Raw genomic sequence first — 57,047 nt, forward strand, 5'->3', positions numbered from 1 at the left:
CACCCGGATGCGGGGTCGAGTCGGCGACGAACCGGGCGATCTGCTCGTCCGTCAGCCCCTGGCCCGCGCAGTCGTCCGGGCCGAGCGGGGGCCAGAACCCGTCGTGCTCGGCGATCGACCGCCGCACGCCCTCGCTCGGCCAGCCCGACAGGAACGACTCCCCGTACACCGGCACGTTCGCGTCGACGAACACCACGCGCCGCAGCCGGTCACCGATGCGCTCGGCGGCCAGCCCCACCGGTATGCCCGCATAGCTGTGTCCCACGAGGGCGACCTCGCGCGGGCCGAGGCGCTCCACCTCGTCGACGATGTCCCGCACATGCGTCTCCAGCCCGGCCGCCACCCCCTGCTTCTCGGCGAGGCCCGACAGCGTCAGCGCGTGCACGTCGTGCCCGGCGCCGCGCAGCCCGGCCGCCACCTCGTCCCACGCCCACGCCCCGAGCCAGGCACCTGTCACCAGTACGAAGTCGGTCATGCCCGCACGGTAGCCGCCGGCACTGACAACGCCCCCGGACCGGTGACCGGCGGCACGGGCACGTCACTGCTAGCCGTCACCGGCACGTCACTTCACTCCTCGTCGTCCGTGTGCGGCGGGTGGTCCGGGCCGGCGTCCGGGCCCTGCGCCCGTACCCGCTGCACGTGTTCCAGGGAGTCGCGCAACTCCGTGAGCCAGTCGTCCGTGTGCCGCTGGACCAGGCGCACGCACCACGCCAGCGCGTCGCTGCGGCTGCGGGCGACGCCTCCGGCGATCAGGGTGTCGAGGACCTGGCGCTCCGGCTGGCGCAGCCGTGTCATGACGGGCGCGGCCACGTGCGTGAAGAGGGCGCGCCGCCCGCCGCACTCAACCCCCCAGGACACCTTCCGGCGGAACCGGTGCTCGGCCTCCCGGGCCACGGCCATCCGGTCCTCGCGCGTGCGCTCCCGGAACTCCTGCACCCGGCTCTCCAGGGCCGCCTCCCGTTCGGCGGCCGGGGCGTCCTCGGCCAGCCGGGGTGCGGGGATGCGGCCGATCACGGTGATCTCCTCGCGGTCGACCGTGATCTCGGTCAGTTCCTCGAAGAGGTCGTCGGGGAGGCGGCCGGCGAACCAGCCGCGCAGTTGCTCTCGCTGCTCGCTCGTAATCATGTAATGACGATTACTCGACGGGAACATGAACGCAAGCGGTTGCGAAGCAGTCGGCCCAGAGCGGAATCGGAATGTTTCAGGCCGATTAACGAACACTCGGTAATCGGCCAGTCGGCCGCTTCGTGCCCCCGGCGCCCGCGCGGTTACGGGCTTCACGGGCGCCCGTTCCGTAACTTCGCGCCACTGATTCAATACGTAACGTTACTGAAACCAGTGGGGTCGATGTGTGTTTCGGCGGCGGACTCGGCAGACTCGCGCTCGCCGTTCCGGGCACCGACCGAGCACGGGCCGGCACCCCCTGTAATCGAGCGGAAGGATGCACACAATGCGGAACACCGCGCGCTGGGCCATGACCCTCGGCCTGACGGCCACCGCCGTCTGCGGACCCCTGACCGGGGCCGCGCTCGCCACCCCTGGTCCGGCCCCCGCCGCGCTCTACGCCCCGTCGGCTCTCGTCCTCACGGTGGGCCACGGAGAGAGCGCGATCACAGCGACTCCGGAACGCGCGGTCACCCTGACCTGTGCCCCCAGGCCCGCGGGCACCCACCCGGCCGCCGCCGAGGCCTGCGCGGAACTGCGGGGCGTCGGCGGCGACTTCGACGCCCTGACCGCCACGGAGGGCGTGATGTGCACCAAGCAGTACGACCCGGTGGTCGTGACCGTCGACGGCGTCTGGCAGGGGCAGCGGGTCAGCTACGAGCGCGTCTTCTCCAACGACTGCATGAAGAACGCCTACGGCACGGGCGTCTTCTCCTTCTAGGGGCGACCCTCCCGAGGACCGGGATCGCGCTGTTCCCGTGAAGCACGGCGGTTCGTTGCTGGGGAGCCGGGCCGCTGTCACGGGGAGGCCGCGATCTCGTACAAGGGGGCCGGCGGGCGGAGTGGGGCCGCCCGCCGGCTCCCGGGTTTTCAGGCCCCGGCGCTCACGGGACTGTCAGGCCGTGGCTTCTCACGCCCGGTCGCGGTGGCTCGTGTCGCACCACGGGTAGCGGCGGCTGCGGCGGCAGGTGCACAAGGCCACGCGGAAACGGTCGGAGGTGACGACGGAGCCGTCCTCCAGTTCCACCTCCACCGGGCCTTCCAGCAGCAGCGGTCCCTTCCGCTGGACGGTGACGCGGCGCGGGGCCTCGGACGACCGGTCAGACGGGGAGTTCGGCACGGACGACCACCAGCTCTTCCTTGTCCTCGGTGTCGGACAGCAGCCCCCGCTCCCGCAGCCAGCGTTCCCGGCCCCGCAGCACGGGACCGAACGCGATCCGGTGCCGCTGGGTCACCGCGGCCTTCAGGCCGGCGGCCCGCAGGTGCCCGACGGTCAGGTCCGGGCCGCTCAGCGCCGACTGCACCAGCAGCAGCACCCCGCCCGGCCGCAGCAGGCCGGGCGCCTCCCGGCAGATCCGGTCCACGACCAGCCGCCCGTCGTCGCCCGCGTCCCAGGCCCGGGCGGCGCCCCGCGGCGCGCGCCGGCCGTCCGGCGCGGGCACGTACGGCGGATTGGCCAGGACGAGGTCGTACGACTCCCCGCGGACGGGCTCGAACAGGTTCCCGTGCCTGATGCGGATCGGGAGCCCGGCCAGCCGGGCGTTCAGCCGCGCCGCCCACACGGCGCTCCAGGACACGTCCACGGCCGTCACACGGAAGCCGCGGCGCGCCGCCTCCAGGGCCAGGGCGCCGGTCCCCGTGCCCACGTCGAGCACCTCGGCGCCCGGGGGCAGCGGTTCGTCGGACAGGGCACCGGCCAGCAGCTCGGTGTCTTCCTGCGGGGCGTACACACCCGGGAGTACCAGTGGATTCACGGGCGTCGAGTACCCCGCCACTCAGGAGATATAGGTGGTTTCACGGGCAAGCGGTGCATGCAGTGACGAACGGGATACCCGCCAGTCCGCGAGCAGGCGCGCGCCGAAGCGCTCCTCGACGAACTCCGTGGCGTCGATGCCGAAGGCGACGTCCGGGGCGAGGTGGGGCTCCTGCTCCAGCAGACCGCCGATGACGTCGTGGCGCACGACCTGCTCGTGGACCGCGTCGGCCTCCACGTGCTCGTCGTAGAAGTGCTCGGCCGCCGGTCCGGCGCCCGTGCGGCGCATCGCCTCGGCGAGCCGCCGCGACCCCGGGGACGAGGTGATCTCGACCGCCGCGAAGTGGCCGACCAGGGCGCCCCTGAGGGCGCGGTGCAGACCGAAGAGGGACATCATGTTCACCGTGACCAGGGCCTCGGCGGACGCGGCGTCGAGGTAGCGGCCGTACGTGGTGTCCAGGCCGAGGTCCGTCATCAGGTCGGCGAACAGCCGGGCGTGCACGCGGTCGGCGCGGCCGCCGCCCCACTCGTCGAACTCCACCGCCGCCATACCGGCCTTCGCCCTGCCCCACAGCCGGGGCAGCACCCAGGCGTGCGGGTCCGCCTCCTTCAGGTGGTACAGGGAGCGCTGTGCCGCGTACTCGCGCAGGTGCCACAGCTCGCCCTCGTCGCGCAGGAAGTGGCTGACGCCGGTGCCGTCGACCGGCTCGACCAGGAGGTCCGCCAGCGCCTCGTCGACACTGTCGTGGACCGGGGCGTCGGAGCGCAGGGCGGACAGGAAGCGCTGCTCCAGGGCCGCCCGGACGCGCAGCAGGTCGGGGTCCCACTCGCGGTCGGTGGACACGCCAGCGAAGCCGCGGTAGTGCAGCTCGTAGCAGAGGTACAGGGCGAGCTGGAGATCCTCGCCGTACACCTCGGCACGGGCGACCTCCTCCAGGCGGGGCAGCCGGCCCGCGCCCCGCAGGTACGCCTCGACGCCCCTGCTCAGCGGGCCGCGCGGGGTCGGCAGGCGTGGTTCTTCACGGTCGTGCTCCATGGGCCCCGGGTACCCGCGGGGCGCCTGGTCACCCGCCCGCGTGGTACCGGGCCCGCAGGGGTCCTCGCACACGCCGCGGGCCCGGGCGGCCGGCCGGCGCGCCCGGGCCCGCGCCCGGCTCGGTCCCCCCGAGGCTCCCCGGGGCTCTCAGTCCCCCTCGGACTCCTCCTGGGCACGTGTGTTGGGGGTGATGGCCTCACCGGCCTCGCCCCGGTGGCGGCGCTGCTCGGCGGAGTCCTCGGTGCGCTTCTCGGCGTCCTCGATCTCGCGCAGAACCTCCTCGAGCGCCGTCTCGGGCTGCTTGCCGGAGCTGTCGTGGTCCTTGTCGTGGGACACGGGGTCTCCTTCCTGCGTTCGGTACGCGTCACTCAGTGGGAGGCGGTGGCGATGCGCAGCGGGACGGGGTCCGCAGGGGCCGCCTCCTCGTTGCGGCGGATCACCTCCGCCCACCAGGACGGGCCGTCCTCGATGTGGCGCAGCAGCACTCCCTCGCGGATCGCCCAGGGGCAGACGGTGACGGACGTGATGCCGGTCAGCTTCATCGCCGTGTGCCCGACCACCGCGCCGGCCAGGCTCTGCGCGGCCCGCGGCGCGGAGATGCCGGGCAGCCGCGCGCGTTCGGCGGCGGGCAGGGCGGCCAGCCGCACGATCGCCTCGCCCAGGTCCGTGCGGTGCAGCTGCCGTTCAACGAACGGGCCATGGCGTCCGGGGGCGGCCCCGCACAGTCGGCCCAGCTGCTGGAACGTGCGGGAGGTGGCGACCGCGGTGCGCGGGCCCTCCCAGCGGATCCGGGCGGCGACGTCCCGCAGCTGATGGCGCACCCTGCGGCGCAGCGCCCGCACCCGCTCGGGCGACGGCGGGTCCTCGCCCTCGAAGAACTCGTGGGTGAGCCGTCCCGCGCCCAGCGGCAGCGACGCCACGAAGTCGGGCAGCCGGCCGCGCCCGAAGGCCACCTCCAGCGAGCCGCCGCCGATGTCCAGCAGGGCCAGCGGCCCGGAGCGCCATCCCATCCAGCGGCGGGCCCCGAGAAATGTCAGCTCGGCCTCGACCTCGCCCGGCAGGGTGCACAGGTCGACGCCCGTACGGGCCCGGACGGTGTGCAGCACCTCGTGCCGGTTCGGCGCGTTCCGTACCACGGCGGTCGCGAAGGCGAGCGGGCCCGCGGCGCCCCACCGGGTGGCGGTCCTGCTCGCCTCGGTGACGGCGTCGACGAGTTGCCCGACGGCCTGCTCCGGGATGGGTCCCCCCGGTGTGACCTGCTCGGACAGCCTGAGCCGCCACTTGGAGGTGTGCACCGGGAGCGGCACCCCGCCCTCCGCGTCCGCGACCACAAGTCTGACCGTGTTCGATCCCACGTCCACCACGCTGATTCGCATGCGCGGTGGGTACCCATTTCCGCGGCAGACCAACGGGTCGGTCCGCCGGGGAGGGCGAAGACGCGCCACCCGTCACGCCATCTGGCGGCGCACCAACTCGTGCAGCCGGCCGTTCGTGTCGGCGAGGAGCTGCGCGGGCGGGCCCTGCTGGATGACCTTGCCGTCCTCCATCACCACGACCCGGTCCGCGTCCATCACCGTCGACAGCCGGTGGGCGATGACGACCCGGGTCGCGTTGAGGGCCTTGGTGCTCTCGATGACCGTGCGCTGCGTCTCGTTGTCGAGGGCGCTGGTCGCCTCGTCGAAGAAGAGGATCCGCGGCCGGCGGATCAGCGCCTGGGCGATCATCAGCCGCTGCCGCTGGCCGCCGGAGACGGCCCCGCTGCCGGAGACGATGGTGTGCAGGCCCATCGGCATCCGCTTGATGTCCTCGGCGAGCCCGGCCATCTCGGCCGCCGCCATCGCCTCCTCCGGCGTGTACGGCTCGGTGCCGCAGATGACGTCCAGGATCGAACCGGTGAACGGCTGCGCGTGCTGGAGCACCACACCGCACTGGCGGCGCACCGCCGACTGGTCGAGGGCGGCCAGGTCCTGACCGTCGTACAGCACACTCCCCGACACCGGCCGGTCGAAGCCGATCAGCAGGCGCAGCAGCGTCGACTTGCCGCAGCCGCTCGGGCCGACGATCGCGACGAACTCGCCCGGCCGCACCTCGAAGGACACGTCGTCCAGGACCAGCGGCCCGTCGTCCGCGTACCGGAAGGACACCCGCCGCGCCTCGATCGCGCCGGTCAGCGGACCCGGCCGGGTGCTCGCCGTGCGCACCTCCGGCGTGGCGTCCAGCACCGGCTTGATCTCCTCGAACAGCGGCAGCGCGGCCACCGCCGAGACGAACGCGCCGGTCAGCTGGGTGACGGAGGTCAGCACCATCGTCACCGAGGTGTTGAACGTGAGGAACGCCGCCGCGGACATCGAGCCCCGGGCCGGTCCCGCCAGCAGCATGAACATCAGCAGGGTGCACAGCGGCAGGTACACCGCGCCCAGCACCGTCGTGAGGTTCTTGATGCGGCCGGCCTTCTGCTGGAGCTCCCGGCTGCGCGCGAACTCCGACGCCCACGCCGCGTACGCGTAGTTCTCGGCGGCCGCCACCCGCAGCTTCGGCAGGCCCCGCAGCGTCTGGAACGCCTGGTTGTTCAGCTTGTTGGAGAGCACCACGAGACGCCGCTGCCAGCGCACCTGCCACAGCCCGAGCCCCAGGAACACGGCCGCGATGACGACGAGCATCCCGATCGCGGCCATCGCCATCGGCACGCTGAACCAGAACAACAGGCCCAGGTTCATCGCCCCGACCGTCACCGACTGGGCGACCGTCGGCCCGACGCCCGCCAGCAGCCGGCGGATCGAGCTGATGCCCATGGCCGCGCTGGCCAGTTCGCCCGTGGAGCGCTCGGTGAAGAACTTCGTCGGCAGCCTCAGCAGCCGGTCCCACACCGCCGGCTGGAGCGTGGCCTCGATCCGGCCCTCGATCCGCAGGATGGTGAGGTTCTGCAACAGCATGAAGGCCGCCGCCACCACGCTGCTCAGCATCACCGCGAGGCACACCTGGACGATCAGGTCCGTCTGCGCCTTCGGCACGAACTCGCCCAGCACCTTGCCCGTCGCGACGGGCACCAGCGCGCCGATCGCCACCGTGACCAGACCGCTGAGCAGCAGCGCCGTGAGGTCGCCGCGCATGCCCCGCATGCAGAACCGCAGCAGCCGCAGCGGACTGAGTCCCCGTTCGGGCAGCGGGCGGTAGAACATCACCGCGCGCGGCTCGAACTCGTCGGCGTTGGCCTTCTCGATCGGCGTCTCGCGCCCGGTCGACGGATGCACGGCGACGTAGCCGCCGCGCCGCCACAGCAGTGCCACCGGCGCGCCGGACAGGGCTCGCTGGCCGACCAGCGGCCCGACGTTGTCCCGCCACCAGCGGCCGTCCAGCCGTACCGCCCGGGTGCGGACCCGGGAGGCCAGCGCGATCTGCTCGACCGGGTCGAGGCGGTCGCCGCCGGTGCCCTTCTGCGTCGGCTCGGTGAGACTGATCCCGGCCGCCTGCCCGACCAGCTTGCAGGCCGCGTAGGTGGCGTCGGCGTCGGCCGCGGTGGTCCGCTTGGACGACCGCTTGCCGATGGAGGCGAGCAGTGTCTGGTCGGCCTGGGCGCGCACCGCCTCACCGGCCTTGATGCCCTCGGCCGTACGCGTCTCGTGGGTGCGCTCCAGCTGCTCGATCCAGCGGTCCAGCGTGGTCAGCAGCCGGTACTGCTGGTCGACCATGGACTGCCACAGCGCCGGGTCCATCAGCAGGTCGGCCGCGGCTTCGGCGCCGTAGAGCGAGCCGTACTGGACGCTGCCCGGCGGCACCTGCATCCAGAACACGTCGTCGTCGGTGGGCGCGGCGGCACGCTCGGTGGCCATCGGCGCCTGGAAGAGGATGGACAGGCTGCGGCCGACCCCGAGTGCGAGCGCGTACTCCAGCGGGCTCGTCGTCGGCGGCACGTACTGCGGGTTGCCGTACTCGTCGTAGGACCAGGTCGCGGTGTTGGCGGGCTGGTACAGCTCGCGGAGGCCGATGCGGTGCACCACGCAGTCCCGCAGCGGTCGGGCCACCAGGGTGTGCTGCGGTCCCGGCACCGGGCCGAGCACCAGCGAGCCCGCCTCGAGACGGCCCAGGTGGTGCCAGTGGCCCTGCTGGCCGGCGTCGACCGCGAACAGGTCGACGGCGCCGGACGCCACGAGCCACAGCACCTGCGGGCCTTCGAGGTCCAGGCGGTTGAACCCGGCGCAGTCGATGCGCGAGCCCAGCTGCCCGAAGGCGCCCAGCACCAGGTCCCCGTCGTGTCCTTCGTGGACGGTCGTCATGTCACCGTTCCCTGACCAGTGCCGCGTAGGCGCCGCCGCGCGCCACCAGGTCCTCGTGCCGCCCGCGCTCCACGACCGTGCCGTGCTGCAGGACGACGATCTCGTCGCTGTCGCGCACCGTGCTGAGCCGGTGGGCGATCACCACGCAGGCGCAGCCGCGCCGGCGCAGGTTGTCCATCACGACCAGCTCGGTCTCCGCGTCCAGCGCGCTCGTCACCTCGTCGAGCACCAGGATGCTGGGGCGGCGCACCAGCGCCCGCGCGATCTCCAGGCGCTGGCGCTGCCCGCCGGAGAAGTTGCGGCCGTCCTGCTCGACCTTGCTGTGGATGCCGCCCGGGCGGCGCATGATCACGTCGTACAGCGCCGCGTCCCGCAGCGCGTCCTCCACCGCCTCGTCCGGGATCGACGGGTCCCACAGCGCCACGTTGTCGCGGACCGTGCCCTCGAAGAGGAACACGTCCTGGTCGACGAAGGAGACCGAGGCGGCGAGCGCCCCGCGCGGGATGTCCTCGATGCGCTGCCCGTCGATGCGGATCACGCCCTCCCACGGCGCGTACAGGCCGGAGATCATCCGGGACACCGTGGACTTGCCGGAGCCCGAGCCGCCGACCAGCGCCACCTGCTGCCCGGGGCCGACGGTCAGGTCGAAGCCGGTGAGCAGCGGCTTGTCGAGCGGGCTGTAGCCGAAGGTGATGTTCTCCAGCTCGACATGGCCCTGGAGGCGGCGCGTCGACTCGCCGGCGCCGGGGCGGCCGTAGAGCGGGTCGGCCTTGAAGTTCTCCACGTCCTTCAGCCGGGCCACATCGGCGGCGAAGTCCTGGATGCGGCCCGCGACGCCGTTCAGCCGGGTCAGCGGGGCGGTGAACCGGGTGACCAGGGCCTGGAAGGCGACCAGCAGGCCGACCGAGATGTGCCCCTCGACCGCCCGCATGCCGCCGATCCAGAGGATCAGCGCGCTGTTGAGGGTGGCGAGCGTCGGCGCGACCACGCCGAGCCAGGCGCTCGGCACCCCGAGCCGCTGCTGCTCCTCCAGGGTGGTGGCGTGCTGCCCGGCCCACTTGCGGAAGTAGCCGTCCTCGCCGCCGGTCGCCTTCATCGTCTCGATGAGCTGCAGGCCCGTGTAGGCGGTGTTGGTGAGCCGGGCCGTGTCGGCGCGCAGCTTCGCCGTGCGGGTGGCGCGCAGCCGTACGACGACCCGCATGGCGACGATGTTCAGCAGGGCCACGCCGATGCCGACGAACGTCAGCTGCGGGTCGTAGGTGTAGAGCAGCACCGCGTACAGCACGACCACGATCGCGTCCACGCCCGCCGCCGCGAGATCGCGGGAGAGGGTCTCGGCGACCGCGTCGTTGGACTGGAGCCGCTGGACGAGGTCGGCCGGGCTGCGCTGGGAGAAGAACGTCACCGGCAGCCGCAGCAGATGCCGCAGGAAGCGGGCGCTGGACAGGGTGGAGGAGATGATGCGGCCGCGCAGCAGGTTCGCCTGCTGGAGCCAGGTCAGCACGACGGTGAGCAGCACGCACGCCGCCATCGACGCGAACAGCACCCCGAGCAGCGAGGTCTTGTTCCCGATCAGGAACTCGTCGATGTAGGTGCGGCTGAGCGCGGGCACCGCCGCGCCGACCGCCACCAGCAGCAGGCTCGCCAGCACGGCGGCGGGCATGGTGCCCGCGGTACCGCGCAGCCGGGCGGGCATCGCGCCCAGGACGCCGGGCTTGCGCCCGCCCCGGGTGAAGTCCTCGCCGGGCTCCATGACGAGCACGACACCGGTGAAGCTGCCGTCGAAGTCCTCCATGGGGACGAACCGGCGGCCCTTGCCGGGGTCGTTGATGTAGACGCCCCGGCGGCCGAAGCGGCGGCCCATGCCGTCGTAGACGACGTAGTGGTTGAACTCCCAGAACAGGATGGCCGGCGACTTCACCTCGGCGAGGGCGGCCAGGTCCATCTGCATGCCCTTGGCGGTCAGGCCGTAACTGCGGGCCGCCTTCAGCAGGTTGCTGGCGCGCGAGCCGTCCCGGGAGACGCCGCAGGCGATGCGCAGCTCCTCCAGCGGGACGTGCTTGCCGTAGTGGCCGAGCACCATCGCGAGCGACGCGGCACCGCACTCCACGGCCTCCATCTGGAGCACGGTGGGGGTACGGACCGTCTTGGCCTTGGCCTTGGGCACCTTGCGCTTGGGCGGGGCGGCGCGGCGCCTGCCCCGGTTCTCCTGAGCGGTCGCGCTCATGGCAGCAGCCAGTCGACGGGATGCTGGTCGGCCAGCCGGATCGACCCCGTGGCCAGCGTCATGGAGGTCAGCTTGTACGGCGGCCCGTCCGCGGACGACCACGCGTAACCGCTCTTCGTGGCGGACGACCTGTCCAGCCGGACCGTGACGGCCACCGGCCTGCCCTTCTTCGTGAACTGCTCGCCCAGCTGGCTGTCCCCGAGGAACGCGGAGATCTGCTGCGGGGACTGCGCCGAGCGGTCCACCGACTTCACATGGCCGCGCAGCACGCCGTACTCCTGGGTCGGCACCGACTGCACGGTCAGGTCCACGGTGGCGTCGTCGGGGATCGAGGCGGCGTTCTCGGCGGGGACGTACACGGTCGCGTACAGCGGGTCCTGGGCGCGGGCGACCTTCTCGACGGCGGCGACGTCCGCGCCGGTCTGGATGATCTGCCCCACGGACGCGGCGAGTGCGGAGACGCGGCCCGCGTCGAGCGTGCGGACGACCGTCTCGCCCTTGGCCGTACGGACCTTGAGCACGGGGGAGCCGGCGGGCACCCGCTGGCCCTGCTTCGCGAGCACCGCGGTGACCTGGCCCGCGACGGGGCTCTGGAGGACGTAACTGCCCTGCCCGTGCGTGAGGATGGCGGGCGCGCTGACGGTGGAGGTCACCGAGCCGGTCACCGCCCACACCGAGGCGGCGGCCATCGCGACCACCGTCACCGAGAGCACGAGCCAGCCCTGCGGGCGGGCGAAACGCACCGGGAGGTCGAGTTCCTCCGGTGACTGCAGCTTGGCGAGGGCCTGTTGGCGGAACTGCAAGGAACTTCCCTCACCCGTAGAAGAGGTTTTCACGGCCGCGACAGACGTTGTCACGGCACCCGAAGATCCCGGAACCGCCGGCTGCGGCTCCGGGAGTCAACGGCACTGGGGCTCGATCAGAGACCGGAGACCAGGTTGGTGACCGGGGCCGTGTTCAGGCCGGTGACGCCCTCGACGGTGCCGACAGCGGTGTTCACCAGGCCGGAGACCGGGGCGATGCTGTCGACCGTGTCGGTGACGGTGTTCACGGCGTTCACGGACAGGCCGCCGGAAACGGCGTCGAGCTCGGCGTCGGCGATCTCGACGGTCTCAACCTGGGGGGTGGAGTTCATGGTGGAACTTCCCTTCGTATGGATATCTCACAAGGGGGGAGCGGCCCCCTCTGGGGACAGATGACGGCCGCGACCGCGAGCGCCGGACATCCGTTTCCGAGTGCCCTTCGCGGCCCCCGCGGTGCGATGGATCAAAGCACGCTGCGGGCGCGGGCTTCCAATCAACCACCGGTCTCACCAGGGAACTTGCGTCGCAGGAGCCCCTTTCCGTGCAGGTCCGTGCACGCCTTGGTGGCGAGTTCTTCACATGCGGCACGGCATCGGCTCATCCGATCCCTTGCCTCTCGGAGCGGCGAATCCGGCACTCCCGCCCCAAAGGCGTGACTGCGCCGGCCGCCCTGTGGACAACCCTCGACTTGGTGACCGGGTTGAGCATTCGATGTGCAGATTCGCTGAAGTCGGGATTCAACTCGACGATCGCAACAGATCGTTCCCGGACGGATACGGATCGTGTCTGTTCGGCGGATCGGACTGGCGCCCGCTGCTGAAACGCCGTCATCCGGCCATTGGGGCGCCGCGCGCGATCCGCTCCCCTCCTCCGGAGCGGCCCGCCGTGACCAGGGCGGTCGCGGAGCGGGCGGTCGGCGCGCGGGCGACGGGAGTTGGCTGGTTCCGCGATGCGAAGGGATCACTTGCAAACGGAATTGAACGCCCCACTCGGCCCGTGCGTACCAACAGCCATCCAGGCGCCCCCCGAAGCTGCCGGACGGCGGCACACACTCCGTCCCTCAGGAGGAGAGAAGTTTGAGTCACAAGCGAATTCCGAAGCGTAAGGCCGCGATAGCGGCGGGCAGCGTGGTGGCGCTCGGCGCGGCCGCGATCCTGCTCCCCAACGCCAACGCGTCGCAGGACGGTTCGTCCGACGACGCCGTGGCCGCGCCGAAGACCCTGAAGGCGGGCGACGCCTCGGATCTCGCCTCGCAGCTCTCCGGGCTCCTCGGTGAGGCGTTCGGCGGCTCCTACTACGACGGCGACAGCCAGCAGCTCGTCGTGAACGTCGTACCCGGCGACAACAACAACGTGATCGTGCAGGCCAAGGCGGCCGGCGCGAAGGTGCGCGAGGTCGAGAACAGCTGGTCGGAGCTCCAGGAGGGGGCGTCGACCCTGAAGTCCGAGGCGACCATCGCGGGCACGTCGTGGTCGATCGACCCGCGCACCAACAAGCTCCTGGTGACCGCCGACAGCACCGTGACCGGTGCCAAGTGGGACAGACTGGAGAGCACCGTGCGGAGCCTCGGCTCCGACATGGCCACCATCAAGAAGTCGTCGGGCACCTTCAAACCGTTCGTCTCGGGCGGTGACGCCATCTTCGCGGGCGGCTCGCGCTGCTCCCTCGGCTTCAACGTCACCGCGGGCGACGGATCCCCGGCGTTCCTGACGGCCGGTCACTGCACGCTCGGCGGCAACGAGTGGTCCGACACGCAGGGCGGCCAGCCGATCGCCACCGTCGACCAGTCGACCTTCCCCGGCGACGGCGACTTCGCGCTCGTGAAGTACGACGACCCGGCGACCGAGGCGCCCAGCGAGGTCAACACCGGCGACCAGACCGTCCAGATCACCGAGGCCGCGGAGGCGACCGTCGGCCAGGAGGTCTTCCGGATGGGCAGCACCACCGGGCTCGCCGACGGCCAGGTACTCGGCCTCGACGCCACGGTGAACTACCCCGAGGGCACGGTCACCGGTCTCATCCAGACCAACGTGTGCGCCGAGCCCGGCGACAGCGGCGGTTCGCTGTTCACCCAGGACGGTCTCGCCATCGGCCTGACCTCCGGCGGCAGCGGTGACTGCACGGTCGGCGGCGAGACGTTCTTCCAGCCGGTCACCACCGCCCTTGCGGCGGTCGGCGCGACCCTCGGCGGCGGTGCCGCGGGCGGCGGCGCCGGTGCGGGCGAGGAAGCGGGCGCGGGCGAGGAAGCGGGCGCCGGTGCTGGTGAAGAGGCGGGTGCCGGTCAGGAGGCCGGGGCCGGTGCGGGCGAGGAAGCCGGGGCCGGTGCTGGTGAAGAGGCGGGTGCCGGTCAGGAAGCCGGTGCCGGTGCCGGTGAGCAGGCCGGAGGCGAGGAAGCGGGCGCCGGAGCCGGTGCGGGTGCCGGCCACGACGCGGGCCAGGGCGTCGGGGACGAGTCGGGCCTGACCGAGTCCCGCTGACCTGAGACGGCCGGCCTGAGACGGTCGGCTGGCCTGAGACGGTCGGGCCGGCCTGAACCGTCGGCTGACCCGAGACCGTCGGTCGGCCTGAACCGTCGGTCGGCCTGAACCGTCGGTCGGCCTGAACCGTCGGCCGACCCGAGACCGTCGGCCGACCCGAGACCGTCGGCAGCCGGTCCGACGCCGCCGGCCCGGCCCCGCCCCTTCCTGGCGGGACCGGGCCGGCCCACCGGCGTTCCAGCCACCGTCCGGCTTCGGACGCGGTTCCGGCCGGCGGTGGACCGGGCCGGCCCTCCGGCGGGAGGGCCGGCCCGTCCGTGTGTTACCGGGTGTCGGCAGGCCGATCAGGCCCGGCGCGGCGTACGTCGTGGTCCGGGCCGGCCCTACCCGAGGGCCCTGAGCAGCAGCAGGGCGATGTCGTCGAGGCGTTCCTCGCCGTCCGTGTGGAGCCGCCGGTGCCGTACGAGGCTGTCGGCCAGCTCGTCCAGCGGCCGGTCCCCGGCATCCGTCAGGCGCCGGCCCAGATCCGCCAGGGCCTCCTCGAAGTCCGTGCCGGGGGACTCCACCAGCCCGTCGGTGTACAGGACGAGCAGGGAGCCGGGCGGCAGGGCGACCTCCGTCGTCGGGTACACCGCCGAGGCGTCGATGCCCAGCAGCGGGCCCCCGGCCAGGTCGAGGACGCGCACCCGCCCGTCCGGCCGTCTCAGCAGCGGCGGCGGATGACCGGCCCGGGACATCACGGCCCGGCCGTGCGCCGGGTCGAGCCGCAGGTACAGGCAGCTGGCGAACAGCTCGGACCCCAGGTCGAGCAGCAGCCGGTTGGTGCTGCGCATGACCTCCTCGGGCGCCTGGCCCACGGCCGTGTACGCCCGGACCGCGGTGCGGACCTGCCCCATCAGCCCGGCCGCCGTGACGTTGTGGCCCTGCACGTCCCCGATCACCGCGGCCGCCATGCCCTGGGTGCGCACCAGGTCGTAGAAGTCGCCGCCGATGTCCATCCCCTGCGTGGCCGGCACATAGCGGGCGGCCGCCTCGATGCCGGGCAGCGACGGCAGGGAGTGCGGCAGCAGGGCCTCCTGGAGGCCGTGCGCCAGCCGGTGCTTGGCGTCGTAGAGCAGTGCCCGCTCCAGCGCCTGGGCGATGAGCCCGGCCAGGCTGGTCATCACCGCCCGCTCCTCCGTCGGGAACGGGTGCGGCTCGGCGTAGGACAGCACGCACGTCCCCACCGGCCGCCCCTGGGCGATCAGCGGCAGATACGCCCAGGCCGCGAACCCGTCGGGCGTCATGAGCCGCGCCGGGTACAGGCGTTCCAGCTGCTCCTGCGTCTCGAAGAACGCGGGCACGCCCGTCTTCAGCACCTGCGTGCCGGGCGTCGGCTCGGTCAGCGGCATCCCGTCGAACCGCTCCACCACGTGGGCGTCCGGGTACCCGCGATGCCCGAGCACGCGCAGCCGGTTCGCCCGGGAGCCCAGCACGACCAGGGCCTGGCTGCCCACGGCCGGGGCGATCTCGTCCGCGACCAGCTGCACCACGTCCTGCACGCCCACCGCCTCGGTCAGCGCGCTGGCCAGGTCCAGCACCTGCGACATGGTGACCAGCCGGGACGGCTTCCCGTCGGGCGGCGGTGCGGCCCGGTTCATCTCCGACACGGCCCGCGACCTGGTGATGCGCACGCTCAGGCCCGTCGTGCTCGGATACAGCCGGAACGACAGCCACTCGCCGGGCGGGCGCAGCGCCACGAACGAGGTGGTGTGCTGGCTCATCAGCGCCGCCCGGTAACGGTCCTCGTAGACGGGGTCGTTGAGCCACGGCACCGACGCCCACAGCTGCGTGCCGAGCAGCCGGCTGACCGGGACGTTCAGCAGCTCGGCCGCCGCGGCGTTGACGAAGCCGACCCGCCCGTGCAGGTCGAGAGAGACCAGCCCGTAGGGCAGCCGGCTCACCATCCGGGCCGCCTCGACCGTGCCGAGCGTGCCGGCCATGCCGCCCACCAGGGGAGAGGCGACCAGATCGGTCTCGGGGTGCGGCGGGATGCTGTGCTCGGCCGCCCGCTGCAACCGGACCGCGAGCCGGCCGCAGGCCGCGGTCAGATGCTTGCGCTCGTGGTCGGACAGCTCCGGCGGATGGGAGCCCGGCCAGGTGACGAAGACCGCGCCGTACACGGTGGACTCGGTGGCCACCGGCACCGCGGCGAGGGCGAACGGATAGGGCAGCACCACGGCGATCCGCGGATAGCGGCGGGCCATCTCCTCCTCGCCGCCGACCCAGACCAGCCGCCGTTCGCGCGCCGCGTCGGCGACCGGGATCGGCGCGCTCAGCCCGACCCGCTCCCAGGGCGCCGCGAACGCCCGCGGCAGCCCCGCCATCACCGCCATCTCCAGCACCGGCTGGTCCGGCGACAGCAGATAGACCGCGCCGGAGTGGGCGTGCACCTCGTCCATCATCGAGGCCAGCGCCAGGGAGAGCAGCGGACGGCCGACCGGCGACCTGGCGGCTGCCGGCGCCTGCGCGGACGACTGCCCGTCGGACACGCCGACCACCTCCTCGCACGGCCGCGCGACCGGGCCCAGGAACAAATCTCCCCCTTGGCGGCCCGTCGCGCACGACGAGCGGTCCGGGGACCGACCGTGGTTACCGTCGGTCACAGGCCGACGGCCCCGGGAGAAGCCGCGCGTGTACCCCGACCGCCGCGACCCATGCCCATGAAGTCGAAGCGCGGCTGGGAGTACAGGCGCCGCGCGTGCGCCCCCACGCACCCTGATGGCCGGTTCTCCGCGCCCACGCAGGGTCACGATCGCGAACAATGGGGCACGCGCTCCACCACAGGACGAGAGGGCGCGGGCGAGCCGAGGGGGTGGCAGTTGATCCGGGTGCTTCTGGTGCACGACGAGTGTCTGGTGCGATCGGTGCTGGCTGAGTGGCTGCGGGGGGAGTCCGATCTGGCGGTGCACGACACGTCGTGGCGCGGTGCGCCGGGCATGATGCGGTCCGTGCGGCCGGATGTGTGTGCGGCGGACCTGGAGTGCGCGGACTCCTACGGCATTCCGCCGCTGGCGGAGCTGTGCCGGCCCGGCCCGGACCGCACGCGCCCGCGGCTGCTCGTGCTCGCCACCGCGAACCGGCCGGGGCTGCTGAAGCGGGCGGTCGAGGCGGGGGCGCTCGGCTACGTCGACAAGGAGGGCTCGCCGCAGAACCTGCTGCGCGGGATCCGCCGGGTCGCCGAGGGGGAACGTTTCGTCAACGACTCGCTGGGCTTCGGTTTCCTCAAGGCGGCCGAGATGCCGCTGACCCGAAGAGAACTGAGCGTGTTATCCCTCGCGGCCGAGGGAGCCTCCATCGCGGAGATCGCCGGGAGCCTGCACCTGTCCCACGGGACGGTGCGCAACTACATGGCGGCCATCACCCGCAAGACCGGGGCCCGCAACCGCATCGACGCGATCCGCATCTCCCAGGGCCAGGGCTGGCTCTGACCGCCGCCGGGGCGGCACGGGCGTCCAGCTGCCGACGAGGTCCCGGTACAGCGCCGAGGACCTCAGCAGCTCCTCGTGGCCGCCGTACGCCGTGCTCCGGCCGTCCATGACCAGGACGCGGCCGGCGCGGCGGGCCGAGCTGATGCGGTGGGCGACGACCACCAGCGTCCCGCCCGGCCGCGCGGCGAAGGCCCGCTCCGCCCGCTCCTCCGTCTCGGGGTCCAGATGGCAGGTCGCTTCGTCGAGCAGGGCGAGGGGGGCACGCGACACAAAAGCCCGGGTCAGGGCGATGAGCTGCCGTTCGCCGGCCGACAGGGCCGCGGGGTCGACCCGGGCGCCGAGGCCGCCGAGGCGGTCGGCGAGCGGGGCGAGGCCGACCGCCTCGGCGGCGGCGACCAGGTCCTCCTCGGGCACGGGGTCCGGGCGCAGGTACGCGAGGTTCTCGGCCAGGGTGCCGTCGAAGACGTACGCCTCCTGCGGGATGAGCACGCGCGCGGCGGCGGCCTCCGGCCCGGGCACGGCGTGACCGCCCACCGTGATCGTGCCCCGGTCCGGCGTGAGGAGCCCGGCGACGAGGGCGGTGAGCGTGGACTTCCCGGCGCCGCTGGGGCCGACGACGGCCAGGTGCGCCCCGGGCGCGAGGGCGAGGTCGAGGCCGTCGACGACCGGGCTGCTCGCCGGGCCGTAGGCGAAGGTGACGGAGGTGAGGGAGAGGGCCGGGGGCGGGTCCGCGGTGGGTTCCGCCCGTGCGGACTCGGCGTTCCCGCCGGGCGTGCCGACGTCTGCCGTGGCTCGGTCCTGCCCGTCGGCGGTGCGGCCGGCGGCATCCGTCGAGCCCCGGCCGTCGGGCCGGCCGCGCGGCGAGGTGCCTGTGGTGGCACGTCCGCCTCCGCGCGTGCCCTGGGGCGATGGGCCGTTGGCCCGGCGGGTCTCGTCTGCGGCTGCCGCGCCGTCGCCCTCCGCGGTGCCCGGCGTCTCGTGTGTGGCTGTCGCTGTGTCGCCCTGTGCGGTGCCTGGTGTCTCGCGTCCGGCCGTCGTCGTGTCGCCCTGTGCGGTAGCCGGTGTCTCTCCTGCCTCCGTGGCCGTGTGGCCCTGCGCGAGGGCCGGTGCTGTGCGCTGGGCGCCCCGGGCCGGATCGCCGGTCAGTCTGCGGAGCACCACCGTCAGGCGGGAGCCGCTGGTGCCCAGGCCGTGGACCAGGTTGCGCAGGGCCGGCAGCAGCGACTGGGTGACGTAGGCGAGGGCACCGACCAGCGCGCCCGTGGTGACGCCGTGGGACAGGAGCCACGGGGCGGTCGCCAGCAGCAGCACGATCGGCAGCTGGCCGCCGATCGCCAGTGAGGCCACGCGCAGCACGCCCCAGCGGGCCAGGGCACGTGCGGCCCGCAGTTCGGCCTCGACCCGTTCACCCGTGGCGGCGGCGAGCTGCGCCTGCGCGCCCGTCGCCGTGATGTCCCGCAGGCCCGGGCAGACCGTGCCCAGGTGACCGGCCAGGGCCTCGTCGGCGACGAGGAACGCCTCCTGCCGCCGGGCGAGCGGCCGCAGGGTCGCCGCGAACAGCACCACCCCGGCGGCCAGGGGCGGCCCCACGACCAGCAGCAGCGGCGGGGCGAGCGCGAACAGGCCGGCCAGGGCGCCGGCGGCGGTGAACACGAAGGAGCGGGAGACCATGACCAGCCCGGCGAAGGTGTCCCGGGCGATCTCCACCTGCTGGGTGAGCCCCGACAGGGCCCCCGCGTCACCGGTCCGCACCCCGCGCGAGACGACCCGCTCCACCAGCCGGTCCCGCAGCGGTTCGACCAGCGCGGCGACGGCGGCGTAGACCCGGGCGGTGCCGTACGCGCCGAGCAGGACGCCGAGCCCGGTCACCGCGAGCCAGGCGAGACCGACGTCCGGCCGCCCCCGCAGGAACCCCGCGTCCAGGGCGCGGGCGGGCCCGTACCCGATGAGGAAGGTCTGCCCGGTCTCCAGCACCGACCAGGCGGCGAGCCGCAGCAGCACCCGCCGGCGGGCCAGCAGGAAGCGCAGCCCCCGTGTGGGCAGGGTCGTACTCCTCGCGCCGGTCATGGGCAGCGTCGTACTCCTCGCGCCGGTCATGCCTCCGCTCCCGCCCCGGCCCCCGCCCACGCGGTGCCGTCCGTCTCCCCGAACACCGCCCGGTACGCCGCGTTCCGCCACAGCTCCTCGTGCCGTCCCACCGCCCGCACCCGCCCCCCGTCCAGCCAGGCCACCGCGTCCGCGCACGCGGCCGTCGCACTGCGGTGGGCGACCAGCAGCCGGGTGGTGCCCGGCCCGTCGCCCAGGAGGGCGTCGGTGATGCGGCGCTCGGTCACCGTGTCGAGGCTGGAGAGCGCGTCGTCCAGGATCAGCAGCCGGCCACCGTGCGCGAACGCCCGGGCCAGTCCGAGGCGTTGGGACTCGCCGCCCGAGCGCGGGGCGTCGGCGACCGGTGTGTCGTAGCCGTCGGGGAGGCGGCGGACGAAGTCGTCCGCGAGGGCCGTACGGGCCGCCTGCCGGATGCGGCCGGGGGAGGGGGACGGCAGGCCGAGGCCGATCGCCTGCCCGACCGTGCCGCCCAGGAGGGCCGGGCGGGCGAAGGCGTAGCCGACGGCGCGGCGCAGGTCGTCGTGGGGCAGCTCGCGCAGCGGCACCCCGTCGAGCAGGACCTCGCCCGCGTCCGGGTCGGCCAGCCGCCCGGCGAGCGCGGCCAGCAGCGACTTGCCCGCGCCGGACCGGCCGACCACGGCCAGGGTGGTGCCGCCCGGCACGACGAGGTCCACCCCGTCGAGCACGGCGCGCCCGCCCCGCAGGGCCGTCACTCCCCGCAGTTCCAGCCGCCCGGGGCCGTCCGGCAGCCGGCGCGCGCCGAACGCGGGGGCGGGCTCGGCCGCGACCTCGCCGAGGCGCCGGGCCGCCGCCCGGGCCCGGGCCAGGCCCGCGAGCCTGCCGACCAGGACGCCGACGCCCGTCGCGAGCACCGCGTACCGCGAGGCGGCGAGCACGTCCCCCACCGACAGCCGGTCCCGGGTGAGCAGCACACCGGCCACCGCGACGACCCCGAGGTGCAGCAGCGGTGCCACCGCGACCGCCTGCGCGGCGGTCCGCCCCTGCACCCGCCACATGCGGTGCCCGGCCCGGGACAGCTCGGCCAGCGGCCGCAGGACGCGGGCGGTCTCCCGGTCCTCGGTACCCGCCGCGCGGACGGTGCGGACCCCTTCGACGGCCTCGGCCAGCGCGGCCGCGATCCGGCCCTGCGCCCGCTGGTAGCGCGTCGCGCTCTCCGTGGTGCCACGGGCGACGGCACGCAGGAGGAGGGTCAGGACGGGGGCTCCGGCGAGGAAGACGGCCGCGAGCCACCAGTCGATCAGGCCCAGCGCCACCACACCGCCGACCGGACCGGCGAGGGCGGCGAGCAACGCCGCCCGGGCCGCCGGGGTGGTTCCGGCCTCGGCGGCGTTGCCCACCAGGCGCGCGACGAGGTCACCGGAGCCGAAGCGGTCGGCGGCGCGCGGGCCGACGCCCAGGACGTGCCCGGTCAGGCGGCGGCGCAGCCACGCGGTGCTGCGGGCGTCGACGGTGCCGGTGAGCACGGTCTGGGCCGCGTCCAGCAGGGCGAGCAGCAGGACGAGTCCGGCGCAGTACAGCACCCAGCGGGTCGCCGGGGCCTGCGCCAGCAGCAGGTCCAGGGCCCGGCCCAGCGCGGCCGGCAGCAGCAGCCCGGCCCCGGTCGCGGCCATGCTCACCAGGCACAGGGCCGCGCAGCGGAGCCCGCTGTACCGGGTGGCCGTGCGCAGCAGCGTGCGGGCGTGCGCGGCCGCCGGGTCGTCGTCGGCACGCGTGGTCATACGGGCCTTTCGTGGGACGGACGGACCCCGGGCGGTCCCTCCCCGCAGGGAGAGGACCGCCCGGGGCCACGCAGACCTCAGGTCAGAGACAGAGCAGGACGCTCGCGGCGCTGATGCAGGAGAGCAGGCTCACCGTGCTGGCGCCACCGCCGTCCGTCCGCTCCTCGGACTCGATGGTCTGCAGGTCGAGAAGTGCCATGGTGTGTCCTTCCGTTGGGTGTCCGTCCGTGGTCATCCGTGGGGACGGGGTGGTGTCACGACTCCGCCGGATCGCGGAACCGCGTCATGTGGGCCGCCGCTGTGGCGGCGGGAGGAACGGCAGGTGGGCGCCGGTGGCCGGGTCGAGGGCCGCGCCGAGCGCCAGCAGGCACCCTGCCGTTCCGGTGGCGAGGTCCATGGACAGCCGCATCATCTGGTGGCCGGGGAAGGCCAGTTGGCCCTGGTACGCCATCGCGAACCAGCCGAGCCCGGCGATCTGCCCGGCCAGCCGGTCGGCGGTCGCGCCCGGCGTGGTCGTGCGGCTGAGGTGCAGGATCATTCCGGCGCGGCCCTGGAAGAGCCCGGGCTGCGCGTAGAAGCGCGAGGTGGCCGCGGTGAGGACGCCGGAGCGGGCGGTCTCGAACTCCCCGGCGAGCGCGGGGGAGTGGGCCACGAGGTCGTCGAGGACCATGCCGAGGCCCGCACTGCCGTCACCGAGGTAGGGCAGGGTGCGCCAGCCCTCGTCGACCTCCAGCGCCCCGTTCTCGCGGGTCACGCAGGACCCCAGGTCCTGGCGCAGTGCCACGGCCGCCGCCTCCAGCCACGCGTCCTGGCCGGTCCACTCGTACTGCCGCAGCAGGAACAGGGCCGGTCCCGTCGCACCCCGCAGCAGTCCGGCGCGCCGCCGGGACGCGGCCGGGGGCGGCTCGGCGAGCCGGTGGACGAGGATCCGCGCGGCGTCGTCGGCCCGCTCGCGCAGTTCCGTCTCGCCGGTGGTGCGGGCCAGGTGCCCCAGGACCAGGCCCAGCCCGGCCAGCCCGCCCTGCAGGTCGGAGGAGAGGTTCTGCCACCGCTCCGCGAGGATCCCCTCGACCAGGTCCAGCGCCCGCTGCCGGTGCCCGAGCCGGTCCAGGACCAGCGCGACGCCCGCGAGCCCGTCGTACAGGCCGAGCGGCGTGCCGACCGGGGCCGGTGCCGTGCGGTCCAGCAGCCAGCGCTCGCCCTCCTCGTACCGCTCGGCGCCGGCCGCGTCCAGCGCGTACAGCACGCCCGCCGCGCCGTGGGCGATCCCCAGCCCGCCGCCGTCCGAGAACTGGGCGACGTCGCCCGGGAAGAGCCGGTCGTCGCGCTCCGGCGTGGCCGAGGCGAGGATCGCCTTGACCATCGAGTCGCGGCTGTACGGCCAGTCGCCCGGGTCCACCGGCGAGGAGGGAGCGGCCGGCGTACGGCCGGACACCTCCCGGGTGATCTCCGCGACCGCCTCGTCGAGGAACTCCCGCGGGACGTCCGGGAACTGCTCCGCGATCACCTCGGCCAGATGGGCCGCCTTGCCGCGGTCGACCACGAACAGGGTGGTCACGGGCAGGAACAGGGCCAGCCGCAGACAGGCCAGGGCGTAGCGGTCCACGTCTGTGCCCCGGCGGTCCGGCGGCGCGAAGAAGCCGGGGTGGGCGACGACCTGGCGGCCGTTCTCCCCGGCCGGGGCCGCGGCCTCGAAGTCGAGGAGGAAGACCGACTCCCCGTCCGGGGCGACCATGATGTTGAAGACGTGCAGGTCGTTGAAGACGATGCCCCGTTCGTGCACCGCCGCCACCGCCTCCTCCACCCGCCGGTGGATGCGCAGCGCCCACGCCGTGTACGCGGCGACGGCCTCCGGGTCGGGGTCCTGCGCGAGCAGCGGGTGCCGCTCGGCGAAGAACGAGTTGAGCGGACGGCCCTGGAGGAAGTCCATCACCAGGAAGCGGTGGCCGCCCAGCTCGAACCAGTCGCGCACCTCCGGGACCACGCCCGTGCCCGCGACCTGCTCCAGCGCCCGCTTCTCCCGCTCCAGCCGGGCGATCGCGTCGGCGCCGTCCGAGGCGAGGCCCGCGTGCGGCCGGCCCTCCTTCAGGACGACCTTGCGCCCGTCACGGGTGTCGGTGCCGGCGTACACCCCGCCGCCGTTGGAGAAGTGCAGCGCCTTCTCGATGCGGTAGGGCAGGTCCCCGACCGTGGTGGTGTTGCGCGCGTCGAGATGCGCCTGGAGGAACGCCGGCAGCGTCACCCACTCGGGCACCTGGAAGGAGGGCGAGCGCCGGTCCGGCACCAGCCGCCCGGCGCCGTCCCGCACCGCGGGCACCAGCGAGCCCCGGTCGTCCACGACGAAGGACCGCGCGAAGGCGCCGTAGCGGACGTACAGCGGTCCCTCGCCCCAGCGCAGGTCGGTGAGGATGTACGGCCCCTCGAAGCCCTCCAGCAGCGCGCCCAGCTCGCGCAGCACCCGGTGCAGCTGCTCCTCGTCGGCCGGGTAGACGGTGACGAACTTGCCGCTGCCGTCGCGGGGCGCGTACTTGGTGTTGCGCAGGTGCAGCAGGTGCGGGCCCGGCACGAACTTGAAGGGGATCCGCCGCTCGACGCAGTAGTCCCACACGATTCCGGCGATCTCCTCCGCGTTCGCGCGGGTCGCCGAGGCGTGGATCTTCCAGCCCTGCGCCGGGCCGGGCACCGGCTTCCCGTCCGGGCCGAGCGGCGTCATCGTCAGCCAGTCGCCGATCCGCGCCGCCTCCCAGCCCTCCGGCACCGGCCGGCGGGCCGTCTCGTAGAGGTGCGGGGCCGTCCCCTGCCCGTCCCGCGCGAGCCGGTCCGGCGTCTCGTAGAAATGCCGGTCGGCGAGCGCGTACACCTCGTACCGCTTGTCCATGCGTCCCCCTCCGTGACGGGCACCGAGCTTTCCAGCCACGCGCCGGGGCCCGACAGTCACGGCTGTCACGAGGTCACCGTGCGGAACGCATGCGTTAAGAGATGTTCGACGGCTTTCGAGCGCCCTTGTGCGCGCCGGTCCACGGAACGCTCACAGGGGCTGCGCAGGTGCCCCATAAGCGCTGTAATGGCCAACGTGGTCAGTCAGGGCGCCCAGGAGCGCGGAACGCGAACGCTGCGTGCCGAAAGTGCCCTCAAGGCGATCGCGGTCGATCAGGAGTCGCCCGAACGAGTGCGCCGCGTCCTCGAACAGGCGCTCGTCTTCGCCGGGGCGTCCTTCGTCGCCGTGTACACGCCCAGCGAGGACGGCGAGCTGCTGTGCCTGATGGAGTCGGCCGGGGTCCCGAGGACGCTGTACGGGCTGCGCGACAGCTATCCCCGCGCCGGGCGCTCCCCGGCCGCCGAGGCCCACCGCGACGGACGGCCGGTCTCCCTGGGCCCGGCGGAACTCGCCGAGCACGCCCAGGCGCGGCGCGTCCCGTCCCGGGACTTCTTCCTGACGGCCCTGCCCGTGCACGGGGACGGCGGCGGCTGCCTGCTCGCCGTGAGCGAGCGCCCCGCGGGGTTCGACACCGACGACCGCACGTGCCTGGAGCTGATCTCCGAGGCGGTCGCCTTCCCCGCCCCGGCCGCCCTCGTCGAGGGCGGTGACCTGCCGCCGGGCGCCTTCAGCCTCGCCATGGACACCGGCCGCGTCCGCGTCGGGGACGACCTGCTCGACCTGTTCGGGCTCGACCCCGTGGAGTTCGACGGCCGCGTCGAGACCCTGCTGAGCCTGACCGTGCCGGAGGACCTGCCCTCGCTGATGTCCGTGGTGGAGGCCGACCACATGTCCATCGGCGACCGCGAGCTGGAGTTCCGGGTGCTCCAGCCCACCGGGCCGCCCAAGTGGCTCCGGCTGCGCGGGCGCCTCTTGCCCGGCGGCGAAGGCCACCCGGCACGGCTCGTGGGCACCGTCGCCGACGCCTCCACCCTGCGCTCCGACGTCACCGACGTGGCCCGCGTGCAGCGCCTGGCCGCCGCGCTGGCCACCGCCGTCACCGTCCGCGACGTCGGCAAGGCCGTGGTCGCCGCCCTGCGCCGGCCGCTCAGGGCCGACCGGATCGCGCTCGCCGAGCTGGAGAGCGAACGGCTCGTCGTCACCGTCCTCGACCCGCCCGAACCCGAGGCCTGGCCCCAGCTGTGGCGCACGGAGTGGCGGGGTGAGTGGCCCGACGCGCCCGTGCGCGCCATGCCCACCCTCGCCGCCGCGCTGCGCGAGGGCCGCGCCCGGATCTGGCCCGCCGGCAGCCCCCTGGAACGCGCCCTGGCCGAGGTCGGCCCCGGCGGCCTCGCCGTGCTGCCGCTGCCCGCCGGGAACCGCATGGCCGGCGCGTGCCTGATCGGCTGGGACACCCCGCACGACTTCGGCGCCGACGAACGCGCCCTGCTCACCGCCTGCGCCGGCCTCGCCGGACAGGCCCTGGTGCGGGCCCGCGCCTTCGACGCCGAGCACGAGCTCGTCGGCATGCTCCAGCGCCAGCTGCTGCCCCGCCGCCTGCCCCGGCTGCCGGGCGCGGTGGCCGTCGCCCGCTACCTGCCCAGCACGGCGGGGCTGGAGCTCGGCGGCGACTGGTACGACGTCATCCCGCTGCCCGACCACCACGTCGCCCTCGTCATCGGCGACGTCCAGGGCCACAGCGCCGGGGCCGCCACCCTCATGGGGCAGATGCGCACCGCCCTGCGCGCCTACGCCGTCGAGGGGCATCCGCCGGACGTGGTGGTCGCGCACGCCAACCGGCTGCTCACCGACATGGAGAGCGACCTCTTCGCCACCTGCTGCTACGTCGACGTCGACCTGGAGGAGGGCGCCGCCTGGTGCGTGCGCGCCGGGCACCCGCCGCCGGTGCTGCGCTACCCCGACGGCGGGACCGAGATCGCGGAGGCCGAGGGCGGCCCGCCCCTCGGGGTGATCACGCAGGCCGACTTCCCCATGAGCCCGCTGCGGCTGCCGCCCGGCACCCTGATCGCCCTGGTCACGGACGGGCTCGTCGAGTCACCCGACGCCGACATCGACGAGGGCATGGACCGCCTCGCCGCCCGGCTGGGCGCCGCCGCCCCCGGCGACCTGGGGCGGGTCGCCGACGCCCTCCTCGGCAACGCCCGGCGCAGCGACGACGTCGCCCTGCTCCTGATGCGCTACGACGGCCTGACCCTGCGACCGCTGCGGGAGAGCTGGACGGTGTGGCGGGTGCCGCAGGCGGTCGGGCACGCCCGCCGCTTCGCCCGGCGCACCCTGCGCGCCTGGGGCGTCACCGAGCACTTCGACGCGGCCCTCCTCGTCGTCTCCGAACTCGTCACCAACGCCCTCGTCCACACCGACGGCCGGGTCCGCATGGACCTCACCCTCGTCAACGACCGTCTGCGCATCGCGGTCGCCGACGCCTCGCCGCGCTCCCCGGTCCGGCCGGCCAGCATCGGCTGGGAGGCCACGGGCGGCCGGGGCATCCTCCTCGTCGAGGCCCTCTCGGCGACCTGGGGCACCCTGCCGGTCAGCGGCGGCAAGCAGGTGTGGGCGGAGCTGGTGCTGGGCCGCTGAGCGGCTCATCCGGGGGTGACCACGCGGCCTCCTCGGGTACTCGGCGCCGCGTAGGACGGAGAAACCGCCAGCGAGCCGAAGGAAGAGGAACGTCATGGCTCAGCATGTCCGCGACATCATGACCGGAGACCCGGTCACCGTCGAGCCGCAGACCTCCGTCGCCGAGGTGGCGCGCATCATGCGCGACGAGGACCTCGGAGTCGTCCTGGTGACGGACGGCGACGATCTGCGCGGTGTGGTCACCGACCGTGACCTCGTGGTCCGGTCGATCAGCAAGGGCGGCGACCCGGAGCGGACCACCGTGGCCGGCGCGTGCAGCGACGAGCTGGTCACCGTCGGCCCCGACGAGGACCTGATCCACGCGGTGCAGCTGATGCGCGAGCACTCCGTGCGCCGGATCCCGGTCGTCGACCACGGACGCCCCGTGGGCATCGTCTCCCTGGGCGACCTGGCCATGGAACGCGACCCGGAGTCGGCGCTGGGCGACATCAGCGCCGCACGCCCCAACGCCTGACGAACGGCAGCCACCGGACGGTCCCGCGCACCCTTCCCGTGCGCGGGACCGTCGTACGTCGCCCGAACGGCGGTGCCGGGCGGGGGAGTTCGGCGTCGCGGCCCAGACGTCCCGGCCCGGGTTTGTTCGGTTTGCCTCTGGGGACCCGAACGGCAGCGGATGCAGAAGGAAGATGATGAGTCGTGACGTCCATGGAGACCACTGAGAAGCCCGTCGCCCGTCGGCCCGAGACCGGCTGGTCGAAGGCACGCCGCCTGCGCGGAAAGGCCGCGCTGCGCACCTGCCTCCCCGCCGTGGAGGACCGGGCCGCCCCCACAGCCGCGCGCTCCGGACCGGAGTGGAACATCGTCCGGGGCGAAGACTGACCGCTCTCCAGAAGGCCGCGCGGTGACATCCCGCGGAACGACGCGCGTCGACAAGCAGAAGAAGTGATGTTCACATCCGCCGGATGGCGACTAAGGTGAGCTGAATGAAGGCTCTCGTGCTGTCCGGCGGTGCAGGAACACGGCTGAGGCCGATCACCCACACGTCGGCCAAGCAACTGGTGCCAGTGGCCAACAAGGCCGTGCTCTTCTACGGGTTGGAGTCGATCGCCGAGGCCGGCATCACCGACGTGGGGATGATCGTCGGGGACACGGCCGCGGAGATCGAGGAAGCGGTGGGTGACGGGTCGAAGTTCGGCCTCAAGGTCACCTACATCCCCCAGGAGCGGCCCTTGGGGCTGGCCCACGCGGTACTGATCGCCCGTGACTACCTCGCCGACGACGACTTCGTGATGTACCTCGGCGACAACTTCATCGTCGGCGGCATCACCGGCCTCGTCGACGAGTTCCGCAGACACCGGCCCGACGCCCAGATCCTGCTCACGCGCGTGGCCGACCCGCGCGCCTTCGGAGTCGCCGAACTCGACCCGACCGGCCAGGTGATCGGCCTGGAGGAGAAACCCGACCAGCCGAAGAGCGACCTCGCGCTGGTCGGCGTCTACATGTTCACGCCCCTGATCCACGAGGCGGTCCGCGCCATCGAGCCGTCCTGGCGCGGCGAACTCGAGATCACCCACGCCATCCAGCACCTGATCGACTCCCGCGCCGACGTGCGCTCCACGGTCATCAAGGGCTACTGGAAGGACACCGGCAACGTCGGCGACATGCTCGAGGTGAACCGCACGGTCCTCGAAGGCATGGAGCGCCGCATCGACGGCGACGTGGACGACGCCTCGCAGACCATCGGGCGGGTGGTCGTGGAAGAGGGCGCGCGGATCGTCAACTCCCGTATCGTCGGGCCCGCCGTCATAGGCTCGGGCACCCTCGTCAGCAACTCCTACGTCGGTCCCTTCACCTCCGTCGCGGAGAACTGCCGGATCACGGACAGCGAACTCGAGTTCTCCATCGTGCTGCGGGACTCCTCGATCCAGGGCGTCGGCCGGATCGAGTCCTCGCTGATCGGCCGGCACGTCGAGGTGACGCCGGCCCCCAGCGTCCCCAGCGCCCACCGCCTCGTCCTCGGAGATCACAGCAAGGTGCAGATCACTTCATGAACCTCCTCGTCACCGGCGCCGCCGGGTTCATCGGCTCCCGCTACGTCCGCGCACTCCTCGCCCAGGACGCACCCGACGCGCCACGCATCACCGTGCTGGACAAGCTCACCTACGCCGGCACCCTCGACAACCTCGAACTGACCCACCCCCGGCTGGAGTTCGTGCAGGGCGACATCTGCGACGCCGAGCTGGTCGACAAGCTCATGGCCGACGCGGACCAGGTCGTGCACTTCGCCGCCGAGTCCCACGTGGACCGCTCGATCACCGGCGCCGCCGACTTCGTCCGCACCAACGTGCTGGGCACCCAGACCCTGCTGGACGCGGCCCTGCGCCACGGCGTGGGCCCCTTCGTGCACGTCTCCACCGACGAGGTCTACGGCTCCATCGAGTCCGGCTCGTGGCCGGAGGACCACCCCCTCCAGCCGAACTCCCCGTACTCCGCCTCCAAGGCCTCCTCCGACCTGCTCGCCCTCGCCTACCACCGCACCCACGGCCTGGACGTGCGCGTCACGCGCTGCTCCAACAACTACGGCCCGCACCAGTTCCCCGAGAAGGTCATCCCGCTCTTCGTCACCAACCTCCTCGACGGGCACAAGGTGCCGCTGTACGGCGAGGGCCGCAACGTCCGCGACTGGCTGCACGTCGACGACCACTGCCAGGGCGTCGACCTCGTCCGCACCAAGGGCCGGCCCGGCGAGGTCTACAACATCGGCGGCGGGACCGAGCTGACCAACAAGGAACTCACCGGCCTGCTCCTTCAGGCCTGCGGAGCCGACTGGGACCGGGTCGAGTACGTCGAGGACCGCAAGGGCCACGACCTGCGCTACTCCGTCGACTGGTCCAAGGCCCGCGACGAACTCGGCTACCGCCCCCGCCACGACTTCACCACCGGCCTGGCCGAGACCGTCGCCTGGTACCGCGACAACCGCGCCTGGTGGGAGCCCCTGAAGCGGCGCGTCGCCCAGGAGCGCGTATGAGGTGGCTGATCACCGGAGCGGGCGGGATGCTGGGCCGGGACGTCGTCGACGAACTCACCCGGCGCGGCGAGACCGTCGCGGGCCTCGACCGCGCCGCCCTCGACATCACCCGTCCCGAGGCCGTCGACGCGGCCGTGCGGGAGCACCGCCCCGACCTCGTCGTCAACTGCGCCGCCTACACGGCCGTCGACGACGCGGAGATCGACGAGGCCCGCGCACTGGAGATCAACGGCGACGGCCCGCGCCTGCTCGCCCGGGCCTGCGCCGCACACGGCGCCCGCCTGGTCCACGTCTCCACGGACTACGTCTTCGACGGCGAGGCCCGCACCTCCCCCTACCCGGAGGACCATCCGACGGGCCCGCGCACCGCCTACGGCCGCACCAAGCTGGCCGGGGAGCGGGCCGTGCTCGAAGAGCTGCCCGGGGCGAGCGCGGTCGTGCGCACGGCTTGGCTCTACGGGGTCCACGGCGCTAACTTCGTGCGGACCATGATCGGTCTCGAAGCCCGCCGCGACACCGTCGACGTCGTCGACGACCAACGCGGGCAGCCCACCTGGAGCGCGGACGTCGCCGAGCGGATCGCCGACCTCGGCCCCCGGCTCGGTCCCGACGCGCACGGCGTCTTCCACGCCACCAGCTCCGGTGAGGCCACCTGGTACGAGCTGGCCCGAGAGGTGTTCTCCCTGCTCGGCGCCGACCCGGACCGGGTGCGCCCCACCAGCAGCGCGGCCTTCCCCCGGCCCGCGCCCCGCCCGGCGTACAGCGCCCTCGCACACCGCCGGTGGCAGGAGATCGGCCTGCCGCTGCCGCGCGACTGGCGCTCCGCCCTGCACGAAGCACTGCCCCGCATCCGCAAGGAAGGTCCTCTTCGTGAAACGCCATGAGTTCCTCCGGGAACTGCACAAGGTCAGCGCCAATCGCAACTACCTGGAGATCGGCGTCAACGACGGCCGCAGCCTGCGTCTGTCCCGCGTCCCCAGCATCGCGATCGACCCCGCCTTCAAGGTGGTCTCGGAGCTGAAGTGCGACGTCCACCTGGTGAAGGCCACCAGTGACGACTTCTTCGCCCGCGACAACCCCCTGCAGCACCTGAAGGGCGGCCGTCACCCGCTGCGCAACCTGCGCCGCGGCCGCAGCCCCTTCGGCTACTGGCGCCGCACCACGCTCGACCTCTCCTTCATCGACGGTATGCACCTGTTCGAGTTCGCCCTGCGCGACTTCATGAACGTCGAGAAGCACTCCGACTGGTCGAGCGTGATCGTCTTCGACGACATGCTGCCGCGCAGCGTCGACGAGGCGGCCCGGGACCGGCACACCAACGCGTGGACGGGCGACGTCTACAAGATCATCGAGGTTCTGGCGCGCTACCGCCCGGACCTCGTCACGGTGCAGGTGGACACCGCCCCCACCGGCCAGCTGGTCGTCTTCGGCGCCGACCCGAACAACCGGGTCCTGCACGACAAGTACGACGAGATCATGGCCGAGTACAAGGTGCCCGACCCGCAGAAGGTCCCCGAGGCGATCCTGGAACGGGCCGGCGCCGTGCGCCCCGAGGCGCTGCTGGAGGCGGGCTTCTGGCGTCCCCTCGTCCAGGCCCGCAACCGGGGCTTGCCCCGCTCCGTGGGCTGGGAGCCCCTGCGCAAGGCCCTGCAGCAGGTCGGCGTCAGCCGCTGACCCGAGCCCGGCACGCCGAAGGCCCGGACGCCGTGCGCGTCCGGGCCTTCGGCGTCCTCGGTGACCTGCCTCTTCGGCTGCCGGCGGGGCTTCAGGCGCCCGTGCCGCGCCGCAGCTCCTCGTCGTACGCCAGGCACGCCTCGTACGACGGCAGCAGGCCCTGCCGTTCCGCCTCCGCCAGGGTCGGGGCCTGCTCGTCCTTGGGGGAGAGGATCGGGGTGATCCCCTCGGGCCACTCGATGCCCAGGGCCGGGTCGAGCGGGTGGATGCCGTGCTCGCGGTCCGGGGCGTAGCCCTCCGAGCAGAGGTACACCACCGTCGCGTCGTCGGTCAGGGCCATGAAGGCGTGGCCCAGGCCCTCCGAGAGGAACACCGCGTGCCGGGTGTCGTCGTCGAGCCGGGCCGCCTCCCAGGTGCCGTACGTGGGGGAGCCCACGCGGATGTCGATCACCACGTCCAGGACGGCACCGCGCACACAGGTGACGTACTTGGCCTGGCTGGGCGGCACGTCGGCGAAGTGCACACCGCGCAGCACACCCCGCCGGGAGACCGAGCAGTTGGCCTGCGCCAGGGACAGGTCACGGCCCGTGGCCTCGCGGAACTCCCGGCCCCGGAACCACTCGTGGAAGCTGCCCCGGTCGTCCGGGAAGACCTTGGGTTCCAGAACCCAGGCGCCCTTTATCCCCAGTGGTCGCATGCTGTCACTGCCCTCCGGTCCTGATACGGGAAACCACCTTCCGGCGCGCGGCCCCGAGCACCCGCCGTGCACGCCGCGCCAGGCGCAGCGCGGCACCCGGCCCGGGCACCGGCGTCACGAGGACGCTCCCGTCCCCGGCGCGCAGGGCGAACGGCAGTCCGGTGAAGCGGGCCCCGGCGGCGCCCGGCGTCGGGCACAGGGCCACCCGCCAGCCGCCGCTCGACAGGTCCTCGGCGGGCAGCGCGGCCGTCAGGACCGAGCCCGCCCCCTCGGCACCCGGGGAGAGCGTGCCCGGCGTCTCGACGATGCGGTTCGAGGAGACGAACCTCAGCCGGACGTCGGTGTCACCGGGAACGTGCAGGGGCAGCCGCACCCGGAACACGCCCTCGGAGACCGTGACGTCCCCCAACTGCACGCCGCCCAGCCCGAGCCGCTTGCTCCGCGTACCCAGTTGCAGGGAGAGGTTGCCGTGCGGGTCCGTCCAGTACGGCAGGACCGCGCGCTCGCCGACGACACCCGCCCCGGGGGCGGGCCGGTCCGGCTGGGCCGCCGGGCCCAGGCGGCACTCCTTGGTCCACCCGCCGAGCTTGACCCGCACGACCGCGTCCCAGACGCCGTCGCCCGGCAGGTCGGCCGGGTCGACGGTGGCGGTCGCCCGCAGCACCAGCCGGACCTCCTCGCCGCCGTCGACGGGCACGGTCTCCCGGCTGAACTCCACCGGCTGGAAGTACTGCGCGGCGCTGGAGCGTTCCCGCAGCAGCAGATCGGCCGTGGCCTGCCCGAAGCGGGCGGCGGTCTCGGAGGACACCCACGCCACCGCCTCCGGCACGTCCTTCGGCACGTCGGTCAGCGGCGTCGCCCCGGCGTCGGCGGGGAAGGTCATCGGCTCGCCGCCGGAGAGGTACTCGGCCGTGAAGGCGACCCGCAGGGAGCCCTCCCGCCATTCCACCTCCCCGGGGGTCGCCCGGGGCGCGACACCCGCCTCCCACTGGGCGAAGGACACCACGTCGTCGTACCGGTCGGCCGCCGTCAGCGCGGCGACGACCTGCTGCGTCGGCTGCAGACCGGCCGCCACACCGGGGCCGAAGCGCTCGACGACGACCTCGTGGATCTCCGCGAACAGCTCCCGGCGGTAGTCGTCCGGCAGGTTCAGGAAACGCCGTGCCCGCAGCCGCTCGACCATCTCCACCCGCAGCCAGCGCCGGAAGAGCTTGTCGCGCACCGGTCCGGGCTCGGTGTAGCGCTCGACGACGTCGAGGGCCTCGCGGAGGTTCTTGAAGTAGCCGACGGGATCGAAGCGCTCGAAGCCGGCGTTGGAGCCGTCGTCCCGCCGCAGGTGGTAGTAGCAGACGTAGTCGCTGAGCACGGAGACGTTCTCCGCGCGCAGATACGCCTCGGCGATGAAGACGTGGTCCTCCAGCCGCCGCCTGCCCTCGGGGAAGCGCAGGCCGATGCGGTCCAGGAAGGCCCGCCGGATCATCTTGTGCGGGGTGAGGCTGTCGATGAGCGGGGCGTTCGCGACGGTGGCCCGCGGGTGGTTGCGGCGGAACAGCTCCACCGGCACCCCGCGGCCCTTCCCGGCCATCTTCCCCACGATCACGTCGGCGCCGTTGGCCACGCCGTAGTCGTACATCCGCTCCAGGGCCTCGTCGCCCAGGTAGTCGTCGTTGTCGACGAACATGACGAACTCGCCGCGGGAGGCCTCGATGCCGACGTTGCGGGGCTTGCCCGACCAGCCGGAGTTCTCCTGGTGGATGACCTTCATCCGGGGATCCTCGGCGGCGAGCCGGTCGAGCCGGGCCGGGGTCTCGTCGGTCGAGCCGTCGTCGACGAAGATCACCTCGAACTCGTCGGGAGGCAGCGACTGCCGCTGCAGCGAGGAGATGCAGTCCTCGATGTAGATCCCCGGGTTGTAGACGGGGATGATGACGCTGACCTTGACCGGCATCGGGTTTCCGGGCCCCTTCGGGTCGCTCGCCGTAGACGTCCTGTTGTACTGCGCGTTGCCCGATGCTAACCCGGTCGGCGATGTCTCCTCACCTTTCGAGACCGGGCCGTGATCATCCCGCGCGGGGCAACTGAGCTGCGCTGTCTGTCTGTTCGCGGTCAAGCAGGGTGCGGTGCGGAGCGGCGATCGGCCTCTAGGCTGAGGTCGTGCGCCTGCTCCTCATGTCCGACACCCACCTGCCCAAGCGGGCCAGGGAACTGCCCGCCCCTGTGCTGGCCGAACTGCCGCGCGCCGACGTCGTCTTCCACGCCGGGGACTGGGTCGACACGGCCACCCTCGACCTGCTGGAGGCCCGCTCCCGCAGGCTCGTCGCCGTGTACGGCAACAACGACGGGCCGGACCTGCGCGCCCGGCTGCCCGAGGTGGCGTACGCGGAACTGGGCGGGCTGCGCTTCGGCGTGATCCACGAGACGGGCCCCGCCCAGGGCCGCGAGCGGCGCTGCGCCGCCCGCTTCCCCGACCTCGACGTGCTGGTCTTCGGCCACAGCCACATCCCCTGGGACACCACCGCGCCCACCGGCCTGCGGCTGCTCAACCCGGGTTCGCCGACCGACCGCCGCCGGCAGCCGCACTGCACGTACCTGACCGCCACCGTCGCCGACGGCCGGCTCAGCGACGTGGAACTGCACCGGCTGCCGCCCCGCCCACCGCGCTGATCGCCGGGGAGACGGCCGTGACATGATCGGCCCATGGGTCGGGACGAGCAGTACCTCCTGGACAACCGGCAGGCCGAGGCCGGAACCCGTTTCGACGCGCTGGCCGCCCTCTTCGACGCCTCCACGTTCCGGCGCGTCGAGGCGGTCGGCATCGCCGAGGGATGGCGGTGCTGGGAGGTCGGCGCCGGCGGGCCGAGCGTGGCCGCCTGGCTCCGCGAGCGCGTCGGGCCGTCCGGGCGGGTGCTCGCCACCGACATCGACGTGTCCTGGACCGGCACGGCCGCCACCGAGGGGGTCGAGGTACTCCGCCACGACGTCGGCCGCGACGCCCCTCCGGCCGGCCCCTTCGACCTGGTGCACGCCCGTCTCGTCCTGGTCCACGTCGCCGAACGCGACGCCGCGCTGCGCGCCATGGTCCAGGCGCTGCGCCCCGGCGGATGGCTGCTGCTGGAGGACGCCGACCCCGCGCTGCAACCGCTGATCTGCCCCGACGAGCACGGCCCCGAGCAGGAACTGGCCAACCGGCTCCGCGCAGGCTTCCGCGAACTGCTGCGGCGGCGCGGCGCCGACCTCGCCTACGGACGCCGACTGCCGCGGCTGCTGCGCGAGGCCGGCCTCGTCGGCGTCGAGGCCGACGCCCACTTCCCGATCACCTCGCCCGCCTGCGACGTCCTGGAGGCCGCCACGGTCCGGCAGGTGCGGGACAAGCTCGTCGCCGCGGGCCTGGCCACCGACGAGGAGATCGAGCGGCACCTCGCCGCCGTCGAGGCGGGACGCCTGGACCTCGCCACCTCGCCGATGATCTCCGCGTGGGGCCGCAAGCCCTTCGACGACGCCTGATTCAGCGGGGCCGGGGCGGATGCACCGCTCCCTGCGTCGCGGTCAGCGGGGCGCCGGTGCCGCCCCAGCGCAGCGCCACGATCTCGGCCGCGACCGACACCGCCACCTCCTCGGGCGTCCGGGCCCCGAGGTCGAGCCCGACCGGTGAACGCAGCCGGGACAGCTCGTGCCGCCCGAGACCCGCCTCGGCCAGCCGCCTCGCCCGGTCGTCGTGGGTACGGCGGCTGCCCATCGCCCCGATGTAGGCGGCCGGGCGGCGCAGCGCCTCGGTCAGCAGCGGCACGTCGAACTTGGGGTCGTGCGTGAGCACGCAGATCACCGTGCGCTCGTCGGTGTCCGTGTCGCGCAGATAGCGGTGCGGCCACTCGGCGACCACCTCGACGCCCTCGGGGAAGCGGCGGGGCGTCGCGAAGACCGGGCGGGCGTCGCACACGGTGACCCGGTAGCCGAGGAAGTCCCCGATGCGGGCCACGGCCGCCGCGTAGTCGATCGCGCCGAACACCAGCATCCGCGGCGGCGGCGCGAACGACTGCAGGAAGACGCCGACGGAGTCCTCACGGCGCTGCCCCTCGGGCCCGTAGTGCCGCAGGCCGGTGGCGCCCAGGGCGAGCTCGCCGCGCGCGTCGGCGGTGACGGCGGCGTCCAGGCCGCTCGCGCCGAGCGTGCCCGAGACCCGGTCCGGCCAGACGGCCAGCGTCGCCCCGCGCCGCGCCGGACCGCCGGTCACCGTGGCCACCGTCACCGGCTCGCCCGCCGCGACCGAGTCGGCGACCGCGCCGAACGCCGGATCCAGCCCGGGCGTCACGGGACGCACGAGCACCGTGATCTCGCCACCGCAGGTCAGGCCGACGGCGAAGGCGTCCTCGTCGCTGTAGCCGAAGGTCTCCAGCCGGGCCTCGCCGCTCGCCACGACGTCCTGCGCCAGCTCGAACACCGCGCCCTCGACACAGCCCCCGGACACACTGCCCACGACCTCGTCGTCCGGGCCCACCGCCATCGCCGCGCCGGGGTCGCGCGGCGCGCTGCGGCTGACCTCCACGACCGTGGCGAGGCCGAACGGGAGCCCGGCCGCGTACCAGCGCCCGAGCACCGGGAGAACGTCACGCACGAGCCGCTCCTCTCCTTGCACGCACCCGCCCGGGTACCCCGGCGGCGGTTAATTCCGTTGTGACCCCCCGAACCCGTCTGCTGCACTGCACGGGACAGCGACGTCCCCGAGTCCCGAGGAGTTCCGGATGCGCACTGCGTTCATGTCCCCCCAGGCAGGAACAGCCCCCTCTCCGAAGGACATGACGCTTCGTGCACCTGCTCAACCTTGGAATCCTCGCCCATGTCGACGCCGGTAAGACCAGCCTGACCGAGCGGCTGCTCCATTCGGCCGGGGTGATCGACGAGATCGGCAGCGTCGACGACGGCAGCACCCGCACCGACACCCTCGCACTGGAGCGGCAGCGCGGCATCACCATCAAGTCCGCCGTCGTCTCGTTCCCGCTCGACGGTGTGACGGTCAACCTCATCGACACCCCCGGTCACCCGGACTTCATCGCCGAGGTGGAGCGCGTGCTCGGCGTGCTGGACGGCGTCGTCCTCGTCGTCTCCGCCGTCGAAGGGGTGCAGGCCCAGACGCGGGTGCTGATGCGGACGCTGCGCCGGCTGGGCATCCCGACCCTGCTCTTCGTCAACAAGATCGACCGGCGCGGAGCGGGCCACGAGGAGGTACTGCGGGGCATCTCGGCCCGGCTGACCCCCGCGATCGTGCCCATGGGGTCCGTCACCGGCCTCGGCACGCGCGCGGCCCGCTTCGTCCCCGGGCCCGGACCGGCCGCCGCGCTGGACCTCCTCGCCGACCACGACGACACCCTGCTGTCCGCCTACGTCGAGGACACCGTCACGGACACCCTCCTGCACCGGGCTCTCGCCGCGCAGACCCGTCAGGCCCTGGTCCACCCGGTCTACTTCGGCTCCGCCGCGACGGGCGCCGGCGTCGACGCGCTCCTGGCCGGCGTCGAGGCACTGCTGCCGCCGGCCGAGGGGGACGCGGACGGGCCGGTCTCGGCCACCGTGTTCAAGGTCGAGCGGGGCCCGGCGGGGGAGAGGGTCGCCTACGCCCGGATGTTCTCCGGCACCCTGCGCACCCGCGACCGGATCCCCTGCGCAGATGACGGCACCGAGCGCCGCATCACCGGGATCAGCGTCTTCGCCCACGGCACGGCCGCCCCCGCGGACGCGGTCGTCGCCGGCCAGATCGCCCGCCTCACCGGCCTCGGCGACATCAGGATCGGCGACGCGCTCGGCGCACCCCGCAAGAGGTACGAGCACGTCTTCGCCCCGCCCACCCTGGAGACGGTCGTCGTCCCCGGCCCGGACGCACACCGGGGAGCGCTCCACCTCGCGCTCACCCAGCTCGCCGAACAGGACCCGCTGATCGGCCTGCGCCACGACGAACGCCGGCAGGAGACCTCCGTCTCCCTCTACGGCGAGGTGCAGAAGGAGGTCGTCCAGGCCACCCTCGCCGACGAGTACGGCCTCCACGTCACCTTCCGCGAGACCACGCCCCTGTGCGTCGAACGGCTCGTCGGCACCGGACAGGCCGTGGAGTTCAACCAGAAGGACGGCAACCCGTTCCTCGCGACGGTCGGTCTGCGCGTCGAGCCCGCACCGGCCGGGTCGGGCATCGACTTCCGGCTGGAGGTGGAGCTCGGCTCGATGCCGTACGCCTTCTTCAAGGCCGTCGAGGACACCGTGCGCGAGACCCTCGACCAGGGCCTGCACGGCTGGCGGATCCCCGACTGCGTGGTCACCATGACGCACAGCGGCTACTCGCCCCGCCAGAGCCACGCCCACCAGGGCTTCGACAAGAGCATGTCGAGCACCGGCGCGGACTTCCGCGGCCTGACGCCGCTGGTGCTCGTCGAGGCGCTGCGGCGGGCCGGGACCCGGGTCCACGAGCCGATGCACCGCTTCCGCGTCGAGGCCCCGGCCGACACCCTCGGCTCCCTGCTGCCGGTCCTGGCCGGGCTCGCGGCCGTACCCGAGACGACGCGGAACCAGGGGGACGTCTGCGTCCTCGAAGGCACCGTTCCGGCGGCCCGGGTGCACGCCCTCGAACAGCGGCTGCCCGGGCTCACCCGGGGCGAGGGCGAGCTGGAGAGCGCCTTCGCACACTATGCGCCAGTTACGCACGGCACGGTCCCCGAGCGCCCGCGCACCGACCACAACCCCCTGAACAGGAAGGAGTACTTGTTGAACGTGACACGAAGAGTGGGCGGCTGAGGTGTGCGCGCTGGCCGAGAGGGAACTTACTCCAGAGTCAGGGGTGTTGACGGTGTCCTGATATCGCCGGACTGTAGTGGACATGCCGACTATCCGACTGCGTCTGCTGGTTGTCCTGGCTGTCCTCTTCGGCTCCGTCTCGGTGGCGGGCGTCCCGCCCGCCACCGCCGCGCCCCCTCCCGGCTCCCTCTGGTTCGACGACCCGACCGTCACCGTGCGGAACGGCCGCTTCACCGACGCCCACGGCCGGGAGGTCGTACTGCGCGGCTACAACGTCTCCGGCGAGACCAAGCTCGCCGAGAACAAGGGCCTGCCCTTCGCCTCCGTCGCCGACGCCCGCAAGTCCGCGACCGCGCTGCGCGCCCTCGGCGGCGGCAACACCGTCCGCTTCCTGCTCTCCTGGGCGTACGCCGAGCCCGAGCGCGGCCAGGTGGACACGGCGTATCTCGCCGCCGCCACCGACCAGATGAAGGCCTTCCTCGACGCCGGCATCCGCGTCTACCCCGACTTCCACCAGGACCTCTACTCCCGGTACCTGTTCGACGCCGACAGCTGGTACACGGGCGACGGCGCGCCCAAGTGGGCGGTGGACGCCGGGAACTACCCCGACGAGTCCTGCGGGATCTGCATCTTCTGGGGGCAGAACATCACCCAGAACGAGGCCGTGAAGCGTGCCACGTACGACTTCTGGCACAACGCGCACGGTGTGCAGGACGCCTTCCTTGCCACCGCCGAGAAGACCATGGCATACGTCGAACAGCACCTGAACGCCGACCAGTTCAAGGGCGTCGTCGGCTTCGACCCCTACAACGAGCCGCACGCGGGCGTCTACGACTCCGGGCAGACCAGCCGCGCCTGGGAGAAGGACGTGCTCTGGCCGTTCTACGAGAAGTTCCGCGCCCGCATGGACGCGGCCGGCTGGCGTGACAAGCCCGCCTTCGTGGAGCCGAACCTCTTCTGGAACGCCAACCTCGACTTCCAGAAGCAGGAGGGCGGCCTGCTGGACGCCGGCAAGCTCGGACCCCGCTACGTCTTCAACACCCACTTCTACGACCAGAAGGCCATCTCCGGCGTCTTCATGTGGGGCAAGGCGGCCGACGGCCAGTACGCGGGCGACTTCCGCACGGTCCGCGACCGGGCCGCCGCCGCGCAGACCGCCGCCGTCGTCAGCGAGTTCGGGCACCCGCTGGCCGGCAACGTCTCCGACAAGGCACCCACCGTCCTCAAGGCGATGTACCAGGCCCTCGACTCCCGCGTGAAGGGCGCCGACTGGTGGTCCGACCCGGCGGCCTCGGGACCGGTGCTCTCCGGGTCGCAGTGGCAGTGGGACATCTACAACGGCCGCCATCGCGAGCTGATGAACGGCAACCCCGACAAGGTCCTCACCGAGGGCGACGCCTGGAACGACGAGGACCTGTCCGCCGTACGCCTCGACGACGCGGGCAAGCCCGTGCTGCGCCAGGACGCCCGGCTGCTGGACCGCCTCTACCCGAGCGCCACGGCCGGCACGACCGTCGGCTTCACCTACGAGGACCGCTCCCGGGACGGCTCCACGACACTGACCTGGAACCCCGTGCCGAACTCGCTGCCGAACGTGCAGCGGCTGGTGGGGTCCGGGCAGTACGGGCTGCTGCTGTGGCGCTCGGACGGCGGCCCGGCGCCCACCGAGCTGCATCTGCCGACGAGCTTCCCGACCGCCTCCACCACGGTCGTCTCCGACCTGGGCACGGTCCACGGTCCACCGGCCTACACCTCGACGACCCCGGTCGGGGTGGCCCCGGAGCCCGGTGGCACGGGAAGCCGCCGCCTGCTGCTCACCGCGCCGGACTCGGGGGTCCTGCACTACGCGCTGGTGACCAACGGGGCGACGGCTCCCTCGGCGGACCTGCTCGCCGCGGCCCGCTCCGAACTGGCGGCGTGGGCGGCGAAGGAGGTCAACCGGCGGAAGGGCTAGCCCAGCCGGCCCGCACCTTGCCGAGCCGGACGCGCTGCGGGTGGTCACCGACCGGGACGGACACGACCTTCTTGCCGGTGGCGAAGTCGATGGCCGTGACCTGGTCGGTGCCGCTCTCGGAGACCACGCAGGACTTGCCGTCACCGCTGACCGTGGCCCAGTAGGGCTTGGCGGCGGTGACGAGCGGGCCCTCCTGGAGGGTGGCGCGGTCGACGACCGTGGCGTAGTCGTCCATGGTCCCCGCGACGCACAGCTTCTTGCCGTCCGGGCTCATCGAGATGCCGTGGTGGCGCGAGTCGTTGACGAACGTGGTCCGGTCGTCGCTGGTCGCCGGGTTCTTCGGCAGGGTCTTGGTGCGGGTGATCCTGTCGGCGGCGAGGTCGTACTCGAAGAAGCCGTTGAAGAACGACACCTGGAAGTACAGCTTCGACTCGTCCGGCGAGAACACGGCCGGGCGCACCGCGTCGGAGTAGTCCTTGAGGCCGAGCGCGTCCAGTTGCGGACGCATGTCGATGACCTTGACCTGCTTGTACGTGCTCGCGTCGACGACCGTGATGCGCCGGTCGCCCTTCGTCCAGTCCAGCCACGGGGCGTCGGTCTGCGTGTTCACGTCGCCGATCGCCATGTTGTAGATGTACTTGCCGTCCTGGGTGAAGATGTTCTCGTGCGGCTTGTCGCCGGTGGCGAACCTGCCCAGCTCCTTGCCGGTGACGATGTCCAGCACGTGCACCGTGTTGGAGGTGGACGCCGACACCGCGACCCGCTTGCCGTCGGGGGAGACGGCCATGTGGTCGGAGCGGTAACCGGACACGGGGAAGCGCCAGTTGATGTCGCCGGTGGCCAGATCGATGGACACGACATCGGCGAAGCTCGGCCGGGAGACGACCATGGAGCCGCCGTCCGGCGTGGAGTACATGTCGTCGACGAACTGGTCGTGGCCCTCGCCGACGCTGTTGCGGATCGCCATGAAGTAGATCCACTTGATCGGATCGGCGTTGATCTCCGCCATCCGCTGGTCCTTGTCGGGGATGACGTCGATCCGGCCGATCTTCCCGAAGTCACCGGTCGATCTGATGACATCGGCCGTGCCGTCCCAGTTGTTGCCCACGAACATCACCTCGCGCAACGCGGCGGAGGTGCCCGGGGCCGCCTGGGCGGCGGTCGCGGGGACGGTGGCGGTCAGGGCGAGGGCGGCGCCCAGGGAGCACAGGTGCCGTCGTCGGAAGACGGGCATGGCTGATCCCTCCTCTGCGGTGGGGTGAGGAATCTGAACACACGTGCTTTCAGAGTCAACTTACTGCAAAGTAAGGAAGGGGTGGCCTTCTCCACAAGACCGCGTGCACGACAAAATTGGTGTTCGAACGAGGAAGGGAGAGCCGGTGCCGGGCAGACTCAGAGCGCCGACCGGCCGCTACGGCGGCAAGACCGCCGAGGAGCGGCAGGCGGAGCGGCGCCGGAGGTTCCTGGACGCCGCGCTCCACCTGTTCGGCGACACCCCCGGCTTCCGCGCCACCACGGTCGCGGCGCTCAGCGAGGCGGCCGGGCTGTCCACCCGTCAGTTCTACGAGGAGTTCCGCACCCTGGAGGACGTGCTCGCCGCGCTGCACCTCCAGGTCAACGGCTGGGCCGAGGCGGCGGTGCTGGAGGCCGCCGCCGGCGCGGCGGACCTGCCGCTGGTCGAGCGCGCGACGGCGATCTTCCGCGCCTACGCCGGGAACATCGCCGCCGATCCGCGCCGGATCCGCATCACCTTCGTCGAGGTCATCGGCGTCAGCCCGCGCCTGGAGGAGCAGCGGCTCGCCCGCCGCGCCGGCTGGGTCGACCTCATCTGCGCCGAGGCCGACGCGGCCGCCGCGCGCGGGGAGGCGGCCGCCCGCGACTACCGCCTCGCGGCGACGGGCTTCATCGGCAGCGTCAACGGCCTGCTGCACGACTGGAGCGCGGGCTGGGTGGACGCGACGCTGGACGAGGTCGTCGACGAACTGGTGCGGCAGCTGCTGGGCATCCTGTGGCCGCCGGGCTGGAGCCCGCGGGACTGAGTCAGACCGGGCGCGGCCCGGGCCCGCTCGTCCCGGCCCCGGGAAAGGCCCGCCGGTAGTCCCCGGGCGACACGCCGAGGTGCTTGAGGAAGTGGTGCCGGAGGTTGTTGGCCGTGCCGAGTCCACTGAGCTCGCCGACCTTCTCGATCGGCAGGTCCGTGGACTCCAGCAGGGACCGGGCGCGCCCGAGCCGCTGGTCCAGGAGCCACTGCAGCGGCGTCGTGCCGGTGGCCGCCTGGAGGCGCCGGTAGAACGTGCGCGGGCTCATCGCGGCCCGGCGGGCCAGGTCCGCGACGGTCAGCGGCCGGTCCAGGTGGGCCCGCGCCCAGGCGAGGACGGGGGCCAGTCCCTCGTCGTCCCGGGCCGGCACCGACAGCTCGATGAACTGCGCCTGCCCGCCCGGCCGGTGCGCGGGCACCACCATGCGGCGCGCCAGCTGGTTGGCGACGTGCGCGCCGAGGTCGCGCCGCACCAGGTGCAGGCACAGGTCGAGGCCGGCGGTGAGCCCGGCGCTGGTGAGGACGTCGCCCTCGTCCACGTACAGCACCGACGCGTCGACCTCCACCTTCGGGTAGCGCTCGGCGAGTTGGGCGGTGTGCATCCAGTGGGCGGTGGCGCGCCGCCCGTCCAGCAGTCCGGCCTCGGCGAGCGCGAAGGCGCCGGTGCACAGGGACACCATGCGGGCACCCGCCTCATGGGCCCGGCGCAGGGCGCCGATCAGCTCCTGCGGCAGCGGCCTGCCCTCCTCGACGCACGGGTCGGGCACCGACGGCACGACGACCGTGTCGGCGCCGACCAGGTCGTCCAGCCCGTAGGGCGTGCGCAGACTCAGCCCGTGGCCGTTCGCCTCCTCGGCCCCGACCCCGCACAGCTTCAGCTCGTACCAGGGGTCGGCGAGATCGGGCTGCGGCTTGCCGAACACGGTGCAGGGGATGCTCAGTTCGTACAGGTCCCACGAGGGGACCCCGATCTCCTCGGTGACCACCACGGCCACGGAACCGGCACTCATGCCCCGAAGCGTATGGCAGGAATTTGGTGGAGGCCGTCACCGCTGTCACTGTTCCGGATCCCCGCACCCTGCGAGCGTGTTCGTACGTGATCACACGGCACGTACGAACACCCCTGTATGCGCGAGGAGTTGCAGCATGACCGCACGACAGCAGGCCGTCACCGTCCTGGGCCTGGGCCAGATGGGCTCGGCCCTGGCCGCCGCGCTGCTGGACCGGGGCCACCCGACCACGGTCTGGAACCGGTCCCCGGACAAGGCCGGGCCCCTGGTCGAGCGCGGCGCCCGCGCGGCCGCGACAGCCCAGGAGGCGATCGCCGCGTCCCCGCTGGTCATCGCCTGCGTCCTGGACTACGCGGCGCTGCACACGGTCGTCGACCCCGTCGCGGAGGCGCTCAAGGGCAGAACCCTGGTCAACCTCACCTCGGGCTCTCCCGAGCAGGCCCAGGAGGCCGTCGCGTGGGCGGGCTCCCTCGGGGCCGACTACCTCGACGGCGCCATCATGACCACCCCGCCCGGCGTGGGCGACCCGGCCATGATGTTCCTCTACAGCGGCTCCGAGGAGGTCTTCGACACCCACCGCCCCACCCTGGCGGCCCTCGGCGACCCCCTGTACCTGGGCACCGACCCCGGCCTCGCCTCCCTCTACGACACCGCCCTGCTCGGCCTGATGTGGTCCACCATGACCGGCTGGCTGCACGGAACGGCCCTGGTCGGTGCCGAGGGGACGCCGGCCGCCGCCTTCACCCCGGTCGCGATCCGCTGGCTGACCACGGTGGGGGGCTTCCTCACCCGGTACGCGCCCCAGGTGGACGACGGTCGCTACCCGGGCGACGACGCCACCGTCGACGTGCAGATCGCGGCCATCGACCATCTGATCCACGCGGCGGCGGCCCGGGGCGTCGACAACGCCCTGCCCGAGCTGCTGAAGACCGCGATGGAGAAGGCGAGCGCCGCGGGCCACGGGCAGGACAGCTACGCCAGTCTGATCGAGGTGCTGCGCCCCGCGCCGAGGGGCTGAGCGGGCCGGCCGGCGGCGCGCACAGCCGGGTCCCCGGGAGCGTCGTCCACGCCGGGAGGCTGTCGCGTCAAAGGCGGGCGGCGGCCTCCCGGTGGGCTTGCCGACGACCGACCGCCCTGGGGCGCACCCTCACGGCAAGCTCGCCGGCCGGGCGTCTGCTACTCGTCCCAGGCCTGCACCAGCGTCTGCTCGGCGATCTTGCCGTCCCGCAGCGAGAGCATGGACTCGGACAGCACGCGCACCCCGTCCGCGTACTCGCAGCTCTCGCTGTACGCGGCCTCGTCGCCCTGGATGACGCACCGCTCCAGCTTGTGCGTCATGTCGCGGCTGTAGACGTCCTCCAGCATCCGGCCGATCTCGTCCCGGCCGTGCAGGACCTTGGGGTGACTGGGCTGGGTCGTACGGTCCACGATGCGGAACTCCGCGTCGTCGGCGTAGAGCGAGAGCAGGATGTCCGGGTTCTCCCCCTCCAGGCCACGGCGGAGTGTCTCTCTGTCGAAGGCGGGGTCTGCGGCGTTGGTCATGATGACCTCCTTCGAAGGGCCTCTCTCCCGAGCCTCCACCCGCCCGGCGGGCTCGGCAAGCGCAGCGGACACTGGGCCTGACGGGTGAGCGAGGCCGCCCGCCCGTGTCCGCCGGGGCCCCGCCGGCGTTGCGACAGGCATGATCTCAACACGACGTATCGTCGCCGCCGTTGGTCTCGCCGCGGGTGTCACCGGCCTCGCCGCGCCGATGGCCCAGGCGGCCGACGCCGAGGCGAAGAGCCCGCTCAGCCCGATGGCCACGCTCGACTCGCTGACCGTGAGCGACATCCCCGCCGAGCACAAGGACGAGATCCCGCGGCCCTCCTCGCAGCTGGCCGGGCTCAACCGCCTCAACGACCTCAACCAGCTGAACCAGGTCGTCGGCCTGGTCTCCCCGGTCTTCGGATTCGTCCCGAACGTCCGCTGACGGCCGCGCCCGCGCGAGGACCGTGACCGCTTGGGGCCGCGCCCGCGCGAGGACCGTGACCGCTTGGGGCCGTGTCCGCGTGAGCGCCGCGCCCGCCAGGGCCGCCCGGATCCGGGCGGCCCTCACCCATGCCCGGGCTCGGCCCGCGGCGGCGGCCCGCGCTCAGTCCGCCGCGGCCAGGAACTGCGTCGCCGCCAGCTCCGCGTAGAGCGGGTCGGCCGTCACCAGCTCGCGGTGCGTGCCCACGGCCCGGACCCGGCCCGCGTCCATCACCACGATCCGGTCGGCCATCGTCACCGTCGACAGCCGGTGCGCCACCACCAGGACCGTGGTCGTCCGGGCCACGTCGGCGACGGTGTCGCGCAGCGCCGCCTCGTTCACCGCGTCGAGCTGCGAGGTGGCCTCGTCGAGCAGCAGCAGCCGGGGCCTGCGCAGCAGCGCGCGGGCGATCGCGACCCGCTGCCGCTCACCGCCCGACAGCTTCGTGCCCCGGTGCCCGACGAGCGTGTCGAGACCGGCGGGGAGCCGGGCGACCAGGCCGTCCAGACGGGTCGTCTTCAGCACCCGCGCGAGCGCGTCGTCGTCCGCCTCCGGATTCCCCAGCAGCAGGTTGTCCCGCAGCGAGCCCGACAGGACCGGCGCGTCCTGCTCCACATAGCCGATCGCGGCGCGCAGCCGCGGCAGCTCCCAGTCGGACAGGTCCCGGCCGTCCAGCCGGATCACGCCGGAGTCGGGGTCGTAGAACCGCTCGATCAGCGAGAACACGGTGGTCTTGCCCGCGCCGGACGGGCCCACGAACGCCGTCATGCCCTGCGCGGGCACGGTGAACGTCACGCCGTGGTGGACGTACGGCAGGTCCTCGGCGTAGCGGAAGCGCACGTCCTCGAAGGCCAGCTCCGCCGGGGGCGTGCCCGCGGAGGGCAGCGGCGCGGCCGCGGCGGCTGGCTCGGCGGGCAGCCGCAGCGCCTCCTGGATGCGGGTGAGGGCCGCCGCGCCCGTCTGGTACTGCGTGACGGCGCCGACGACCTGCTGTATCGGAGACATCAGATAGAAGACGAACAGCAGGAACGCGACCAGCGTGCCCACGTCGATCGCGCCGGTCGCCACACGCGCGCCGCCCACCGCGAGCACCGTGATGAAGGCGATCTGCATGGCCAGCCCCGCCGTGTTGCCCGCGGCCGCCGACCACTTGGCGGCCCGCACGCTCTGCCGCCACGACTCCTGCGCCGCCTCGTGCAGCGTGCGCTCCTCCCGGTGCTCGGCACCGGACGCCTTCACCGTGCGCAGGGCGCCGAGGATCCGCTCCAGCGAGGCGCCCATGACACCCACCGCGTCCTGCGCCTGCCGGCTCGCCTTGTTGATCCGCGGCACGATCACGCCGAGGATCACGCCCGCGCCCACGATCACGGCCAGTGTGACGCCCAGCAGCACGGGCTCCACGAGGCCCATCATCACCACCGTCGCGACGAGCGTGAGACCGCCCGTGCCCAGCCCGACCAGCGAGTCGGTGGTGACCGCCCGCAGCAGGGTGGTGTCCGAGGTGATGCGGGCCATCAGATCGCCGGGTTCGCTGCGGTCCACGGCCGTGATCCGCAGCCGCAGCAGATACGACGACAGGGCGCGCCGCGCGCCGAGCACCACCGACTCGGCGGTGCGCTGCAACACGTACGAACCCAGCGCGCCCACCGCCGCGTTCGTCACGACCAGGGCCGACATCGCCAGCAGCGCGCCGGTGATGGCCCGGTCGTGCGCCAGGTCGTCGATGAGGTCCCGCGCCACCAGCGGCAGCAGCAGCCCGGTCGCCCCCGTGACCAGCGCGAGCACGGCACCGGCGATCAGGGACCAGCGGTGCGGCCGTACGTATCCGAGGAGCTGCCGCCAGGGGGGTGTGGCGGTCTCGGTCTCTGCGAGGGTCACGTCGCTCCTTCGGCGTCGGGCGGAGCGTTCAGGCTACGTCGGCGCCGACCGGTCCGGCCTGCCGTTTCACGGACAGCCGGGTGGCCGATCCCCGACCCTTACCGATCAGTCGCACGTAGGGTCGGAAGGTACGGATCCCGGCCGACGAAGGAGTCAGCACCATGGCGCAGGAAGTACGCGGCGTGATCGCACCCGGCAAGGACGAGCCGGTGCGCATCGAGACGGTCCTCGTGCCCGACCCGGGCCCGGGCGAGGCGGTCGTGCGCGTCCAGGCCTGCGGCGTGTGCCACACCGACCTGCACTACAAGCAGGGCGGCATCAACGACGACTTCCCCTTCCTGCTCGGCCACGAGGCCGCGGGCGTGGTGGAGGCGGTCGGCGACGGCGTTACCGACGTCGCACCGGGCGACTTCGTCGTCCTCAACTGGCGTGCCGTGTGCGGGACCTGCCGGGCGTGCCTGCGCGGACGGCCCTGGTACTGCTTCGACACGCACAACGCGCGGCAGAAGATGACCCTCACCGACGGGACCGAGCTGTCCCCGGCTCTCGGCATCGGCGCCTTCGCCGAGAAGACCCTGGTCGCCGCAGGGCAGTGCACCAAGGTCGACCCGGCCGTCGCCCCGCAGGTGGCCGGACTGCTCGGCTGCGGCGTCATGGCCGGCATCGGCGCCGCGATCAACACCGGGAACGTCGGCCGGGGCGACACGGTCGCCGTCATCGGCTGCGGCGGCGTCGGGGACGCGGCCATCGCCGGGTCGCGGCTGGCCGGGGCGGCGCGGATCATCGCCGTCGACATCGACGACCGCAAGCTGGAGACCGCCCGCTCCATGGGCGCCACGCACACCGTCAACTCGCGCGAGACGGACCCCGTCGAGGCGATCCGGGAACTGACCGGCGGCTTCGGCGCCGACGTCGTCATCGAGGCCGTCGGCCGCCCGGAGACGTACCGGCAGGCGTTCTACGCTCGCGACCTGGCCGGCACGGTCGTCCTGGTCGGCGTCCCCACGCCCGAGATGAAACTGGAACTGCCCCTGCTGGACGTCTTCGGCCGTGGCGGGGCCCTGAAGTCGTCCTGGTACGGCGACTGCCTGCCCTCCCGGGACTTCCCCATGCTGATCGACCTGCATCTGCAAGGACGCCTGGACCTCGGGGCGTTCGTCACCGAGACCGTCCGGCTGGACGAGGTGGAGAAGGCGTTCGAGCGGATGCACCACGGCGACGTGCTGCGCTCGGTGGTGGTGCTGTGATGACGACCCGCATCGAACACCTCGTCACCTCCGGGCAGTTCACCCTCGACGGCGGCACCTGGGACGTCGACAACAACGTGTGGATCGTCGGCGACGACCACGAGGCGATCGTCATCGACGCCGCCCACGACGCCGACGCCATCGCCGAGGCAGTCGGCGACCGCCGGCTGACGGCGATCGTGTGCACGCACGCCCACAACGACCACATCGACGCCGCGCCCGCCCTCGCCGAGCGCACCGGCGCCACCATCTGGCTGCACCGCGACGACCTGCCGCTGTGGAAGCAGACCCACCCCGACCGCGAGCCCGACGCCTGGCTGGTCGACGGCCAGGTCATCGAGGCCGGCGGCGCCGACCTCCGGGTGATCCACACCCCGGGGCACGCGCCCGGCGCGGTGTGCCTGTACGACCCCGGACTGGGCACCGTCTTCACCGGCGACACCCTCTTCCAGGGCGGCCCCGGCGCCACCGGCCGGTCCTTCTCGCACTTCCCGACGATCATCGACTCGATCCGCGACCGGCTGCTCACGCTGCCGCCGCAGACCACCGTCCGCACCGGCCACGGCGACTCCACCACCATCGGCGCGGAGGCGCCGCACCTCCAGGAATGGATCGCTCGCGGCCACTGATCGCGTGTCGCCCGTAAAAGGCGACAGAAGATGTCCGGCTTACCCGTCACTCTGAAACCCGGCACACAGTCGAGGGCACGGGAGGCCGGACATGTCAGCTCCGCTCAAGGGCAAGGTCGCACTGGTCGCGGGGGCGACCCGGGGCGCGGGACGGGGGATCGCCGTGGAACTCGGCGCGGCCGGGGCCACGGTGTACGTCACCGGCCGCACCACCCGCGAGCGCCGCTCGGAGTACGACCGGCCGGAGACCATCGAGGACACCGCCGACCTGGTCACCGAGGCCGGCGGCCGGGGCATCGCGGTCCCCACCGACCATCTCGACCCGGCGCAGGTCCGCGCCCTCGTCGACCGCATCGCGGACGAGGAGGGCCGCCTCGACGTCCTCGTCAACGACATCTGGGGCGGCGAGAAGCTCTTCGAGTGGGACGCCGCGATGTGGGAGCACGACCTGGACAAGGGCCTGCACCTCCTGCGCCTCGCCGTCGAGACGCACGCGATCACCAGCCACCACGCCCTGCCGCTGCTGCTGCGCAACCCCGGCGGCCTGGTCGTCGAGATGACCGACGGCACCGCCGACTACAACCGCGACCACTACCGCGTGAACTTCTTCTACGACCTGGCCAAGAGCGCCGTCCTGCGCATGGCCTTCGCCCTCGGCCACGAACTCGGCCCGCGCGGCGCCACCGCCGTCGCGCTCACCCCCGGCTGGCTGCGCTCGGAGCTGATGCTCGACACCTACGGGGTGCGGGAGGACAACTGGCGCGACGCCCTGGAGCGCGTCCCCCACTTCGCCATCTCGGAGACCCCGCGCTACGTGGGCCGGGCGGTGACCGCGCTGGCCGCCGACCCGGACGTGGCCCGCTTCAACGGCACGTCCCTCTCCAGCGGCGGCCTGGCCCAGGTGTACGGCTTCACCGACCTCGACGGCAGCCGTCCGGACGCCTGGCGCTACCTGGTGGAGATCCAGGACAGGGGGAAGCCGGCGGATACGACCGGTTACCGGTGACACGCACCGCGGTGGACGAGCCCGAGTGCCGGGTGTCTGATTCGTCCGGTTTGGCTGTCATGGCTCGGTGGGGAATGTCACTGTTCCGTCCCGGCGCGGTCCGGTGCACAACCGGAGCGGTCGCACGTCCGTCTAGCTGGCAGACATCGCAGACCACTTCCGCGAAAGGGCTGACCAGCCATGGGGGACGTACGCAGACGGGGTGCCGTCGCACTCGGGCTCACCGCACTGGTGACACCGCTCACGCTCGCGCTCGGCGCCACGCCGGCCGCGGCCGCGAGCTGCACCACGCAGACCGGCCCGTACCAGAAGCAGGTGGAGAAGTTCCTCGGCCGTCCGGTCGACGGCAAGCAGTCCGCCGCCGACTGCAAGGCCATCCAGGCCTTCCAGACCAAGCACGGCATCTCGCCGAACGTCGGCTACGCCGGTTCCGTCACCTGGGGGGTGATGGACCTGATGCAGAAGCAGAAGGCGGTCGGGAGCAATCCCAACAAGGACGGCAAGTGCCCGGTGAACAAGGGCCGGATCGCCTGTGTGAACCTGACGCTCCAGCTGAGCTGGATCCAGGACGGCAAGAAGCTCGTCTACGGCCCCGTCCCGGTCCGCACCGGCCGGGACGGCAACGAGACGCGCACCGGCCTGAAGAAGATCTACTGGCGCAACATCGACCACGTCTCGTCCATCTACGACGTGCCGATGCCCTACGCCCAGTTCTTCGACGGCGGCCAGGCCTTCCACCAGGCGAACGTCAGCATGTGGAACCCGCCGGGCTCCCGCGGCTGCGTCAACATGACCAAGACCGACGCCAAGAAGTACTGGTCGATGCTGAAGAAGGGCGACGACGTCTTCGTCTACGGCCGCAAGCCGGGCACCTGATACAGGCACCCGGCTCGCGTCCGGCCCCTACTGCGGCGCGTCCCCGAAGTCCGGGATCTCCAGCCGCACACCGCCCTGCCGCGCCGACTCGTGCGCGATGATGCCCGGCAGGGTGTAACGGGCCGCCACCCACGCGTTCACCGAGGGCAGGGTCCGCTCGTTGACGGCGGTCACGAAGTCGTCCACCAGGAAGTGGTGGCTGCCCTCGTGGCCGTTGTGGAGGTGGTCGAACTCCCTCGGCAGGCGCGCGCGGTCGTGCACGGGCGCCGAACCGGAGGTGAAGGCGGCCCGCAGCTCCGGCGCGATGTGCTGCAGCGACGGGTCGTCGGGGGACATGGTGGGCTTGGGCTCCAGCAGTTCGCTGATGTCCTTCACCCCCTGCTTGTCCTGCCACAGGGCGACCGTGGCGAGTTGCTCCATGCTCGCCTCGGTGCCGAAGAAGCGGAAACGCGACTCCCGTATGTGCGAGGGGTAGCCGACCCGCCGGAACTCGTTCGTACGGAACGAGCCGCCGCCCGCCACCTCGAACAGCGCGGTGGCGTTGGAGAAGTCGTTGCCGAACTGGCTGATCTCCTTGTCGAAGACGCCGTCGCCCCGGTCGTCGACGACCCCGATCGCCGACACGCTGACCGCGTGCGTCTTCCAGGCGCCCAGCACCCCGCCGACCGCGTGCGTCGGGTACAGCAGCGGGGGATAGCTGGCGGTCGCCTTCCAGTTCTCGCCGCCGCTGTACTGGTACGCCTCGTAGAACCCGAGGTCCATGTCGTGGACGTAGTCGCCCTCGGCGTAGAAGAGCCGCCCGAAGGCGCCCTGGGCGATCTGGTTGCGGGCGTGGACCGTGGCCGGGTTGTACTCGCTGGTCTCGCCCATCATGTACGTCAGCCCGGTGGCCTTGACCGCGTCGATGATCGCCGCGATCTCCTCCGTGCTGATCGCCATGGGGACCGCCGAGTACACGTGCTTGCCGGCGTTGAGCCCCTGCAGCACCAGCGGCCCGTGCGTCCACCGCTGGGTGAAGATCGCGACGGCGTCGACGTCCTCCGACTCCAGCATGGCCTGGTACGACGGGAAGGTCCCGGCGAGGCCCTGCGCGGCGGCGAGCTGCTCGGCCCGCTCGGGCAGCAGGTCGGTGACGTAGACGGCGCTGACGCCGGGATGGGCCTGGAACAGGGTGGCGAACTGGCCCGAGAACTGTCCGGCGCCGACGATGCCGAGGGAGAACGTCATGGAACGCGTGCCCTTCACTGGGAGAGGATGAGGTTGATCTGGTCGTTGGTCTGATCGAGGCTGCTCACGGGCTTGCCGTTGCCGTAGATGTCCTCCATGGCAGGGGACATCAGCGCCGTCATGTCCGCCGAGTAGCTCGCGATCGGGTAGGAGAAGGTCCGGAAGTTCTTCTTGTCGGCCACCGGCTCGGTGAACGACGAGACGTCGATGCCCTTCTTCCGGTAGGCGGCGACGGCCGCCTCGGTCCCGTCCTTGGTCGCGGGGAAGACGACGCCGTACCCGCCGACGACCTTCTGGCACTTGTCCGAGGCCAGGTACGCCACCCACTTCTTGGCGCCCGCCTTGTTCTTGGAGGCTTTGGTGACGGAGTCGGCGAGGCCGTTCATCATGGTGGCCCGCTTGCCGGTCGGCCCGATCGGCGTCAGGGCGGTCTTGATGTCCCTGCCCTTGAAGCCGGCGTAGGTGGAAATCATCCAGGCCCCGTCGAACGCGGCGGCCGCCTTGCCCGCCGCGACCTGGGTGTTGGCCTGGTTGGACTGGACGTTGTAGTCGGACAGCGGCGGCATGTAGCCCTTCTTCGCCAGGCCGAAGTACCACTTGATGACCGACTGGAAGGTCTTGCTGTCGTACTGGTACTTCGTGCCCCAGCGCGGCTTGTCCAGGTAGCTCCAGCCGGCGGAGGCGGCGAAGTTGCTCCACTGGGTCTGGCCGTCGCCGAAGCCGCCGCCGTTGGTGGCCAGGCCGTACACCTTGACGTTGTTCTTGTCGAAGCCCGGCTCGTCGCCCCGCTTGCCGTTCTTGTCGATCGTCAGGTGCGCGATGGCCTTCTCGAAGGTGCCGCCGTCCTTCGGGTTCCAGGACAGGTTGTTCAGCTGCTCGGCGGTAAGGCCGGCGTCCTTCGTCATCTTCGAGTTGTAGAACAGCGCGACGGTGTCCCAGTCCTTGGGAGCGCCGTAGCGGTGGCCGTCCTTGCCGATCCAGTTGGCGGCGAGGCCCGGCTGGTAGTCGGAGTCCTTGATCCCGAGGTCGTCGAGCGGTTCGAGGACCTGCAGATCGGCGTACTGGCCGAAGTTCTGGATGTGGTCGGTGAACACGTCCGGCTGGGTGCCCGCGATGAAGCCGGCGGTGAGCTTGGTCCAGTAGTCGGACCAGCCCAACTGGGTGATCTTCACCTTCAGTCCGGGGTTCTCCTGCTCGAACCCCTTCGCGCAGGCCTGGTAGGCGGGCAGCTGGTTGGCGTCCCACAGCCAGTACGTGACCGTGTTCGCGGAGGATCCGGCGGCGCCGCCCTGCGCGCAGCCGCTGACCAGGGACAGCGCGAGCGCTCCGGTCGCCGCGACGAGCGTACGAATTCGCATCACAGTCCCCTTACTTGATCCCGGTGAAACCGATGGAGCTGACGATGCGCCGGGCGAAGCAGGCGAACAGCACCAGCATCGGCAGCGCGGCGATGAGCGTCGCGGCCATGAGCCCGGACCAGTCGACGCCGGTCGCCGGGGTCTGCGCCCGGAAGATCGCCAGCGCCACGGTCAGCACGCGCGAGCTGTCGCTGTAGGAGACCATCAGCGGCCAGAAGTAGTCGTTCCAGGAGGTGATGTACGTCAGCACGCCCAGCGTCACGATCGGCGTGGACGCCATCGGCAGCACCACCCGGAAGAAGATCTTGACCTTCCCGGCACCGTCGAGCAGCGCGGCCTCCTCCACCTCCTTGGGGATGTTCATGAAGAACTGGCGCAGGAAGAACACCGCGAACGGGGTCATGAACATCGTCGGCAGCGCGATGCCGAGCAGCGTGTCCACCAGGTGCAGTTGCTTGATGAGCACGAAGTTCGGCAGCAGCGTGAAGATGGCCGGCACCATCATCCCGGCGAGAAACAGCCCGAACACCGCGTCCCGCCCGCGCCAGCGCAGCCGCGAGAAGGCGTAGGCGGCCATCGCCGAGAAGAAGATCTGGCAGCCGGTGATCAGGGTCGAGACGAGCACGGAGTTGAGCAGGTAGCGCCAGAAGTCGAGCCCGCCGCCCGCGCCGCCCTGCGCGATCGCCTCCTCGGCGGACTGCAGGCCCAGGGCCCGCTCGAAACCGCTGGTGGTGAGGTCCACCGGCAGCGGGTTGGTGGGGTCGGCGCTCAGGCCGGCGTTGGTGGAGAGCGCGGTGCGCAGGATCCAGTAGAACGGCAGCAGGGTGATGAGGACGATCAGCCCCATCACGGTCCAGGCGACGGCCCGCCCGAAGGGGAACCCGCGCCGGGCCGGTCGCACCCGCGTCGGCGTCGTTGTCGTCACGGCGGTCATGGCCGGTGTCTCCCTTCCGTCAGCCGAGGTCGGTCCGGCCGGCCCGGGTGAGCCGGTACTGGAGGATGGTGATCGCGCTCAGCACGACCAGCAGGGCGACGGACATGGCCGAGGCGTAACCGAACTGGAAGCGGCCGAACGCCGAGCCGTAGATGTAGTACTGGAGCACGTTGGTCGCGTTCGCCGGGCCGCCCGCGGTGGTCACGGCCACGGTGTCGAACACCTGGAACGAGCCGATCACCGTCATGATCAGCACGACCGCGAGCACCGGCCGCAGCAGCGGCATGGTGATCCGCCAGAACATCCGCCACTCGCTCGCCCCGTCCACCCGGGCCGCCTCGTACATGTCGTTCGGGATGGCCTGGAGCCCGGCGAACAGCAGCAGCGCGGTGTACCCGACGTGCCGCCACACGTTGATCAGCGCGATCGTCGGGATCGCCCAGGTCTCGTCGGCGAGGAAGGGGATGCGGTCGACACCGACGGCACTGATGATCTCGTTGCCGATGCCGAGCTGTGTGTCGAGGATCCAGAGCCAGACCAGACCGGCCACCACGTTCGACATCAGATACGGCGTGAGCACGATGCCGCGCAGCACCGCCGACTGCGTCAGCCGCTGGAGCAGCACGGCGATGACGAGCGCCGCGACCGTCTGGACGCCGATGTTGATGACGACGTACTCGACGGTGACCCACAGGGAGTCCCAGAAGATCGGGTCGTTGACCATGCGGACGTAGTTGTCCAGGCCCACCCACTCGGCCGGTGTCAGCAGGTTGAAGCGGGTGAAGCTCAGGTAGACGCCCCGCAGCGTCGGCCAGAGCAGGAAGACCACGAAGCCGAGCAGGGCCGGCGCGATGAACACCGCGGCCAGCCGCCCGTCCCCTCCGTTCTCGCTCGCCCCGGTCCGGCGTGTCCTTGGTTGGCTGTGTGCCTCCGTGGCGCCGCCCGCGGGCAGACGCGATGGAGGGCTGCTGGAGGCGATGGTCACGGGAGACTCCCTCGCATGCGGCGGCTCGTCCTCTGGCGGGACTTACTTTTGGCGCGAAACAATTGCGGCGTCAAGAGGGGTGCAAACATCTTTTCGCGTGAACCCTCGCCGCCGTAGAGTGGTCATGTTGATTTCAGTGCGAAAAAAAGGGTGAGGGGAGCAGGACGCAGATGACCGCAGGCACCGCCGGCTGGCTGCCGCTGAGCCCGGGGGAGCGCTCGGTGGCGATCGAGGTGCTCGTCAACGGGCCGCTGTCGCGCTCCGAACTCGCCCGCAGGCTGGGCCTGTCGGCCGGGAGCCTCACCCGGCTGACCAAGCCGCTGATCGAATCGGGCCTGCTGGTCGAGGTGGCCGAGGCGGGCGTACCGGCGGAGGCGCGCCAGGGCCGGCCCTCACAGCCACTGGACGTCGTCGCCGACTCCGGCTACTTCCTCGGCTTCAAGATCACCGAAGACATGGTGTACGGAGTGGTCACCACCCTCCGCAGCCATATCGTGGCGCGCCACGACCGTCCGCTCACCACCCACGACCCAGCGGAGGTCGCCGACATCCTCGCCGCGATGACGGCCGAACTGGCCGCCGGCCACCCCCGGCTCGCCGGGATCGGCATCGGCGTCGGCGGTTTCGTCCAGGACCGCGCCGTGGTCGGCGAGTCGCCCTTCCTGCTGTGGCGGGACGTCCCCCTGGCCGAACTCGTCGAGGAGCGCACCGGACTGCCGGTGGTCGTCGAGAACGACGTCGCGGCCCTGGTCGACGCCGAGACCTGGTTCGGCGCCGGGCGCGGCCTGGACCGCTTCGTCGTGCTCACCATCGGCGCCGGGCTCGGCTACGGGCTCGTCCTGGGCGGCAAGCGGGTGCCCTTCGCCGAGGAGGACCGCGGCTTCGGCCGCCACTGGATCGCGGACCCCCACGGGCCGCTCACCCCCGACGGCCGGCGCGGCAGTGCCGTCTCGATGCTGACCATCCCCAGCATCCGCTACCAGATCCAGGCCGCCACCGGCGTCGACCGGACCTACGAGGAGATCCTCGCGCTGGCCGCCGCCGGGGACCCGATGCCCGCCCGGGTCGTCGAGGAGGCGGCGCGCGCCCTGGGGACGCTCGTCGCCCAGATCTCCAACTTCGTGATGCCGCAGAAGATCCTGCTCGCGGGGGAGGGG

The 57,047-nt window shown here is 72.6% G+C and carries 48 protein-coding genes and 1 pseudogene (2 of these 49 only partly in view); 22 read left to right on the forward strand and 27 right to left on the reverse strand.

Going from position 1 to position 57,047, the window contains the following annotated elements:
* Together ABZ386_RS20665 and ABZ386_RS20670 are read right to left on the reverse strand one after the other, a co-directional pair.
* On the reverse strand, window positions 1–475 hold the 5' portion of the coding sequence (locus tag ABZ386_RS20665; RefSeq protein ID WP_358965482.1) for an alpha/beta fold hydrolase. The gene continues 221 nt to the left of window position 1, outside the view; the window shows 475 of its 696 coding nt (coding positions 1–475); its start codon is at window positions 473–475; its stop codon lies beyond the left edge, outside the window.
* Window positions 476–567: 92 nt separating this feature from the next.
* Window positions 568–1,125, reverse strand: a complete 558-nt coding sequence (locus ABZ386_RS20670) for a hypothetical protein (protein ID WP_351335600.1) — start codon at window positions 1,123–1,125, stop codon at window positions 568–570.
* A gap of 325 nt (window positions 1,126–1,450) precedes the next feature.
* Here ABZ386_RS20670 and ABZ386_RS20675 point away from each other — a divergent pair, with 325 nt between their 5' ends.
* Window positions 1,451–1,885, forward strand: coding sequence for a protease inhibitor (locus tag ABZ386_RS20675; RefSeq protein WP_356617008.1), 435 nt, complete (start codon window positions 1,451–1,453; stop codon window positions 1,883–1,885).
* 189 nt (window positions 1,886–2,074) lie between these two features.
* On the opposite strand, the gene ABZ386_RS20680 is transcribed toward ABZ386_RS20675, so the two are convergent.
* The 9 genes from ABZ386_RS20680 to ABZ386_RS20720 form a co-directional block, all read right to left on the reverse strand.
* Window positions 2,075–2,284, reverse strand: coding sequence for a CDGSH iron-sulfur domain-containing protein (locus ABZ386_RS20680; protein ID WP_351335595.1), 210 nt, complete (start codon window positions 2,282–2,284; stop codon window positions 2,075–2,077).
* Window positions 2,265–2,918: a HemK2/MTQ2 family protein methyltransferase gene (locus ABZ386_RS20685; protein WP_351335593.1), complete on the reverse strand. Its 654-nt coding sequence runs from the start codon at window positions 2,916–2,918 to the stop codon at window positions 2,265–2,267. The genes ABZ386_RS20680 and ABZ386_RS20685 overlap by 20 nt, the downstream gene beginning before the upstream one ends.
* A gap of 21 nt (window positions 2,919–2,939) precedes the next feature.
* The gene (locus ABZ386_RS20690) at window positions 2,940–3,953 is read right to left on the reverse strand and encodes an iron-containing redox enzyme family protein (RefSeq protein WP_358965484.1); all 1,014 of its coding nucleotides are present in this window, start codon (window positions 3,951–3,953) and stop codon (window positions 2,940–2,942) included.
* 147 nt (window positions 3,954–4,100) lie between these two features.
* A complete protein-coding gene (locus ABZ386_RS20695; RefSeq protein WP_351335588.1) occupies window positions 4,101–4,289 on the reverse strand; it encodes a hypothetical protein in 189 nt (62 codons plus the stop codon).
* 32 nt (window positions 4,290–4,321) lie between these two features.
* Complete coding sequence (locus tag ABZ386_RS20700) at window positions 4,322–5,329, reverse strand: Ppx/GppA family phosphatase (RefSeq protein WP_351335586.1); 1,008 nt, start codon at window positions 5,327–5,329, stop codon at window positions 4,322–4,324.
* Between the two features lie 72 nt (window positions 5,330–5,401).
* Complete coding sequence (locus ABZ386_RS20705; RefSeq protein ID WP_351335583.1) at window positions 5,402–8,227, reverse strand: NHLP bacteriocin export ABC transporter permease/ATPase subunit; 2,826 nt, start codon at window positions 8,225–8,227, stop codon at window positions 5,402–5,404.
* Between the two features lies 1 nt (window position 8,228).
* Window positions 8,229–10,454, reverse strand: coding sequence for an NHLP family bacteriocin export ABC transporter peptidase/permease/ATPase subunit (locus ABZ386_RS20710; RefSeq protein WP_351335581.1), 2,226 nt, complete (start codon window positions 10,452–10,454; stop codon window positions 8,229–8,231).
* Window positions 10,451–11,257: an HlyD family efflux transporter periplasmic adaptor subunit gene (locus ABZ386_RS20715; protein ID WP_358965486.1), complete on the reverse strand. Its 807-nt coding sequence runs from the start codon at window positions 11,255–11,257 to the stop codon at window positions 10,451–10,453. Before ABZ386_RS20715 ends, ABZ386_RS20710 begins: the two co-directional genes overlap by 4 nt.
* A gap of 116 nt (window positions 11,258–11,373) precedes the next feature.
* Entirely contained in the window at window positions 11,374–11,589 is a 216-nt protein-coding gene (locus ABZ386_RS20720; protein WP_010040515.1) for a hypothetical protein, read from the reverse strand.
* Window positions 11,590–12,333: 744 nt separating this feature from the next.
* On the opposite strand from ABZ386_RS20720, the gene ABZ386_RS20725 reads away from it, so the two are divergent.
* Complete coding sequence (locus ABZ386_RS20725; RefSeq protein WP_358965487.1) at window positions 12,334–13,734, forward strand: S1 family peptidase; 1,401 nt, start codon at window positions 12,334–12,336, stop codon at window positions 13,732–13,734.
* 383 nt (window positions 13,735–14,117) lie between these two features.
* On the opposite strand, the gene ABZ386_RS20730 is transcribed toward ABZ386_RS20725, so the two are convergent.
* Window positions 14,118–16,274: a SpoIIE family protein phosphatase gene (locus tag ABZ386_RS20730; RefSeq protein ID WP_355727575.1), complete on the reverse strand. Its 2,157-nt coding sequence runs from the start codon at window positions 16,272–16,274 to the stop codon at window positions 14,118–14,120.
* Between the two features lie 441 nt (window positions 16,275–16,715).
* Between ABZ386_RS20730 and ABZ386_RS20735 the strand changes: the two are divergent.
* Window positions 16,716–17,120 (forward strand): annotated as a pseudogene (locus ABZ386_RS20735) (response regulator transcription factor); the annotation flags it as partial.
* Here the strand turns inward: ABZ386_RS20735 and ABZ386_RS20740 are convergent.
* The 4 genes from ABZ386_RS20740 to lanKC all read right to left on the reverse strand — a co-directional run bounded on the left by ABZ386_RS20740 (window position 17,043) and on the right by lanKC (window position 23,927).
* Window positions 17,043–19,301, reverse strand: a complete 2,259-nt coding sequence (locus ABZ386_RS20740; protein WP_356616999.1) for an ABC transporter ATP-binding protein — start codon at window positions 19,299–19,301, stop codon at window positions 17,043–17,045. The pseudogene ABZ386_RS20735 and the gene ABZ386_RS20740 overlap by 78 nt on opposite strands.
* Window positions 19,298–21,049, reverse strand: coding sequence for an ABC transporter ATP-binding protein (locus ABZ386_RS20745; protein WP_358965489.1), 1,752 nt, complete (start codon window positions 21,047–21,049; stop codon window positions 19,298–19,300). Before ABZ386_RS20745 ends, ABZ386_RS20740 begins: the two co-directional genes overlap by 4 nt.
* Window positions 21,050–21,131: 82 nt before the next feature.
* Window positions 21,132–21,248 (reverse strand): SapB/AmfS family lanthipeptide, encoded by a 117-nt coding sequence (locus ABZ386_RS20750; protein ID WP_010040504.1) that lies wholly within the window; start codon window positions 21,246–21,248, stop codon window positions 21,132–21,134.
* A gap of 84 nt (window positions 21,249–21,332) precedes the next feature.
* Window positions 21,333–23,927 carry a class III lanthionine synthetase LanKC gene (lanKC, locus tag ABZ386_RS20755; protein WP_358965490.1) on the reverse strand — a complete coding sequence of 865 codons (2,595 nt, stop codon included), beginning with the start codon at window positions 23,925–23,927 and terminating at the stop codon, window positions 21,333–21,335.
* Window positions 23,928–24,113: 186 nt separating this feature from the next.
* On the opposite strand from lanKC, the gene ABZ386_RS20760 reads away from it, so the two are divergent.
* The 7 genes from ABZ386_RS20760 (at window position 24,114) to ABZ386_RS20790 (ending at window position 31,266) form a co-directional block, all read left to right on the forward strand.
* Window positions 24,114–26,564, forward strand: a complete 2,451-nt coding sequence (locus tag ABZ386_RS20760) for a SpoIIE family protein phosphatase (RefSeq protein ID WP_351335566.1) — start codon at window positions 24,114–24,116, stop codon at window positions 26,562–26,564.
* A 94-nt stretch (window positions 26,565–26,658) separates the two neighbouring features.
* The gene (locus ABZ386_RS20765; protein WP_031117822.1) at window positions 26,659–27,078 is read left to right on the forward strand and encodes a CBS domain-containing protein; all 420 of its coding nucleotides are present in this window, start codon (window positions 26,659–26,661) and stop codon (window positions 27,076–27,078) included.
* Between the two features lie 191 nt (window positions 27,079–27,269).
* The gene (locus ABZ386_RS20770; protein WP_198678386.1) at window positions 27,270–27,443 is read left to right on the forward strand and encodes a hypothetical protein; all 174 of its coding nucleotides are present in this window, start codon (window positions 27,270–27,272) and stop codon (window positions 27,441–27,443) included.
* Window positions 27,444–27,547: 104 nt separating this feature from the next.
* Complete coding sequence (locus ABZ386_RS20775) at window positions 27,548–28,615, forward strand: glucose-1-phosphate thymidylyltransferase (protein ID WP_351335561.1); 1,068 nt, start codon at window positions 27,548–27,550, stop codon at window positions 28,613–28,615.
* The gene (gene rfbB, locus ABZ386_RS20780; protein WP_351335559.1) at window positions 28,612–29,592 is read left to right on the forward strand and encodes a dTDP-glucose 4,6-dehydratase; all 981 of its coding nucleotides are present in this window, start codon (window positions 28,612–28,614) and stop codon (window positions 29,590–29,592) included. The genes ABZ386_RS20775 and rfbB overlap by 4 nt, the downstream gene beginning before the upstream one ends.
* Window positions 29,589–30,476, forward strand: coding sequence for a dTDP-4-dehydrorhamnose reductase (gene rfbD, locus ABZ386_RS20785; protein WP_351335557.1), 888 nt, complete (start codon window positions 29,589–29,591; stop codon window positions 30,474–30,476). The genes rfbB and rfbD overlap by 4 nt, the downstream gene beginning before the upstream one ends.
* Window positions 30,463–31,266 carry a class I SAM-dependent methyltransferase gene (locus ABZ386_RS20790; RefSeq protein ID WP_356505261.1) on the forward strand — a complete coding sequence of 268 codons (804 nt, stop codon included), beginning with the start codon at window positions 30,463–30,465 and terminating at the stop codon, window positions 31,264–31,266. The genes rfbD and ABZ386_RS20790 overlap by 14 nt, the downstream gene beginning before the upstream one ends.
* A 91-nt stretch (window positions 31,267–31,357) precedes the next feature.
* On the opposite strand, the gene rfbC is transcribed toward ABZ386_RS20790, so the two are convergent.
* On the reverse strand, window positions 31,358–31,963 hold the full coding sequence (gene rfbC / locus ABZ386_RS20795) for a dTDP-4-dehydrorhamnose 3,5-epimerase (RefSeq protein WP_114257048.1): 606 nt from the start codon (window positions 31,961–31,963) through the stop codon (window positions 31,358–31,360).
* Window positions 31,964–31,967: 4 nt separating this feature from the next.
* Window positions 31,968–33,911 (reverse strand): glycosyltransferase family A protein, encoded by a 1,944-nt coding sequence (locus ABZ386_RS20800; protein ID WP_358965492.1) that lies wholly within the window; start codon window positions 33,909–33,911, stop codon window positions 31,968–31,970.
* 206 nt (window positions 33,912–34,117) lie between these two features.
* On the opposite strand from ABZ386_RS20800, the gene ABZ386_RS20805 reads away from it, so the two are divergent.
* Together ABZ386_RS20805 and ABZ386_RS20810 are read left to right on the forward strand one after the other, a co-directional pair.
* Entirely contained in the window at window positions 34,118–34,627 is a 510-nt protein-coding gene (locus tag ABZ386_RS20805; protein ID WP_355727729.1) for a metallophosphoesterase, read from the forward strand.
* 33 nt (window positions 34,628–34,660) lie between these two features.
* Window positions 34,661–35,467, forward strand: a complete 807-nt coding sequence (locus ABZ386_RS20810) for a methyltransferase domain-containing protein (RefSeq protein ID WP_358965494.1) — start codon at window positions 34,661–34,663, stop codon at window positions 35,465–35,467.
* Window position 35,468: 1 nt separating this feature from the next.
* On the opposite strand, the gene ABZ386_RS20815 is transcribed toward ABZ386_RS20810, so the two are convergent.
* Window positions 35,469–36,575 (reverse strand): XdhC family protein, encoded by a 1,107-nt coding sequence (locus tag ABZ386_RS20815; RefSeq protein ID WP_355727490.1) that lies wholly within the window; start codon window positions 36,573–36,575, stop codon window positions 35,469–35,471.
* Between the two features lie 191 nt (window positions 36,576–36,766).
* Here ABZ386_RS20815 and ABZ386_RS20820 point away from each other — a divergent pair, with 191 nt between their 5' ends.
* Both ABZ386_RS20820 and ABZ386_RS20825 read left to right on the forward strand, forming a co-directional pair.
* Window positions 36,767–38,740, forward strand: coding sequence for a translation factor GTPase family protein (locus ABZ386_RS20820; RefSeq protein WP_358965496.1), 1,974 nt, complete (start codon window positions 36,767–36,769; stop codon window positions 38,738–38,740).
* Window positions 38,741–38,822: 82 nt separating this feature from the next.
* Window positions 38,823–40,694: a cellulase family glycosylhydrolase gene (locus tag ABZ386_RS20825; protein ID WP_358965498.1), complete on the forward strand. Its 1,872-nt coding sequence runs from the start codon at window positions 38,823–38,825 to the stop codon at window positions 40,692–40,694.
* On the opposite strand, the gene ABZ386_RS20830 is transcribed toward ABZ386_RS20825, so the two are convergent.
* Window positions 40,675–41,928, reverse strand: coding sequence for a PQQ-binding-like beta-propeller repeat protein (locus tag ABZ386_RS20830; RefSeq protein ID WP_355727532.1), 1,254 nt, complete (start codon window positions 41,926–41,928; stop codon window positions 40,675–40,677). The genes ABZ386_RS20825 and ABZ386_RS20830 overlap by 20 nt on opposite strands.
* A 145-nt stretch (window positions 41,929–42,073) precedes the next feature.
* On the opposite strand from ABZ386_RS20830, the gene ABZ386_RS20835 reads away from it, so the two are divergent.
* Window positions 42,074–42,733: a TetR/AcrR family transcriptional regulator gene (locus ABZ386_RS20835; RefSeq protein WP_351335536.1), complete on the forward strand. Its 660-nt coding sequence runs from the start codon at window positions 42,074–42,076 to the stop codon at window positions 42,731–42,733.
* Window position 42,734: 1 nt separating this feature from the next.
* Here the strand turns inward: ABZ386_RS20835 and ABZ386_RS20840 are convergent, their stop codons facing one another.
* On the reverse strand, window positions 42,735–43,742 hold the full coding sequence (locus ABZ386_RS20840; RefSeq protein WP_355727658.1) for a helix-turn-helix domain-containing protein: 1,008 nt from the start codon (window positions 43,740–43,742) through the stop codon (window positions 42,735–42,737).
* A gap of 136 nt (window positions 43,743–43,878) precedes the next feature.
* Between ABZ386_RS20840 and ABZ386_RS20845 the strand changes: the two genes are divergently transcribed.
* Entirely contained in the window at window positions 43,879–44,760 is an 882-nt protein-coding gene (locus tag ABZ386_RS20845; protein ID WP_358965500.1) for an NAD(P)-binding domain-containing protein, read from the forward strand.
* Window positions 44,761–44,918: 158 nt separating this feature from the next.
* Here the strand turns inward: ABZ386_RS20845 and ABZ386_RS20850 are convergent, their stop codons facing one another.
* Window positions 44,919–45,284, reverse strand: a complete 366-nt coding sequence (locus ABZ386_RS20850; protein WP_351335528.1) for a nuclear transport factor 2 family protein — start codon at window positions 45,282–45,284, stop codon at window positions 44,919–44,921.
* 139 nt (window positions 45,285–45,423) lie between these two features.
* Here ABZ386_RS20850 and ABZ386_RS20855 point away from each other — a divergent pair, with 139 nt between their 5' ends.
* On the forward strand, window positions 45,424–45,711 hold the full coding sequence (locus ABZ386_RS20855; protein WP_114257063.1) for a hypothetical protein: 288 nt from the start codon (window positions 45,424–45,426) through the stop codon (window positions 45,709–45,711).
* A gap of 162 nt (window positions 45,712–45,873) precedes the next feature.
* Here the strand turns inward: ABZ386_RS20855 and ABZ386_RS20860 are convergent, their stop codons facing one another.
* Window positions 45,874–47,628, reverse strand: coding sequence for an ABC transporter ATP-binding protein (locus tag ABZ386_RS20860; protein WP_351335524.1), 1,755 nt, complete (start codon window positions 47,626–47,628; stop codon window positions 45,874–45,876).
* Window positions 47,629–47,789: 161 nt separating this feature from the next.
* Here ABZ386_RS20860 and ABZ386_RS20865 point away from each other — a divergent pair, with 161 nt between their 5' ends.
* From ABZ386_RS20865 to ABZ386_RS20880, 4 genes are all read left to right on the forward strand, one after another.
* Complete coding sequence (locus ABZ386_RS20865; RefSeq protein WP_351335521.1) at window positions 47,790–48,875, forward strand: S-(hydroxymethyl)mycothiol dehydrogenase; 1,086 nt, start codon at window positions 47,790–47,792, stop codon at window positions 48,873–48,875.
* Window positions 48,875–49,504 (forward strand): MBL fold metallo-hydrolase, encoded by a 630-nt coding sequence (locus tag ABZ386_RS20870; RefSeq protein ID WP_351335518.1) that lies wholly within the window; start codon window positions 48,875–48,877, stop codon window positions 49,502–49,504. Before ABZ386_RS20865 ends, ABZ386_RS20870 begins: the two co-directional genes overlap by 1 nt.
* 91 nt (window positions 49,505–49,595) lie before the next feature.
* A complete protein-coding gene (locus ABZ386_RS20875) occupies window positions 49,596–50,510 on the forward strand; it encodes an SDR family oxidoreductase (protein WP_355722893.1) in 915 nt (304 codons plus the stop codon).
* 180 nt (window positions 50,511–50,690) lie between these two features.
* Complete coding sequence (locus tag ABZ386_RS20880; protein WP_356616980.1) at window positions 50,691–51,386, forward strand: L,D-transpeptidase; 696 nt, start codon at window positions 50,691–50,693, stop codon at window positions 51,384–51,386.
* 27 nt (window positions 51,387–51,413) lie between these two features.
* On the opposite strand, the gene ABZ386_RS20885 is transcribed toward ABZ386_RS20880, so the two are convergent.
* From ABZ386_RS20885 to ABZ386_RS20900, 4 genes are read right to left on the reverse strand one after another with little or no spacing between them, the layout of a single operon-like run.
* Complete coding sequence (locus tag ABZ386_RS20885; RefSeq protein ID WP_355722912.1) at window positions 51,414–52,613, reverse strand: Gfo/Idh/MocA family oxidoreductase; 1,200 nt, start codon at window positions 52,611–52,613, stop codon at window positions 51,414–51,416.
* Window positions 52,614–52,627: 14 nt separating this feature from the next.
* Window positions 52,628–53,971 (reverse strand): sugar ABC transporter substrate-binding protein, encoded by a 1,344-nt coding sequence (locus ABZ386_RS20890; RefSeq protein WP_358965502.1) that lies wholly within the window; start codon window positions 53,969–53,971, stop codon window positions 52,628–52,630.
* 10 nt (window positions 53,972–53,981) lie between these two features.
* Complete coding sequence (locus ABZ386_RS20895; RefSeq protein WP_114257071.1) at window positions 53,982–54,905, reverse strand: carbohydrate ABC transporter permease; 924 nt, start codon at window positions 54,903–54,905, stop codon at window positions 53,982–53,984.
* A gap of 19 nt (window positions 54,906–54,924) precedes the next feature.
* Entirely contained in the window at window positions 54,925–55,890 is a 966-nt protein-coding gene (locus ABZ386_RS20900) for a sugar ABC transporter permease (protein ID WP_351335506.1), read from the reverse strand.
* Between the two features lie 170 nt (window positions 55,891–56,060).
* On the opposite strand from ABZ386_RS20900, the gene ABZ386_RS20905 reads away from it, so the two are divergent.
* Window positions 56,061–57,047, forward strand: partial view of an ROK family transcriptional regulator gene (locus tag ABZ386_RS20905; RefSeq protein ID WP_358965503.1) — the 5' portion only. The gene runs 174 nt beyond the window's last position; only the first 987 of its 1,161 coding nucleotides appear in the window; its start codon is at window positions 56,061–56,063; its stop codon lies off the right edge, out of view.

Origin of the sequence: Streptomyces sp. NPDC006140, assembly GCF_040628815.1 — a bacterium.
In the GTDB taxonomy this organism is placed as follows: Bacteria; Actinomycetota; Actinomycetes; order Streptomycetales; family Streptomycetaceae; genus Streptomyces.

What these genes read in the sequence shown, in the direction of transcription:
- ABZ386_RS20845 (WP_358965500.1), top strand. Translation starts at nt 43,879, where the DNA reads ATGACCGCACGACAGCAGGCCGTCACCGTCCTGGGCCTGGGCCAGATG.
- rfbD (WP_351335557.1), top strand. Translation starts at nt 29,589, where the DNA reads ATGAGGTGGCTGATCACCGGAGCGGGCGGGATGCTGGGCCGGGACGTC.
- ABZ386_RS20855 (WP_114257063.1), top strand. Translation starts at nt 45,424, where the DNA reads ATGATCTCAACACGACGTATCGTCGCCGCCGTTGGTCTCGCCGCGGGT.
- ABZ386_RS20765 (WP_031117822.1), top strand. Translation starts at nt 26,659, where the DNA reads ATGGCTCAGCATGTCCGCGACATCATGACCGGAGACCCGGTCACCGTC.
- ABZ386_RS20720 (WP_010040515.1), bottom strand. Translation starts at nt 11,589, where the DNA reads ATGAACTCCACCCCCCAGGTTGAGACCGTCGAGATCGCCGACGCCGAG.
- ABZ386_RS20810 (WP_358965494.1), top strand. Translation starts at nt 34,661, where the DNA reads ATGGGTCGGGACGAGCAGTACCTCCTGGACAACCGGCAGGCCGAGGCC.
- ABZ386_RS20865 (WP_351335521.1), top strand. Translation starts at nt 47,790, where the DNA reads ATGGCGCAGGAAGTACGCGGCGTGATCGCACCCGGCAAGGACGAGCCG.
- ABZ386_RS20885 (WP_355722912.1), bottom strand. Translation starts at nt 52,613, where the DNA reads ATGACGTTCTCCCTCGGCATCGTCGGCGCCGGACAGTTCTCGGGCCAG.
- ABZ386_RS20875 (WP_355722893.1), top strand. Translation starts at nt 49,596, where the DNA reads ATGTCAGCTCCGCTCAAGGGCAAGGTCGCACTGGTCGCGGGGGCGACC.
- ABZ386_RS20745 (WP_358965489.1), bottom strand. Translation starts at nt 21,049, where the DNA reads ATGACCACGCGTGCCGACGACGACCCGGCGGCCGCGCACGCCCGCACG.
- ABZ386_RS20830 (WP_355727532.1), bottom strand. Translation starts at nt 41,928, where the DNA reads ATGCCCGTCTTCCGACGACGGCACCTGTGCTCCCTGGGCGCCGCCCTC.
- ABZ386_RS20775 (WP_351335561.1), top strand. Translation starts at nt 27,548, where the DNA reads ATGAAGGCTCTCGTGCTGTCCGGCGGTGCAGGAACACGGCTGAGGCCG.
- ABZ386_RS20740 (WP_356616999.1), bottom strand. Translation starts at nt 19,301, where the DNA reads ATGACCGGCGCGAGGAGTACGACGCTGCCCATGACCGGCGCGAGGAGT.
- ABZ386_RS20870 (WP_351335518.1), top strand. Translation starts at nt 48,875, where the DNA reads ATGACGACCCGCATCGAACACCTCGTCACCTCCGGGCAGTTCACCCTC.
- ABZ386_RS20705 (WP_351335583.1), bottom strand. Translation starts at nt 8,227, where the DNA reads ATGACGACCGTCCACGAAGGACACGACGGGGACCTGGTGCTGGGCGCC.
- ABZ386_RS20890 (WP_358965502.1), bottom strand. Translation starts at nt 53,971, where the DNA reads ATGCGAATTCGTACGCTCGTCGCGGCGACCGGAGCGCTCGCGCTGTCC.
- lanKC (WP_358965490.1), bottom strand. Translation starts at nt 23,927, where the DNA reads ATGGACAAGCGGTACGAGGTGTACGCGCTCGCCGACCGGCATTTCTAC.
- ABZ386_RS20850 (WP_351335528.1), bottom strand. Translation starts at nt 45,284, where the DNA reads ATGACCAACGCCGCAGACCCCGCCTTCGACAGAGAGACACTCCGCCGT.
- ABZ386_RS20760 (WP_351335566.1), top strand. Translation starts at nt 24,114, where the DNA reads ATGGCCAACGTGGTCAGTCAGGGCGCCCAGGAGCGCGGAACGCGAACG.
- ABZ386_RS20895 (WP_114257071.1), bottom strand. Translation starts at nt 54,905, where the DNA reads ATGACCGCCGTGACGACAACGACGCCGACGCGGGTGCGACCGGCCCGG.
- ABZ386_RS20800 (WP_358965492.1), bottom strand. Translation starts at nt 33,911, where the DNA reads ATGCCGGTCAAGGTCAGCGTCATCATCCCCGTCTACAACCCGGGGATC.
- ABZ386_RS20670 (WP_351335600.1), bottom strand. Translation starts at nt 1,125, where the DNA reads ATGATTACGAGCGAGCAGCGAGAGCAACTGCGCGGCTGGTTCGCCGGC.
- ABZ386_RS20840 (WP_355727658.1), bottom strand. Translation starts at nt 43,742, where the DNA reads ATGAGTGCCGGTTCCGTGGCCGTGGTGGTCACCGAGGAGATCGGGGTC.
- ABZ386_RS20700 (WP_351335586.1), bottom strand. Translation starts at nt 5,329, where the DNA reads ATGCGAATCAGCGTGGTGGACGTGGGATCGAACACGGTCAGACTTGTG.
- ABZ386_RS20750 (WP_010040504.1), bottom strand. Translation starts at nt 21,248, where the DNA reads ATGGCACTTCTCGACCTGCAGACCATCGAGTCCGAGGAGCGGACGGAC.
- rfbC (WP_114257048.1), bottom strand. Translation starts at nt 31,963, where the DNA reads ATGCGACCACTGGGGATAAAGGGCGCCTGGGTTCTGGAACCCAAGGTC.
- ABZ386_RS20675 (WP_356617008.1), top strand. Translation starts at nt 1,451, where the DNA reads ATGCGGAACACCGCGCGCTGGGCCATGACCCTCGGCCTGACGGCCACC.
- ABZ386_RS20770 (WP_198678386.1), top strand. Translation starts at nt 27,270, where the DNA reads ATGGAGACCACTGAGAAGCCCGTCGCCCGTCGGCCCGAGACCGGCTGG.
- ABZ386_RS20690 (WP_358965484.1), bottom strand. Translation starts at nt 3,953, where the DNA reads ATGGAGCACGACCGTGAAGAACCACGCCTGCCGACCCCGCGCGGCCCG.
- ABZ386_RS20880 (WP_356616980.1), top strand. Translation starts at nt 50,691, where the DNA reads ATGGGGGACGTACGCAGACGGGGTGCCGTCGCACTCGGGCTCACCGCA.
- ABZ386_RS20825 (WP_358965498.1), top strand. Translation starts at nt 38,823, where the DNA reads ATGCCGACTATCCGACTGCGTCTGCTGGTTGTCCTGGCTGTCCTCTTC.
- rfbB (WP_351335559.1), top strand. Translation starts at nt 28,612, where the DNA reads ATGAACCTCCTCGTCACCGGCGCCGCCGGGTTCATCGGCTCCCGCTAC.
- ABZ386_RS20710 (WP_351335581.1), bottom strand. Translation starts at nt 10,454, where the DNA reads ATGAGCGCGACCGCTCAGGAGAACCGGGGCAGGCGCCGCGCCGCCCCG.